Here is a 54,776-nt window from a genome sequence, read left to right as displayed (position 1 = left end):
GCCGCCGACCACCGCCCAGGTGGCCGCGCCCGTCAGTACGACGGAGACGGCGGGAGAGCGGCGTACGGCCCGCGCGGCGGCCGAGCCGAGCGCGGCGGCGCCACCGGCGCACACGACGGTGTGCAGCGCGCCCCACCCCCGGTGGTCCCGCCACAGCACCTGTTCCACGGCACCCGCGGCACGGCCGAACGCGGCGACCGGGTGTCCGCGGCGTGGATCGCCGAGGAGGAGGTCACCGAGAAGACCGGCGGCGGCGCCGTACGCGAAGACGCGTCCGGCACGCACGGCTCAACCGGCCGTGGGAAGGGAGAGTCGAAGCGTGTCGCTGATGAGCCTGGAACGGCAGCCGCGCATGGCGATATGTCCTCACTCAGGGTGTCCGCGCCCTGGTTCGAAGAGCACGGCGGCGAGAGTTCCTGGCTCCCGGGAATCCTGACCCCCGGTCACAGTGGCGGGACCGCGCCGGATTCGCACCGGGCTTCCTCTCCTGCCGCCGTAGATGGCCCCGGAAGTCCACCACGGCCCGCGAACACCCGTCAACCTGGCGTTGACCTGCGGCGCCGGGTGTGCTGAGGCCCACACCGTCGAAAGCTCGCCAGGTCCACGACATCGACGCTTTCTGGGCTCTTCCCCGGTGGGCAGGCTGGGAAGACTGGAGGGGACGGAAGCGCGTGTACGCGGGCGGGGGACAGCGGTGGGGCGGCGAGTGATGGTGCCGAGGCCGCGTGACGGCCGGTGGGCCGGAGGAGGTGGGTGCGATCGAAAGCGAACGGTCAGGGCACGCGTGGTTCAAGAGCAGCTATTCCACCGACGGGGGTGAGGCATGCGTCGAGATGGCCGTCGGGGGCGGACGCGTACTGGTACGTGACTCGAAGCAACGTCGACACGCTGTGCTCGCCTTTCGTCACGCGTCGTGGTGTGGTTTTCTGGCGGGGCTTGTGGACCCGGATTCGCGCGGTGTCTGACCGCCGCGCGGGGGGACGGGAGGTACACGCATGGCAGACCGAATCAAAGGGACCGCTTCCGCGCGCCCGGGGTGGCCCGGTACGCGTGGAGACCGGATGACCGGGGCGGCGCCGTTGGCGCTCTACTGCTCGGTGGTGGGGGTCCTCGCCGTCGGGCTGGGCGCGCTGGTCGCGTTCCTGGCCCCGGGCGGTGCCGCCCGGGGCATGGTGTGGCTGGTGGTGACCGCGGCGGTGGCCGTGGGCGCGGGGCTGTGGTGGGGGCTCACTCCTGTCACGGACCGCCTCCGCGTTCTGAACCGCGCTCTGACGGCCGTGGAGCCTCGGCGGCGCCACCACTGACGGGCTGGGCGGGCGCCGACGCGGCCCGGCCGCGCAGCGCCCTGCCGATTCCGGCACCCAGGGCGGCGAGGAGGGCCGCGCCGAAAGCGCCGATGGCGGCAGTGGTGAGGGGGGACGCGGAGCCGTGCGGAAGGCTGGGCGCGACCCGCGTGGCGAGGGCGATGCTGAACAGCAGGATGCTCCCGCACGCCGTGCCCAGCAGGAGACGGGCGGAAATCAGCCGGATCTCTCCGGCCACCCGGGCGTTCTCCACGTCGATGAGCGCCTCGGCCCACTCGCGGCGCTGCATGGCGTACGCCTTGAGCGCGCAGTCGTCGACCGGAGGAGGCCCCTGCTCCGTGTCGCCGGATCCCCCCGGCGGGTCGGTGGCGGGGCCGGTGCGGACCGGCGCGCGCCACCGCTGCCACCACGCTCGTACTCCGAAGACCGTCATGGGGCCTCCCCCGTCTCGTGCCGGGCCGTCCCAGCCCGGATTCAGCTGTCGGCCAGGCTCTCCCTGACCTTGTCGAGCAACTCGATCACCCGAGCGCCGTCGTACGCCCTGTCGCTGATGTCCTCGAAGCACTCCTGGTAGCGGGCGGTGAGTCCGAGGTCGTCACGGCTGGACAGACCGCCGCCCGGGCCTTCGAGGTACAGCAGATCGTCGTCGTCCTTGAACTCGAGCAGGATGAAGGACGTCGAGACGCTGAAGTGAGCGCCGGCGGAGAACGGCAGGACGCGGACGGTGAGCCTGGGGTGTTCCGTCAGCGACTGGAGATGGTCCAGCTGCCGCCGCATCACCGCCGGGCCCCCGATCTGGCGCCGCAGGGCGGCCTCGTCCAGGACGATGTCGATCTCCGGGCCGTCGTCGCTGTCGAAGAACCGCTCCTGACGAGTGATGCGCAGGTCCACCTGTGGGCGCACCCGTGCTTCTTCCGTCAGCGTGGACATCAGCGCCGTGGCGTAGTCCTCCGTCTGCACCAGACCGGGCAGCACCACCGGGTTGTACATGCGGATCGTGTCCGCAGAGCCCTCGTAGCCCAGGTACAGGGCGTACGGGGGCGTCACGACCTCGCTGTACTGCACCCACCACGACACTCCCTTCGAGCCGCGGGCGGCCTCCTCCAGCTCCTCGACCTGAGCGGGGTCGGCCACCCCGTACAGCTGGAGCAGAGCCCTCAGGTCGGTGACGCTGAGGCTGACCGTGCCCTTCTCGATCCGGATCAGTTTGGAAAGTGACCATTCCAGCTGCTGCACGGCATCCCGTTGGGTCAGACCGGCCTGATCGCGGGCTTTGCGCAGCTCGATTCGCAGCCTTCGTCGGTTCAGGCTCGGATCGATGTCCCTGGCCATGGTGCTCCCTGCCACATGTCGTCGTTGACTGGTCGGGTCGCCACCGTCGAATGAATAACTCTCGTTGAGGATAGGTTAGTTCGACACGTGCGACCAGCGTTGGTCAGTATGACATGTGTCTTTTGGGCGAGGTCGCCTTGCTAGCCTGAATGGTGAGGAAACCGCTCGAAACACATCGAAAGGGATGTGATCGCTGAGGGGAAAGTTGCTCGTGTGACAGAACGGCAGCAGTGAGTTCTCCAGCGATTCCTGGAAGTCGGCGAAAATTCACAAGCGGAGGGTGCCGCATGCGGTGGGCGGTGGAATTCCCTCCGCAGGGGTTGCCGGAGCCGTGAGGTGCGCCCGCCGTCGGCGTGGCACGAGGGAAGAGAACCGCCCCGCCCGTGCCCGGTGGGAACCGGGCACGGGCGGGGCGGACGAGAGGTGCGGCGGGGTCAGGCGACGATCAGATAGATCCCGTACGCCACCGCCGCCGTGCAGGCCGCGAAGCACGCGTACGCGCCGGTGACCGCGAGGGTCGCGGAGCCGCCCTGGGCGGCCGCCCGTTCCTGGCGGGAGAGGCCGACGATGCCGAGGGTGAACAGGCCCACCAGGGCCACCGTGACCACGAGGCTGACGCCGAAGACGGAGCCGAGGGCTGCCCAGTCGATGCTCATGGAGGTTCGCTTCCTTCGTACCCGGGACGCGGGTTCAGACGGTGGTGGCGGCCGACGGGGCCTTGGGATCGGCGGTGGGGGCCGGGGCCGGGACGGTGACCGCCAGGTCCTCGGTCACGCCCGCCGGAGGCGGCGACACGGCGGCCATCGCCGTGGTGACCACACCGGCGGGCTCGGCGGACCCGGGCTCCTCCGCGTCGATGACGTTGGTGTGGTCGACGACCTCGCGGCGGGAGATCCGCCAGATCGCGAAGCTGGAGGCGACCAGGAACACCGCGACCAGGGCCGTGCCCCAGTCGCCCGCGCGGCAGACCCACTCGGCGAGCGCGGCGACCAGGGCCGCGGCCGGCAGCGTCAGGCCCCAGGCGACGAACATCCGGGTGGCCGTGGACCAGCGGACCACGCCGCCCTTGCGGCCGAGGCCCGCGCCCATCACCGCGCCGGAGACCGAGTGCGTGGTGGACAGGGAGAAGCCGAGGTGGGAGGAGGCCAGGATGACCGTCGCGGCACTGGTCTGGGCGGCGAAGCCCTGCTGCGGCTGGAGGTCGGTCAGCCCCTTGCCCATGGTGCGGATGATGCGCCAGCCGCCCAGGTAGGTGCCGAGCGCGATGGCCAGGCCCGCGCCCAGGATGACCCACACCGGCGGGTCGGAGTCGGGGGCGAGCGCGCCGCCCGCGATCAGGGCGAGGGTGATGATGCCCATGGTCTTCTGGGCGTCGTTGGTGCCGTGGGCCAGCGAGACCAGACCGGCGGAGGCGATCTGCCCCGCGCGGTAGCCCTTCCTGGCGGCCTGGCCGTCGGCCTTGCGGCCCAGCGAGTACGTCATCCGGGACGCGAGCATCGCCGCGACACCGGCCACGATCGGGGCGGCGATCGCGGGGAGGAGCACCTTGGTGACGAGCACGTCGCCGTTGACCGCGCCGAGGCCGGCCGAGGCGACGGCGGCGCCGATCAGACCGCCCATCAGGGCGTGCGAGGAACTGGAGGGGAGTCCGACCAGCCAGGTCAGCAGGTTCCAGAGGATCGCGCCGACCAGGGCGGCGAAGATGACCTCGGGACGGATGCCGGTCTCGTCGACGAGACCCTTGGAGATCGTGTTGGCGACCTCCACCGAGAGGAAGGCGCCTACAAGGTTGAGGACGGCGGACATCGCCACCGCCACCTTGGGCTTGAGCGCACCGGTCGAAATGGTCGTCGCCATCGCGTTCGCGGTGTCGTGGAAACCGTTCGTGAAATCAAACGCGAGTGCGGTTACCACCACAATCGCGAGGATCAGCGAGAAGCTTTCCATTTACCCAGGCAATCGTTCGAGGTCGTTGGCGCGACGAACGTAGGTAACCAGGGTGAACGGAAGATGAACTGGACAGGGCGTCACGGTGACCGCAAGCGGTGCCGGCGCCTCCCTCTGCGTGCCCGCTCCGCTGCTCTCCGGAGACGTCCCTGGCAGGATCACCGCGAGCCCGTTCGGCGACGGGACGTGCGGGGCGCCCGGGCGCCCGGGAGGAGACGGTGACTGTGACGTATTCGCGGGACGGACGGGCGAACGGGGTCCGGGAGCGGGCCTGGGCGGAACTCGTCGCGACGGCCCGGCGCACGGTGGCCGACGGGCTCGTGGTCGGCACCTCGGGCAACGTCTCGGTACGCGTCGGCGACACGGTCCTGGTCACCCCGTCGGGTGTGCCCTACGACCGGCTGACCCCGGACGACGCGACCGGCGTCGACCTGGACGGACGGCAGGTGCTCGGCACGCTGGTCCCCACCAGCGAACTGCCCATGCACCTGGCCGTGTACCGCGCCGACGCCGACGCCCGGGCCGTCGTCCACACCCACGCCGTGCACGCGACGGCCGTCTCCCTGCTCGTCCCCGAACTCCCGCCGGTCCACTACATGACCGCCGCGCTCGGCGGCCCCGTCCGCGTCGCCCCGTACGCGGCCTACGGCACCGACGAACTCGCCCGCTCCATGCTCGACGCCCTCGCCGACCGCACCGGCTGCCTGCTCCGCAACCACGGCACGATCACCTACGGCACCTCCCTCGACCAGGCCTACGACCGCACCGCCCAGCTCGAGTGGATGTGCCGGCTCTGGTTGACGGCCTCCTCGGTGCCGGGCCGGACGCCGTCGCTGCTGAGCCCGGCCCAGCTGGCCGAGGCGACACAACGGCTGCGGGGCTACGGGCAGCCGGGCTGACACGGTGTGCGTGCCGGGCGGGTTCGGGGGTACCGGCTACGGGACACGAGGGCGTGGTCACCCCCTGTCACCCGTCCACTGGCCGCCCGAGGACTCCACCAGGAGACTGGCCCCATGCGCACTGTCACCGCAACGGCAGCCGCCGTCACCGCAGCTCTGGCGGCCTCAGTGGCGAGCGTCGCCGCCGGCCGGCTCGCCAGCGACGCCGCGCTGAAGGCGCCCCCCGGCCGGCCCCTGCCCACCGAGCCCCGGCTCACCGTGCACGGCACCGCCGCCGGGCAGATCACCCTCACCCGGGACCTGGCCGCACTGCGCCCCGGCCGGTACGGGCTCGCCGGGGACGGCTCCCACGCCGTCGTCGGCCCGGTCCTCGGCACCGTCGAACACGGCGCCGACACCGTCGTACGCCGTCTGGAACGCGTCACCCACGGCACCCTCGAAGCCGGTGACCGGGCGTGGTTCACCCCCAACCTGTACGTGGGGAACCCGGGCACCGCCCTCGGCCTGGAGTACGCCGACGTCGACGTCCCCGGCGAACTCGGCCCCCTCCCGGCCTGGTTCCTGCCCGGCGCCCGCCCGACCTGGATCATCGCCGTGCACGGCCTGGCCGCCACCCGCGAGCACGCCCTCAACCTGGTCGCCCCCCTGCACCGCCGCAACGTCCCGGTACTCGCCCTCTCCTACCGCGGCGACGTCGGCGCCCCCTCCTCGCCCGACGGCCTGCACCACTTCGGCGAGACCGAATGGCGCGACGTCGACGCGGCCGTCCGCTACGCCCTCGACCACGGCGCCCGCCAGGTCGTCCTGCTGGGCTGGTCCACCGGCGCCACCATGGCCCTGCGCACCGCCGCGCTCTCCGGCGTGCGCGAGCGCATCGCGGGGCTCGTCCTGGACTCCCCGGTCCTCAGCTGGGAGACCACGCTGCGCGCCCTGGCCGCCGCCCGCCGCACCCCCGGCCCGCTCCTGCCGCTCGCCGTCCGCGCCGCGCAGGGCCGCGCCGGGCTGCACGCCGACCGGGACGCCGGTACGGCGGGCCTGCACCGCCCGGCGGTCCCCACCCTGCTCTTCCACGGCCCCGGCGACGCGGTGGCCCCCTGGCGCCTCTCCCGCCGCCTCGCCGACACCCACCCGCGCCTGGTCGCCCTGCACACCGTCCCGGACGCCCCGCACGGCGCCATGTGGAACGCCGACCCCGAGGACTACGAGGAGACCCTGCGCCGCTTCATGACCCCCCTGGTGTGACCCGCAGCGGCCCGCTCCAGCGCGCGCCGCTCCGGTTCCGGTTGGCGCCGTACCACTGGCCGGTTCCGATGCCCGGACGCCCTGCGCGGCCCCCGCGCCCGCCGTCCCAGGAGGCCGCCGGGGCATTCCGTTTGGGTTTTCGGACCGTCAACCGGAAGACTGCACCCGTGACGTCCCGTATCCCGCGCGACTCCAGGCTTCGACTCGTCCGCCCGCGACCCCTGGCCGCCGCCCCCCAAGCGATGAATCAGCGGCGTCCGCGCCGCCCCGCGCCGCGCCCTCCGGAGGGCACACCGGCCCGGTCGGAGCTGGCCGGAATGGCGCGCTCCGTCCTTGCCGACGCGGCCCGCGTCGCCCGCTGGGCCGACTCCGCCCTCGGCCCCGGCCGCGGCAGTGCGACCGCCGACGGCAAGGCCACCCTGTCCGACGCGACCGCCGACCACGCGGCGCTCGAACTGGGCCTGACCGCCGCCCAGGTCCGCGCCGACTGGGACACCGCCCGCCTCGCCGGACTGGTCGAGGTGCACGGCGACACCGCCCGCCCCGGCTGGCGGCTGCGCGCCTGGAACCGCGACGACAGCGCCGTGCTGCGCGGCTGGGTGGCCCTCTTCGACGCCTGGTCGCTGGCCCACCCCGAGCCCGCCGAGGAGCCCGCGGTCGTCGCCGAGGTCGTCTCCGCGATGCCCCAGGTGCTCTCCTTCCTGCAGTTGTCCGCCGGGCCCGTCCCCGTGGCGCAGCTTCTGGATCTGCTGGAGCAGCGCGTCACCGAACTGCGCACCGAACGCTGCGAGGTCCCCTACGGTCCCCGGCTGGAGCCCGGCACCGCGGGAGCGGTCCCGCCCGCCCCGGACCCCGCCGACGACACCCCGCTCGCCCCGCTCCTCGACTGGGCCCTGCACGCCCTCGCCGCCGTCAGCGCGCTCACCTGCGGCGACGGGCACGCCACGCTCACCCCGCTCGGCAGCTGGGCGGTCTGGGTCAAGCTGGAGCAGATCTGCGTCGCCGCGCAGAGTCCCGCGGGCAACATCGAGCAGTCGGCCGAGGGCATGCTCCGCGGCTGCGCCCGGCTCCGCCCCAACGCCGCCCGCGCCGAGTACCGCGCCTGGCTCGCCGCCCGCCCCGTCGGCAGCGCCGTCGCCGAGCTGCTCGGCGCCGCCCGCGGCGAGGACGCCCTCCTGCGCGGCCTCGCCTTCGAGGCGCTGCGCGTCGTCGGCGCCCCGGCCGAACCCGACGTCCGCGGCGTCGCCGACGAGCCGACCCTGCGGCCGTACGCCCTGCTGTGGCTGGCCGAGCACGACGGCGCGGACCCCGAGGACGCCCACGAGGTCCTCACCCGCCGCGAGGCCACCTGGCTGTGGGTGGACACCGCGGCGGCCGTCGCCGACCACGGGGAGGCCCCGCTGCTCGTGCGGCACCTGGAGTCGGCGGTGCAGGCCACCGTCCCCGCCCTGCTCGACGAGGTCCGCGCGGTCGGCCACCCCCGCACCGTGCAGGTCCTGGTCGCACTCGCCGCCGCGCACCCCGACCCCGCCCTGGCCAAGGCCGTACGCCGGGCGGCCTTCCAGGTCCACACCGGGGGCAGCTGAGCGCCGCGGCCCCCCGCGGACGCGCCGCCGGAGGCTACCCGCGCACCTCCGGCGCGTACGTCCCGAAGCTCCACACGTTGCCCTCCAGATCGCGGGCCATGTAGTCCCGCGAGCCGTAGTCCTGGTCGGTCGGGGGCATCAGGATCTCCGCGCCGTGCTCCACGGCCCGCCGGTGATGGGCGTCGACGTCCGCCACCACGACGTACACCCCCGTCGGCCCGGCCAGCTTCATCGCCTCGTCGAAGCGGCTGCCGGTGCCCTTCGAGCCCAGCATCACCACGCCGTTGCCCTGGGCCAGCTCGGCGTGGGCCACCGAGCCGTCCTCGCCCTCGTACACCGCCAGTTCGGTGAAGCCGAAGGCCCGGGTGAGCTGCCGGACGGCCGCCCGGGCGTCCGCGTACAGCAGCGTCGGGCAGATGTCCGGGCGCCCGTTCTCGTCGCCTGCCATGCCGATCACTCCCTCGTGAACCGGTGGTCCGCACGTCGTTTCGGACCCGTTCGCCCAGTCTCGCACCGGCCACTGACAGCGGAACCGGGGAAAAGTGGTTGCACGGCCCCGTTAGACTGGCCCCCATGGCCATTCTCCTCGTGCATTAGAGCGGCGGGAACCTCCACAGCCGCCCATCCCGCCAACCACCCGCCCAGGAGTCTGACCGTGATCTCCGCCTCCGGCATCGAGCTGCGCGCCGGTGCCCGCGTCCTCATCGAGAGCGCCACCTTCCGCGTCGCCAAGGGCGACCGCATCGGCCTGGTCGGCCGCAACGGCGCCGGCAAGACCACCCTCACCAAGGTCCTGGCCGGCGAGGGCCAGCCCGCCGCCGGTGCCGTCACCCGCTCCGGAGAGGTCGGCTACCTCCCGCAGGACCCGCGCACCGGCGACCTCGACGTGCTCGCCCGCGACCGCATCCTGTCCGCGCGCGGTCTGGACACCCTGATCCGCAAGATGCGCGAGAACGAACAGCGCATCGCGAGCGGCCAGGGCAGCACCCGCGAGAAGGCACTGCGGCAGTACGAGCGCCAGGAGACCGAGTTCCTCACCAAGGGCGGTTACGCCGCCGAGGCCGAGGCCGCCACCATCGCCGCCGCGCTCAACCTGCCTGACCGGGTGCTCGGCCAGCCCCTGCACACGCTCTCCGGCGGTCAGCGCCGCCGTATCGAGCTGGCCCGGATCCTGTTCTCGGACGCGGACACCCTGCTCCTCGACGAGCCGACCAACCACCTCGACGCCGACTCGATCGTCTGGCTGCGCGACTACCTGAAGACCTACCGCGGCGGCTTCATCGTGATCTCCCACGACGTCGACCTGGTCGAGACGGTCGTCAACAAGGTGTTCTACCTGGACGCCAACCGGTCCCAGATCGACGTCTACAACATGGGCTGGAAGCTCTACCAGCAGCAGCGCGAGGCCGACGAGAAGCGCCGCAAGCGCGAGCGGCAGAACGCCGAGAAGAAGGCGTCCGCGCTGCATTCGCAGGCCGACAAGATGCGCGCCAAGGCCACCAAGACCGTCGCCGCGCAGAACATGGCCCGCCGGGCCGACAAGCTGCTGGCCGGCCTGGAGGCCGAGCGGAAGTCCGACAAGGTGGCCAAGCTGCGCTTCCCCGAGCCGTCCCCGTGCGGCAAGACCCCGCTCATGGCCGAGGGGCTGTCGAAGTCGTACGGGTCCCTGGAGATCTTCACCGACGTCGACCTGGCCATCGACAAGGGCTCGCGCGTCGTCATCCTCGGCCTCAACGGTGCGGGCAAGACGACCCTGCTCCGTCTCCTCGGCGGCGCCGAGAAACCCGACACCGGCGAGGTCATCGAGGGCCACGGTCTCAAGCTCGGCTACTACGCCCAGGAGCACGAGACCCTCGACCCCGAGCGGACCGTCCTGGAGAACATGCGCTCGGCCAACCCGGACCTGGACCTGGTCGAGGTCCGCAAGACGCTGGGCTCGTTCCTGTTCTCCGGCGACGACGTCGACAAGCCCGCCGGTGTCCTCTCCGGCGGCGAGAAGACCCGTCTGGCCCTGGCCACCCTCGTGGTGTCCTCGGCGAACGTGCTGCTCCTCGACGAGCCCACCAACAACCTCGACCCGGCCAGCCGCGAGGAGATCCTCGGCGCGCTGCGCACCTACAAGGGCGCCGTCGTCCTCGTCACCCACGACGAGGGCGCCGTCGAGGCGCTCCAGCCGGAGCGGATCATCCTGCTTCCGGACGGCGTCGAGGACCTGTGGGGCGCCGACTACGCGGATCTCGTCGCCCTCGCTTGATCGAACGGATGATCCACTGGTGATGGATCATTCGGCCGATCCGTGATCCACCATCTGTGTGAGATCTCCTCATCAAGAGGTGCGTCCTACAACGAATTCACGGCCGGACCCCCGTGTGTCGGGGCTCCGGCCGTGACGCCTTTCTGACCTGGAAGTTCACCGGGAAACCCGTTCGGCGGTACGGGCGCGATTCTCTGGAATTCCGGATTCCGTATGTGGGGACCGGCTCCTGTCGTCACATCCTTGTCTCATCGACCTTGCCGAATGGGTGGCCATGAGGGCCTGGAGGGGTGATCATGAGGAGACCAGAGCGCACTTCCCATGAGGAGGCACGGGTGGCCGAGACTCTGAAGAAGGGCAGCCGGGTTACCGGCGCCGCGCGCGACAAGCTCGCGGCAGACCTGAAGAAGAAGTACGACGCCGGTGCGAGCATCCGGGCGTTGGCCGAGGAAACCGGCCGCTCGTATGGCTTCGTGCACCGCATGCTCAGCGAGTCGGGCGTCACGCTCCGTGGGCGTGGCGGGGCTACCCGGGGCAAAAAGGCCACATCGGCCTGACGTCCCGGGCGACCCCTCGGCTCCGAAAGTGAAGGTGGTCACCCGGTCGGTCTCCAGACCGTCCGGGTGGTTACTGTGCAGTCACTTAGCTCTGCCGCGGTACGGCCTCCCGGTCGGCGCGCGGCGGGGACGACGACCGCACCTTTCGGAGGCGCCCCATGGCTTCGCCCGCCCACGACCCCGGTCCCGCACTCGACCAGGACGGCGTGCGGCTCACCGTCGACGACGCGATCGCCACGGTGACGCTGACCAACCCGGCCAAGCGCAACGCGCAGAGCCCCGCTCTGTGGCGGGCGCTGGCCGAGGCCGGCCGGCTGCTGCCGGGCTCCGTCCGGGTGGTGGTGCTGCGGGCCGAGGGCAAGTCCTTCTCGGCCGGACTCGACCGGCAGGCGTTCACGCCCGAGGGCTTCGACGGCGAACCGTCGTTCATCGACCTCGCGCGGGGCGGCGACACCGAACTGGACGCGGCCATCGCCGAGTACCAGGAGGCGTTCACCTGGTGGCGGCGCAGCGACCTCGTGTCGGTCGCCGCCGTCCAGGGGCACGCCATCGGGGCGGGCTTCCAGCTGGCCCTCGCCTGTGACCTGCGGGTCGTCGCGGACGACGTGCAGTTCGCCATGCGCGAGACCAGCCTGGGCCTCGTTCCGGACCTGACCGGCACGCATCCCCTGGTGTCCCTGGTGGGATACGCCCGCGCGCTGGAGATCTGCGCGACCGGGCGCTTCGTCACGGCCGAGGAGGCCGTGAGCACCGGCCTGGCCAACCTCGCCGTGCCCGGGGACCAGCTCGACCCTACCGTGCGCGACCTGGTGTCCGCGGTCCTGGCCGCCCCGCGCGACGCGGTCGTCGAGACCAAGGCGCTGCTCCAGGGCGCCACGGCCCGGGACTACGAGGCCCAGCGCATCGCCGAACGCGCCGCACAGGGGCGTCGGCTCCGCGACCTGGCCGGGCTGGGGGAGTAGGGGCGGGACCCGCGGGCGGCCGCACGGGCGCGGGCGGGGGCGCACACCCGGGCTCGGGAGGGGTTCCTCAGCCCACCGCCGTTACCACCACCGCCACCGACGGGTGGTCCGCGAGCGCCTCCGACACCGCCGCCCGGACCCGCAGGGCCACCTCGTCCGCCCGGTGGTCCGCGTCCACGGCCAGCTCGACCCGGACGTGACGGCGCGGCAGCGCCGCCCGCTCGTCCGACGACGGATCCGTCATGTGCACCGGCCGGCCCAGTACGCCCGTCAGCCGGGCAACGCCGGGCACCGCCAGCGCGGCCCCGGCGACGCGCCCCTCGTCCCCGTCGCCCGCCGCGGGGACATCGGCGCCTCCCTGCTCCGGCTCCGCCCCCGGCTCCGCTCCGGCACCCGGTCCCCGGTCGGAGGCCGGGCCCGTGGCGGTGTCGAGGTCGAGCAGGCCGGTCACCCGCAGGTCCACGTCCACCGCCGCGAGACCGAGCCGCGCGTTCGCCGCGTCCGCCAGCGCGGCACGCAGCCGTGCGGCCGTCTCCGGCAGCGGCTCCGCGGCCGCCGCGGTCGGCCCCACCGCCGCCGCGAACTCGGCCGTCACCCGCAGCGGGCCGGGCGGCAGCGCACCCGGAGGAGGCGTCACGACCGGCTCGGGCGCGTCGTCCGGGTCCGCGAGCCCGACCCGCAGATCACCCGGACGTACGCCCGCCACGCCCCGGGCGGCGCCCAGCAGCACCTCGCGCGCCGCACGCTCGGCGATCCACGCGCCGTCCAGTGGCCCGCCCAGCGGCAGCAGCCTGCCGAGCCCCAGCCGTTCCCGTACCGCCCGTGTCCACCCGTCCGCCGTCGTCATTCCTCCAGCCTGCCGTATCCGTGGCGCGCGGTCCCGCAACCCGACCTAACGTGGACACAGGACCCCGAGTCGAGAGGGACGTACGGCGATGAGCGACATGGAGAGCCAGCGGACCGGGCAGGACACGATCGAGTCCACCGGAACGGGCAAGGGCCAGACGATGCGGCGCGGCGGCGGAGACCCCGGCACCCGGGGACGGACCACCATCGCCGACGGAGTCGTGGAGAAGATCACCGGAATGGCGGCACGCGACGTCGCCGGTGTGCACGCGATGGGCAGCGGAATGTCCCGCACCTTCGGCGCCGTCCGGGACCGGGTGCCCGGCGGCGGGACCAAGTCCGGCGTGACGCGCGGAGTGAAGGCCGAGGTCGGTGAGAAGCAGACCGCCCTCGACCTGGAGATCGTCGTCGAGTACGGCGTGTCGATCGCGGACGTCGCCCGGGACGTGCGGGAGAACGTGGTGGCAGCGGTGGAGCGGATGACCGGTCTGGAGGTCGTCGAGGTCAACATCGCGGTCAGCGACGTGAAGCTCCCGGACGAGGAGGACGAGGAGCCGGAGCCCAGGATCAAATGACGCGGACGGTGACGGGGAAGAGGGCTGAACGGGTGGATATGGGGAGCGCACCATGAACATGGCCGTGGTCGGCATGATCGCCGGCATGGCACTGGGCTTCGCCGGGTATTTCGGCGGGTTCGGCGCCTTCCTGCTGGTGGCGGCCCTGGGGGCCGTCGGGTTCGTCGTCGGCCGCTTCCTGGAGGGGGACATGGAACTCGGTGACTTCTTCCGCACCCGCGACGACCGGCGGCGGTGACAGGCGTGAGCGGTGGGGCCGGTGAGCTGCTGGAACCCCTGGCCGCCGTGGAGCCGGGCGATCGCGGTGCCACGCGGATCGCCGACCGGGTCGTGGCCAAGGTCGCCGCCCGGGCGGCGCGCGAGGCGGTCGGCCCGCTCCACCCGGACGCGGCCCGCCCCTATGCCACCGTCGTCGTCCACCACGACGCCGCCCGCGTCAGCGTCCACCTGGAGCTCGACTACCCGTGCGACATCGGGGCCCGCTGCGGCCAGGTGCGTCACCAAGTCGTCCAGCGGGTACGGGCGTTGGTGGGCATGTCGGTGCCGGAGGTCGCCGTCCGGGTGGAGCGGCTGCATCTGGCGGCGGAGTACGGCGCGAGGCACGGGAGGACGCGATGAGCGAGCCCGGGAGAGCCGGGACGGGCGAGGGCGGGGCGCTCTCCACGGAGAAACCCGGACCCGACACGTCCCACACGTCCGACACATCCGGCACCTTCGACGGGTCAGACCCCTCCGGCGTCTCCGGCGGCGGCCGGGCCGGTCGCTTCTGGTCCGCGCGCCGCGTCCCCGCGGGCATCGTCGCGCTGCTGCTCCTGCTCCTCGCTGGGGTCTTCCTCTACGACATCGTCGCCGTGCGCGCCGGCCGGTCCGCCCTCGGATGGCGCCGCGACCTGGCCCGGCAACTCGCCGAACGGCCCGTCGACGACACGTGGGTGCTGGTCGGCGCGGGAGTCGCCGCGGCCCTGGGGCTCTGGCTGCTCCTGCTGGCCCTCACCCCCGGCCTGCGCCGAGTGCTGCCGATGCGGCGCACCCACCCGGACGTACGCGCCGGGCTGCACCGGGACGCCGCCGCCACCGCGCTGCGCGACCGGGCCATGGAGGTCTCCGGGGTGCGGTCGGCACGGGTGCGGATGCGCCGCCGGAAGGTCCGGGTGCGCGCGCGGTCGCACTTCCGCGACATGGACGACGTACGGGCGGATCTCGACGGCGTGCTCGACGACGCGGTGCGCGGCCTGGGGCTGGCCCGGCCGCCCGCCGTGTCGCTGCGGGTGGCGCGACCCGGACGGAAGGGATGAGCACGTGCTCAGGACCGTGAACCGTGTGCTGACCGGGCTGGTGGGACTGATCCTGCTCGCCGTCGGCGGCGCGGTGCTCGCCATCGGGTTCGACGCGCCCGCGCCCTCCTGGTGGGTCCACCAGGGGCCGCACGACGTGCTGCTCAGCGACGTCGAGCGGACCCGGTGGCGGGACGCCGGCTGGTGGTGGCCGGTCGTCATCGCCGCACTGGCCGTCCTGCTGCTCCTCGCCCTGTGGTGGCTGGTCGCGGTGGTGCGCCGCCGCAGGCTCACCGAGGTCCTCGTCGACACCGGGGACGGCGAGGGCGCCGCACTGCGCGGCAGGGCGTTCGAGGACGTCCTGGCCGGTCAGGCGGAGCGCGTCGACGGGGTCGAGCGGGCCAGGGTCCGGCTCACCGGCCGCCGGGACGCCCCGGCGACCCGCGTCCGGCTGCTCCTGGCCCCGCACGTGGACCCCGGCACCGCCCTCCACGACCTCACCACCGACGCCCTGGCCCGCGCCCGCACCTCGGCGGACCTCACGTCCCTCCCGGCGGAGGTCCAGCTCCGCGGGGTCAAGCACGGGGCCGAGCGGGTCAGCTGACGAGCACCGGGCCCGGGCCGTGCCGGGGCCCGGGTCACCGGCGCCCCCGCTCCGGACCGTGGCCGAACGGCGTCAGAACCCGTGCCGTACGCCGCCGTCCACCGGCAGCATCACGCCCGTGACGTAGGACGCCGCGGGGGAGAGGAGGAACGCCGCCGCGCGGCCGAACTCCTCCGGGGCGCCGTAGCGGCGCAGCGGGATGCGGGACTCGGCGGCCGTCCTGGTCGCCCCGGGGTCGGCGGACAGGCCGTCCAGCTCACGCACCCGGTCGGTGTCGATCCGCCCCGGCAGCAGACCGACGACGCGGATGCCGTGCGGGCCCAGCTCGTCGGCGAGGGACTTGGCGAAGCCGGCCAGCCCGGGCCGCAGACCGTTGGAGATGGTCAGGCCGGGGATCGGCTCGTGCACCGAGCCCGACAGCACGAAGCCCACCACCCCGCCCTCGCCCAGCTCGGCCGCCGCAGTCCGGGCCAGCCGCACCGCACCCAGGAACACCGACTCGAACGCCGACTGCCACTGCTCGTCCGTGTTGTCGCCGACGAACCCGGGCGGCGGTCCGCCCACACTGATCAGTACGCCGTCGAAGCGGCCGAAACGCTCCCGGGCCGTCGCGACCAGCCGCGCGGCGGCGGCCGGGTCGGCGTTGTCCGCGGCCACCCCCACCACGTCCGGGCCCAGTGCCGCCGCGGCGTCCGCGACGCTCTTCTCGTCCCGGCCGGTGACGACCACCTTCGCCCCGTCGGCGACCAGCTCGCGCGCGGCGGCGTTGCCCAGGCCCCGGGTGGCCCCCGTGACGACGTACACCCGGTCCTTCAGTCCAAGATCCATGCCCCCTATCCTGCCCCCTCCTCCCCGAACAGGGCGAGGGCCGTGTTCACCAGGCCGACATGGCTGAAGGCCTGCGGGAAGTTGCCCAGCTGGCGTCCGGCCACCGGGTCGTACTCCTCCGCCAGCAGCCCCACGTCGTTGCCGAGGCCCACCAGCCGCTCGAAGAGGTCCCGCGCCTCCTTCGTCCGGCCGATCGCGTGCAGCGCGTCCGCGTACCAGAACGAGCACACCAGGAACGTCCCCTCGCCACCCGGCAGCCCGTCCACCGGCGGGCCCTCGGTGCTGTAGCGGCGCACCAGGCCGTCCCGGGTCAGCTCCGCGCCGATCGCGTCGACCGTGCCGACCACCCGCGGGTCGTCCGGCGGCAGGAATCCCACACGAGGGACGAGCAGCAGCGAGGCGTCCAGCTCGCGTGAGCCGTAGTACTGGGTGAAGGTGTCGCGCTCCGGGTCGTACCCCTTCTCGCACACCTCTCGGTGCACCTCGTCACGCAGCGCGCGCCAGCCGTCGAGGTCTCCGCCGCCCAGTTCGGGGTGCGCCTCCAGCGTGCGCACCGCCCGGTCCAGCGCCACCCACGTCATCACCTTCGAGTGCACGAACTGCCGGCGCCCGCCGCGCACCTCCCACAGCCCCTCGTCGGGCTCCCGCCACGCGGTGGCCAGGAACTCCATCAGGGCGCACTGCAGCTCCCACATCTGCGGCCGCGGCCGCATGCCCGCCAGCCGGGCCAGCGACAGGGAGTCCATGACCTCGCCGTACACGTCCAGCTGGAGCTGGTTGACCGCGTCGTTGCCGATGCGTACGGGAGTGGACCCGGCGAAGCCGGACAGCCACGGCAGCTCGAACTCGGGCAGCCGGCGCTCGCCCGCGACGCCGTACATGATCTGCAGGTCCGCCGGGTTGCCCGCGACCGCGCGCAGCAGCCAGTCGCGCCACGCCTCGGCCTCCTCCAGGTACCCGGCCGACAGCAGGGCGCCCAGGGTGAGGGTGGAGTCGCGCAGCCAGCAGAAGCGGTAGTCCCAGTTGCGCACGCCGCCCGGCTCCTCGGGCAGCGAGGCGCTGGGCGCGGCCACGATGCCGCCGGTCGGCTTGTAGGTGAGCGCCTTCAACGTGATCAGGGAGCGCACGACGGCGTCCCGGTGCGGGCCCTCGTAACGGCAGCGCGCGGCCCACTCGCGCCAGTCCTCGACACTGTGCTCCAGCGACATGTACGGGTCGACCAGCGGCGGGCGGGGCTCGTGCGAGGGGTGCCAGGTGAGTACGAACGCGACCTTCTCGCCCGCGGCGACGGTGAACTCCGCGTGCGTCCCGAAGTCCTGGCCCCAGCTGTGCACCTCCGGCTCGCTGCGCAGCCACGCCGAGTCCGGTCCGGCGACCGCCACCCGGTGGCCGTCGGCCCGGCGCACCCACGGGACGACCGAGCCGTAGTCGAAGCGCAGCCGGAGCACGCTGTGCATGGTGACCTCGCCGCTCAGGCCCTCCACCACCCGGACGAGGTCGGGGGCGCGGTCGCGCTGCGGCATCAGGTCGGTGACCCGGACCGCACCGTCCTCGGTCTCCCACTCGGTGTCCAGGACGAGGGTGTCCGGTCGGTAGGCGCGTCGCGTGCAGCGTTCGGCGCCCTTGGGGGCGATGCGCCAGTGGCCGTTGTCGTCGTCGCCCAGCAGCCTGGCGAAGCAGGCGGCCGAGTCGAAGCGGGGCAGGCACAGCCAGTCCACGGAGCCGTCCGTGCCGACCAGGGCGGCGGTCTGCTGGTCGCCGATGAGCGCGTAGTCCTCGATATGGGGGTGCACGGGGTCTCGTCTTCCCGACCGGCGGCGGAGCAATCGGATCCGCTCGCGCGCCCCCTAGACCGCGGCGGGTTCCGTCCGCGTCGGCTCCACGTTCTCGGCGGCCTCCCGGTCGCGCTGCTCGCGGCGGACCAGGAACCACCAGCCGACCGGTACGGCCGCGGCGAACAGCCACCACTGGATGGCGTACGCGAAGTTCAGCGCGGCGTTCTCGTTGCCCGGCCTGCCGATCGGCTCCGGCGTGTCGCCCTTCGGCTCCGGCGTCTTCAGGACGACGTAACCGCCGAGCACCGGGGCGCCCAGGCGCTCGGCCTGCTGCTCGCTGCTGATGAGCATGATCTGCCGGTCCGGCAGGCCCTCGAGGTCCTTGATGCCGCTCGCCTCGGTCGTCTCGTCGGGCATCAGCCGGCCGGTGACGGTGATCTCGCCGCGGGGCGGCGCGGGGACGTCCGGGTACTCCGTCTGGCTCGGGCCGTCCGCGGGGATCCAGCCCCGGTTGACCAGCATCACCTTGCCGTCGTCCAGCACGAACGGGGTCAGTACGTGGTAGCCGATGTTGTCGTCGGCGTCGGTGCGGCGGCGGACGACGACCTCGTGGTCCGTGTCGAAACGGCCCTTCGCGGTCACGGTCCGGTACCGCTCACGCGTGGTGATCTTCTCGCCGGGAGCGGTCAGCGACTCCGCGGCCACCGGCGCCGCCTCGAGCGCTCGCGCGACCAGGTCGTTGCGGGCCGTGCGTTCCTCGTAGCGGTGCATCTGCCAGAAGCCCAGCCAGATCATCGTGGGGATGAGCAGCACGGCGAGCAGCGTGAGGATCACCCACTGGCGGGACAAGAGGAAGCGGTACACGCGTCGACGGTACCTTGGCCGGGATCGGCCCTCGCGGGGAGGTCCCCGCGAAGGCCGTGACCCCGCGTCGGTGAACCGGCGGTCGCGCGCAGCGCTCAGACCTTGTCGACGACGCCCGCCCTCCCCTCCGCGCGGGCGCAGTGGGCGCCGCAGAACCAGTGCCCCTCGACCTCCACGCCCTGGCCGATGATCTGCACCCGGCAGTGCTCGCAGATCGGGGCCATGCGGTGGATCGCGCAGGAGAAGCAGTCGAAGACGTGCACCGCTCCCTGGGCGTGGACCTCGAAGGACATTCCGTAGTTGTTGCCGCAGACTTCACATGTCGCCATGCGCCACAGGGTGGGCCGTCGGCGCGGCGTCGGCGAGCGGGCGGCGGGCGAGTCGCCCGGAATCACCCGTCCGTACGGCTCGCCGCCCCGGGGCCGCTCAGGCTTCCGCGGCCCGGGTCCTCACGCCTCGGCGTCCGCGGGCTCGACGTCGCCGAGGAGTTGACCGAACGCCGCCTCGTCCACCACCGGTGTGCCGAACTGGCGGGCCTTGACCACCTTGGAGGTGCCCGAGTCCGGGTCGTTGGTGACCAGCAGGCTGGTCAGCCGGGACAGGCTGGTGGCGACGTGCAGCCCGGCCTCGGTCGCGCGGTCCTCCAGGAGGTCCCGCTCGACCGAGGTGTCACCCGAGAAGGCGACCCGCATGCCCTGCTTGAGGCGTTTGCCCGCTTCGTACCGTCCCGGATTGGGATGGGGGCATGCGGGCCTTTTGCGGGAGGGTCGCCAACTGTTCGGCCGGTAGCCGCCGTAGCCCGCCTGCTGTCCGATCCGGGGCGCGGGCCGGTCCGCCCACTCGGTCAGCGGCCGGCACTCGTGCAGCGGCAGCCGCACCTCGCCGGCCGCGGCGGCGAGCAGGCTCGGCCGGAACGCCTCCGCCAGCACCCGCGCGTCGTCCAGCGCGTGGTGCGCGCGCTGCTGTACGACACCGAAGTGCGCGGCCAGCGACTCCAGCTTGTGGTTGGGCAGCGGCAGGTCCAGCGCCTTGGACAGGGCGATGGTGCACAGCCGTTGCCGCACCGGAGCCTCGCGCTCCGCGCGCGCGTACTCCCGGGCGATCATCTGCCAGTCGAAGACGGCGTTGTGCGCGACCAGGACCCGTCCGTCGAGCCGGGCCGCGAACTCCTCGGCCACGTCCGGGAAGAGCGGCGCGTCCCGCAGCACGTCGCTCGTCAGACCGTGTATCCACACCGGCCCCGGATCGCGCTGCGGATTGACCAGGGTGTACCAGTGGTCCTCGACCTCGCCGCGGGCGTCCAGCCGGTAGACGGCCGCGGAGATGATGCGGTCGTCGCGGGCCAGGCCGGTGGTCTCCACGTCGACGACCGCGTACCCCTGCGGGTACGCGGCCGGCCACGCCGTGGCGGACGGCGCTGCGGTCGTGCGGTCTTCGAGCATGGTCAATGAGGATACGGGCCGGGACCGACACTCCGGTCCCTCAGGTGCCCCGTGCCGCCAAACTCCCCGCGGCCGAGGAGCGTTGAGGACCGGCGCGGGGGCCGCGCCGCCGGGGACGGCGCGGAGGGTCACCAGCGGATCGGTACCGGAAGGGCCGTCAGGAGCCCCGACACCGCGACCACCACCCCCAGCACCACCACCTCCGCGCGCGCGGGCGAGCAGGCGGTCAGCGGGTCGGCCGCACGGCCCAGCCGGATCCTGGCCCACAGGGCGAGGGCGGCGACGGCGGCCACCAGGAGCACCTTGGCGAGCAGGACCCGCCCGTACGCCGTGTCCGTCAGCTGGTCCACGATCGTGCCCGCGGGCATCCGGCGCAGCGAACTGCACACCCCGGTCGCCGTGAGGGCGGCCAGCAGAACGGCCGCCACGCGCGCGTAGAGGCCCAGCAGAGCCGGCCCCGCCTTTGCCCCCTCCGCTCCCCGCCACCGCCGCAGGATCCGCAGCGCGTACAGCAGACCGCCCGCCCACAGCGCTGCGCACGTCAGATGGACGAGTGTCAGAGCGGAGCCGAGCAGCGGGCTGTACTCGGTCGTGGGGTGCGCGCGCAGCGCGTCCGCGACGATCACGGCGGCCAGCGGCCACACCTGGAGTCCGGGCCGCCGCGAGCCCGCGCACAGCCAGGCCGCGAGGAACCCGTTGACCTCCAGGAGCGCGAGCTTGCCGTCCCGGGACTCGTAGAGGCCGCCGACGTCGACGGCGGCCGCGCTGTCCGGCACCAGATTGCCCGTGGCCACCACCGAGGCCAGCCCCAGCGCGGCGACGAAACCGGCGGCGGCCGCGTACGGCGACCAACTGCGGGGCCGGTCGGGCGGAGCGCCGGGCAGCGACCGGGCCAGCCGGTGGACGAGGAGTTCGCCGAGCGGCACGCTCAGCGCGGCGAAGAGCACCGTGCGCAGCAGGGCGATGCCGCCGGTGCCGGGCGCCTCGGCCTCCCCGGTGCCGTGCAGGGCGGGGGACGGGCCGAGCACGGGTATCAGCGCGGCGAGCGCCACCAGCACGAGTACGGCCACGGTCCGGCCGGTGCCGGAGGGCCGGGAATGGCGCCCGGTCTCGGTGGTCCGGGACGGGGGTCGTATCGAGGTCACCCCAGGATCTTCACCAAGTCACCAGATCCGGGCAAGTTCCGGCGAACGGCCGGTGCCCCGGCGTCACGAGCCCGGTGCCGCGCCCGTCCCCTCCGGCCCCTGTGCTTCCCGGGCCTCCTGCGGGCGGGAAGCGGCGGACCACCACAGCCGCACCTCCTCGCGCACGTCCGTGGGCCGCAGCTCCCACCCCTGGGCGAGGGCGACTTCGGCGACGTACCGCCCGCCCGCGCCCCGGTAGACACGCCGGGGTGTCGCGCACTCCACGGGCGGCCGCGGTTTCTTCGGCTCGCGCGGTGCGCGGGCCCGGGCGGTCCAGGCTCCCACCGCCCTGTCCACCCGCGCCCGGTAGTGGGCGGCGCCCCCCGTGCCGCAGCTCCGGCCGACTCACACACCAGGAGCCCAGCCGCGCGATGCCGCCGAGGGTGTCGTCCACGAACCTCAGGCAGCCGCGTTCGAAGCCCTCGCTGACCGCCGCGATGGCGTCGGCGAACAGGCCGACCGCGAAGAGCACGGCGGCCACGGCCGGCCAGAGCACGCACAGCGGCGTCAAGAACACCAGGGTGGCGGCGAAGGCCAGGATCAACCGCCCGCGCGGGCGCACCGGTTCGGGCGCCCAGGTGGCGGGGTCCTCGGACGTGTCCATGACGAAGATGCTGCCGCACGGCGGGTGCGGCGGGCCGAGGGGGACCCGGACCGCCGCACCGGCGTCACGCGCGTGTACCGGCTACCAGCGCACCGCGTCCAGCGCGTCGGCCATGCCCCAGCCGTAGAAGCCGTTGCGGTTCTTCGAGCCCTCGCACACCGCGTCGACCTTGCCGTCGCCGTCGATGTCGTACGGCTTGGTGCACGGCGTCGCGTCGGCCTGGGCGTACAGCAGCGCCTTCACCATGGCCGGGGAGGCGTGCGGGTGCGTCGACTTGATCAGCGCGGCGACGCCCGCGACGTGCGGCGACGCCATCGACGTACCGGCCATGTAGCCCCACTTGCCGCCGGGCAGCGTGCCCAGGATCAGTCCGCTGGTGGCGGGCGGCGCGGGCGTCTGGTAGGCCGTCGAGTCGCCGCCGGGCGCGGCGATGTCGATGACGCCCAGACCGTGGTTGGAGAAGGACGACTTGAGGCCCTTGGCGCCGGTCGCCGCGACCGTCACGACGCCCGGCAGCTGGGTCGGGATGTCGAGGCACTTCGACGGGTCGACCGTCCGGTCGCCGGGCGTGGTGTCGTTCGGCGAGGACGGGTCGGTGATCTCGTCGGAGGCCAGGTCGTAGTTCTCGTTGCCGGCCGCGGCGACGTTGACCGCGCCCTTCTTCTCCGCGTACCGCGAGGCCCGGGAGACGGCCTCGACGAGCGCCTTCTGGTCCGGGTCGTCCTTGCAGTTGAAGTACCACGGGTCGGTGTAGTAGCTGTTGTTGGTCACGTCGACGTCGTGCTCGGCCGCCCACATGAAGCCGCAGACCACGGCCTCCGCGTAGAAGAAGCCGTCGGGGTTGCCGACCTTGATGCCGGAGACCTTGACGCCGGGCGCCACACCGGTCATGCCGATGCCGTTCTTGGCGGCGGCTATCTCCCCGGCCACGTGGGTGCCGTGCGGGCTCTCCGCCGCGCTCGGCCGCCAGGCACCGTCGGTGGTGTCCGGCTTGCCCGCGACGCAGTTGACGGACGCCTCGCGGTCGAAGTTCGGGGCGATGTCCGGGTGGGTGTCGTCGACGCCGGTGTCGATGACGGCGACGGTGACCTTCTTGCTGCCCAGCGTCTTCTCGTGCGCCTTGTCCGCCTTGATGGCGGGCAGGTCCCACTGCAGCGACTCCAGCGGGTCCTGGCCCTCGGCCGTCGCGGAGGTGGCCTGGGCGGCGGCCAGTTCCCTGCCGCTCAGCACCTGCGGGGCGCCCGTGTCGGTGGTGGCGGCCGAGGGCAGCGGAGCGGTGCGGGTGGCACCGGCCGACTGCACGCCGCGCACCTTGCGGACGCTCTGGGCGAAGTCGGGGTTCGCGGAGTGGACGACGATCACGCCGATCCGGCCGTACGACGTCACGATCGTGCCGCCCGCCTTGGCTATCGCACGCCGCACGGTGGCCGAAGGACGGTGCCCGGGGGAGACGTTGACGACGTAGCTGAGCGAGGTCGCGTCCGCCGAGGCCGAGGGCGCGGCCTCGGCCGCCGGGGCGCGGCGGCCGGGGTGCCCGGCAGGAGCGCGAGCGACGCGGCCACGGCCAGACCGGCCGGGATCGCGAGGGCGCGGCGGTGACGCGGGTGAGGTGCGGTCATGCGTGCTGTCTCCAGTCCGTCGGGAAGCTCGGGAAACTCTTGCTGCACGACCCCTCCACGCCCGGTGCGACCGGCGCCGCGAGAACGAGCCCGCGTCTGGAGCGCGGGGCACTCGGGAAACGCAGATGATCCATGGGGTCTCCACATCATCCGGCAAACGGCACCTGCCCGGAACACGGGTGACGGCTCGGGCAGGTACATGACGTAGTGGTGCAGGGTGAAGCTATCCCCCGAAGTCGCTGGCCAGCAATGACCTGCCGAGGGTGACTTCGGAAAGTGCCGGGGGCGTTGAACCGGTCCCCGCGGGGTTCCGTGTCGTTGGGCAGGGAGCCCGAGCACGATCGGTTCCCTGCGAGAACAGCGAGGTCCAAGCCGTCATGTCCGTCGTACGAGGAGACTCCGTGGCCACCGACGCACCGCCCCCCTCGAAAGAGGAACACCGACTCCCCTCCGCCGAGGAGTTCTCCGAAGTGCAGCAGAGCGCCGAGTTCGCCGAACTGCGCCGCTCCTTCCGCTCCTTCGCGTTTCCGCTGACCGTCGCCTTCGTGGCCTGGTACCTGCTGTACGTACTGCTGTCGAACTACGCCGGCGGCTTCATGGGCACCAAGCTCTTCGGCAACATCAACGTCGCCTTCGTCTTCGGCATCGCCCAGTTCGTCACCACGTTCCTCATCGCCTGGTGGTACTCGCGGCACGCCGCCGCGAAGCTCGACCCCAAGGCCGAGGCCATCAAGACCCGGATGGAGGGCGGCGCATGAGCCCCGCACAGTCCGTACTCGCCGCCGAACTGGCCGCCAACGAGGCCAGCGAGCACCGGCCGCTCATCATCACGCTCTTCGCCGTCTTCGTCCTCGCGACGCTGGGGATCACCGCCTGGGCGGGCCGCCAGACCAAGGACGCCGCCGACTTCTACGCGGGCGGCCGGTCGTTCAGCGCCTTCCAGAACGGCCTCGCCGTCTCCGGCGACTACATGTCGGCCGCGTCCTTCCTCGGCATCGCCGGCGCCATCGCCCTCTTCGGCTACGACGGCTTCCTGTACTCCATCGGCTTCCTGGTCGCCTGGCTGGTCGCCCTGCTCCTGGTCGCCGAGCCGCTGAGGAACTCCGGCCGCTACACGATGGGCGACGTCCTCGCGTACCGCATGCGCCAGCGCCCCGTGCGCACCGCCGCCGGCACCTCCACGATCGTCGTCTCGATCTTCTACCTGCTGGCCCAGATGGCGGGCGCGGGCATCCTCGTCTCGCTGCTGCTCGGCATCACCTCCGACGCCGGCAAGATCCTCATCGTCGCCCTCGTCGGCGTCCTGATGATCGTGTACGTCACGATCGGCGGCATGAAGGGCACCACCTGGGTCCAGATGGTCAAGGCCGTGCTGCTGATCGGCGGCACCATCCTGATCACCTTCCTGGTGCTGCTGAAGTTCGACTTCAACATCTCCGACCTGCTCGGCAAGGCCGCGGACAACAGCGGTGCGGGCGCCGCCTTCCTGGAACCCGGCCTCCAGTACGGCGCGAGCGGCACCACCAAGCTCGACTTCATCTCCCTGGGCATCGCCCTGGTGCTCGGCACCGCCGGCCTGCCGCACATCCTCATCCGCTTCTACACGGTGCCCAACGCCAAGGCCGCCCGTAAGTCCGTCAACTGGGCGATCGGCATCATCGGCGCCTTCTACCTGATGACCATCGCCCTCGGCTTCGGCGCCGCCGCCCTCATCGGGAAGGACGAGATCATCGCGTCCAACCCGTCCGGCAACACGGCGGCGCCGCTGCTCGCGCTGCACGTGGGCGGCGTCGACTCGGCCTGGGGCGCGATCCTGCTCGCCACGATCTCGGCGGTGGCCTTCGCGACCATCCTCGCCGTCGTCGCGGGCCTCACCCTCGCCTCGTCCTCGTCCTTCGCGCACGACATCTACGCCAACGTCATCCGCAGGGGCCAGGCCACCGAGAAGGAGGAGATGAAGGCCGCCCGCTGGGCGACCGTCTTCATCGGCATCGTCTCCATCGCGCTCGGCGCCCTCGCCCGCGACCTGAACGTGGCCGGCCTGGTCGCGCTGGCCTTCGCGGTCGCTGCGTCCGCCAACCTGCCGACGATCCTCTACAGCCTGTTCTGGAAGAGGTTCACCACCCAGGGCGCCCTGTGGTCGATCTACGGCGGCCTGATCGTCGCCGTCGGCCTGGTGCTGTTCTCGCCGGTCGTCTCCGGCGACCCGAAGGCGATGTTCCCGGACGTCGACTTCGCCTGGTTCCCGCTGAAGAACCCCGGCATCATCTCCATCCCGTTCGGCTTCCTGATGGGCTGGCTCGGCACGGTCCTGTCGAAGGAGGAGCCCGACAAGGCGAAGTACGCGGAGCTGGAGGTCCGGTCCCTGACCGGCACGGGCGCGCACTGACGTCCCCGCCGGACCCGCAGCGGGCCCCGCGCCCGACCCGCACCGACGCGGCCGCTCGTAGATCCCTACGACGCGGCCGCGTCGCGCGTCGTGGGATCGGGCGGCTGTCGATGTCGGACCGGTCACGTAGGCTCGACTGTGTCGGAGGAGAGAAGTGCTCCACCGATCCGCGTCGAGGGAGGGGGCCCCTGTGCTCATCGACACCTACGGCCGAGTGGCCACCGACCTGAGGGTCTCGCTCACCGACCGCTGCAATCTGCGCTGCACCTACTGCATGCCCGAAGAGGGCCTCCAGTGGCTGGCCAAGCCCGATCTGCTCACGGACGACGAGATCGTCCGCCTCATCGACATCGCGGTCACCTCCCTCGGCATCGACGAAGTCCGCTTCACGGGCGGGGAGCCGCTGCTGCGCCCCGGCCTGGTCGGCATCGTCGAGCGCGTCGCCGCCCTCGCCCGGCGCCCCCGGATGTCGCTGACCACCAACGGCATCGGCCTCAGGCGCACGGCGAGCGCCCTCAAGGCGGCGGGCCTGGACCGGGTCAACGTCTCCCTGGACACCCTGCGCCCGGACGTCTTCAAGACCCTCACCCGCCGGGACCGCCACAAGGACGTCCTGGAGGGCCTGGCGGCCGCCCGCGAGGCCGGTCTCACCCCCGTCAAGGTGAACAGCGTCCTGATGCCGGGACTCAACGACGACGAGGCCCCCGACCTGCTGTCCTGGGCCGTCGAGCACGACTACGAACTGCGCTTCATCGAGCAGATGCCGCTGGACGCCCAGCACGGCTGGAAGCGCGAGGGCATGGTCACCGCCGGTGACATCCTCACCTCCCTGCGCACCCGCTTCGAGCTGACCGCCGAGGGCTCCGAGGAGCGCGGCTCGGCCCCCGCCGAACGCTGGCTCGTGGACGGCGGCCCGCACCGCGTCGGCGTCATCGCCTCCGTCACCCGCCCGTTCTGCTCGGCCTGCGACCGCACCCGTCTGACCGCCGACGGCCAGGTGCGCACCTGTCTGTTCGCCACCGAGGAGACCGACCTGCGTGCCGCCCTGCGCTCCGACGCCCCCGACGAGGAGATCGCCCGCATCTGGCGGCTGGCCATGTGGGGCAAGAAGGCGGGCGCGGGCCTGGACGACCCGACGTTCGTGCAGCCCGACCGGCCGATGTCCGCGATCGGGGGTTAGGCCCCCCCGGGGTCAGGCCCCGCCGGAACCCTCCGGGGCCTCCCACTCGGCGAGCGGCACCACGTCCTTCAGGAACCCCCGCACCCCGAGGAACTGGGACAGATGCTCCCGGTGCTCCTCGCAGGCGATCCACGTCTTGCGACGCTCCGGGGTGTGCAGCTTCGGGTTGTTCCACGCCAGCACCCACACGGCGGGGGTGCGGCAGCCCTTGGCGGAGCAAATCGGGGTGGTTTCGTCACTCACGGTTTCGTCTCACAGGTCCGCACACAAGGCGACGCCGAGCAGCCACGGGGGGAGCTGCCCGGCGTCGGTCTGTCGCTCCGACGGGGGATGCGGAGCGCGTACGAAGTATGTCACGGCTCACCCATCGCTCGGCACCTGAACCACACGATTCATCTGAGCATTTCTTCTGCCTGGCGTGGAATCGACGTCCGCCCGGACGGCGTCTCCGCCACCGCGGACGGTCACGGCCGGCCGCGCGAGTCACCGGCCGCGCCGGGCACCGAGTCGGCTCCCTCGCCCTCCGGGACGGGTTCCGCCGAGCCGTCCTCCGCACGCGACGGCATGATCATCGGCGGGGTCGGCGCCGTCACGAACGTCGACGGCAAAGATGGCGCGTTCTCACGCCCGGCGTTGGCGATCACGACCGCGATGTACGGCAGGGCCGCACCGAGGACCAGGGCCACGATCGCGACGTGCCGTTCCACGTTCCACAGGCAGACCGCGAGGATCACCGACGCCGTGCGGACGGACATCGAGATGATGTACCGGCGCTGCCGGGCGCGCACGTCCTCCTGGAGACCCGTACGGGCCCCGGTGATCCGGAACACCTCGGCGCTGCCGCCGGCACTCTGCTTCCGCATCTGGTTCCACCATCCGCCCGCATCGGACTCTCCCCGCCCCGCTCTGGTCCGCGGCCGCTCGGGGACTCCGGTCCCGGACAACTCCCCACGTTACGCCGCCCCTGCGCCGCTCACGAGAGGGGGGCTGGGTCGGGCGGACCGCGCCGGGTGCGCCGCGCGGCGTAGGCGCCGGTACCCCGTTCGGACGTACGCGGCATGCGCCGTACGCGGTACGGCCGAACACTGGTGGCAATGCTCGCGTAGAGCCGGACGAGGAGGCAGCCATGGGCTGGTTGTGGGCGATCATCGTGGGATTCGTGCTCGGCTTGATCGCCAAGGCGATCATTCCCGGCAAGCAGCACATGCCCCTGTGGCTGACCACCATCTGCGGCATGATCGGCGCGATCATCGGCAACGCGATCGCCCGCGCGGCCGGCGTCGAGGCGACGGCCGGCATCGACTGGTGGCGGCACCTGTTCCAGCTGGTCGCGGCGATCATCGTGGTCGGCCTCGGCGACGCGGCCTACTCGGCGGTACGGGGCAACCGGCGGCGCGAGCGGGCCTGACCCGGCCCCCGGGCCGTCCCGGTACACCGGAGGGGCGGCCCCCGGCAGCCGTGAGGCACCGGGGACCGCCCCTCGCGCGTGCGCCCGCTCAGGCGCCGGTGACCTCCACCGCGGCCAGGTTCTTCTTGCCACGGCGCAGCACCAGCCAGCGCCCGTGCAGCAGGTCCTCCTTGGCGGGGACCGCGTCCTCGCCGGTGACCTTGGCGTTGTTCACGTAGGCGCCGCCCTCCTTCACCGTGCGGCGCGCGGCGGACTTGCTGGCCACCAGGCCGACCTCGGCGAGCAGGTCGACGACCGGGGCGGGCTCGGCGACCCGGACGTGCGGCAGCTCGGAGAGGGCCGCGGCCAGCGTCGCCTCGTCCAGCTCCGCCAGGTCGCCCTGCCCGAAGAGGGCCTTGGACGCGGCGATCACCGCGGCCGTCTGACCGGCGCCGTGCACCAGCGTCGTCAGCTCCTCGGCCAGCGCCCGCTGCGCCGCCCGCGCCTGCGGACGCTCCTCGGTCTGCCGCTCCAGCTCCTCCAGCTCCGCACGGGAGCGGAAGGACAGGATCCGCGAGTACGTCGAGATGTCCCGGTCGTCCACGTTCAGCCAGAACTGGTAGAACGCGTACGGCGTCGTCATCTCCGGGTCGAGCCAGACGGCGCCGCCCTCGGTCTTGCCGAACTTGGTGCCGTCCGCCTTGGTCATCAGCGGCGTCGCGTAGGCGTGGGCCGTGGCGTCCGGCTCCAGGCGGTGCAGCAGGTCAAGGCCGGCCGTGAGGTTGCCCCACTGGTCGCTGCCGCCCTGCTGCATCGTGCAGCCGTACCTCCGGTAGAGCTGGAGGAAGTCCATCGCCTGGAGGAGCTGGTAGCTGAACTCCGTGTAGCTGATGCCCTCGGAGGACTCCAGGCGCCGGGCGACGGAGTCCTTGGTCAGCATCTTGTTGACCCGGAAGTGCTTGCCGATGTCCCGCAGGAACTCGATCGCCGACAGGCCCTCGGTCCAGTCGAGGTTGTTGACCATCACCGCGGCGTTCTCGCCCTCGAAGGACAGGAACGGCTCGATCTGGCCGCGCAGCCGCCGCACCCAGCCCGCGACGGTCTCCGGCGAGTTCAGCGTGCGCTCGGCGGTCGGGCGCGGGTCGCCGATCTGCCCCGTGGCCCCGCCGACCAGCGCCAGCGGCCGGTGCCCGGCCTGCTGGAGGCGGCGCACGGTGAGCACCTGCACCAGGTGCCCCACGTGCAGGGACGGCGCGGTCGGGTCGAAACCGCAATAGAACGTGACGGGACCGTCCGCGAGCGCCTTGCGCAAAGCGTCCTCGTCGGTGGACTGGGCGAACAGCCCGCGCCACTTCAGCTCGTCGACGATGTCCGTCACGTTCTCGTGTCTCCTTGACTGGTCCTGTATCGAGACGTATCGAGTCGTGTCGAGTGGTCTCGCAAATCAGGTACGAGGTTATACGCCCTGACTGACAGAGCTCATATTGAAATCGGGGACCCGCAGCGCGGGCATCGCGGCCCTGGTGAACCAGTCGCCCCACTCCCGCGGCAGCGTCTTCTCGGTCCGCCCCGCCTCCGAAACCCGCCCCAGCAGATCCACCGGCGACTCGTTGAACCGGAAGTTGTTCACCTCGCCGACGACCTCGCCGTGCTCGACGAGGTAGACACCGTCGCGGGTCAGCCCGGTCAGCAGCAGCGTCGCCGGGTCGACCTCGCGGATGTACCACAGGCAGGTCAGCAGCAGCCCGCGCTCCGTGTCCGCGACCATCGTGTCCAGGGACCGGTCGGGGTCGCCGCCGTCCAGGATCAGGTTGCCGCTCGCGGGTGCCACCGGCAGCCCGGTCAGCCCGGCGCCGTGCCGGGTGGTCGTCAGCCGGTGCAGCTCACCGCCCCGGATCCAGTCGGTCGCGGTGACCGGCAGCCCGTTGTCGAACACCGACTGGTCGCCCCCCGAGGAGTGCGCGACCACGAACGGCGCGCACTCCAGACCGGGCTCGTGCGGATCGCTGCGCAGCGTCAGCGGCAGCGCGCCGAGCCGCTCGCCGAGCCGGGTGCCGCCGCCCGGCTCGGAGAACACCGTGCGCCCCTCGACCGCGTCCCGCCCGGACGCCGACCAGTACTGGTAGATCAGCAGGTCCGCGACGGCGGTGGGCGGCAGCAGCGTCTCGTACCGCCCCGCGGGCAGCTCCACCCGCCGCTCGGCCCAGCCCAGGCGTACGGCCAGCTCGGCGTCGAGCGCCGCCGGGTCGACGTCCTTGAAGTCCCGCGTGGCCTGCCCCGCCCACGCCGACCGGGTGCGGTCCGGCGACTTGGCGTTCAGTTCCAGCGTCCCGTTCGGCTGGTCGTGCCGCAGCCTGAGCCCCGTCGACGTGCCCAGGTACGTCGACGTCATCTCGTGGTTGGCGAACCCGTACAGCTCCCGGCCACCCGCACGCGCGCGTGCGAACGCCTCTCCGAGCGCCGGCGCGAAGTCGGCGAACACCGCCGACGAGGTCTCGGCGGGCGCGTCGGCGAAGTCCGGCGCCGCCGCACCGCCCGTGACCAGCGGCTGCGCGTCCTCCGCCGGACCCGCGTCCCGCGCTGCGGCCTCGGCGGCACGCACCAGGGGCTCCAGCTCGTCCACGGTCACGGCCGAACGCGACACCACCCCGGACGCCGTGCCCTGCCGCCCGTTGACGGTGGCGACGACCGTCAGCGTGCGCCCGCGCGTGACGCCGTTGGTGGTGAGCGCGTTGCCCGCCCAGCGCAGGTTGGCGGTGGACTCCTCGTCGGCGATGACGACGCACCCGTCCGCCCGGGACAGCTCCAGCGCCCGCTCGACGATCTCGTGCGGCTTGTTGGTCCCGGCGCTCATCGACCCGCCTCCTGGGTGGTGTTCAAAATGTTGACTCCCTTGAAGAGGGCGGACGGGCAGCCGTGCGAGACGGCCGCGACCTGGCCCGGCTGGGCCTTGCCGCAGTTGAAGGCACCGCCCAGGACATAGGTCTGCGGGCCGCCGACGGCCGCCATGGACCCCCAGAAGTCGGTGGTCGTCGCCTGGTACGCCACGTCCCGCAGCTGACCGGCGAGCCGCCCGTTCTCGATGCGGAAGAACCGCTGACCGGTGAACTGGAAGTTGTATCGCTGCATGTCGATGGACCAGGACCGGTCCCCGACGACGTAGATCCCGCGGTCGACGCCCCCGATCAGATCCTCGGTCGACAACCCGCCCGGATCCGGCCGCAGCGACACGTTGGCCATCCGCTGCACCGGCACGTGGGCGGGGGAGTCGGCATAGGCGCACCCGTTGGACCGCTCGAACCCGGTGAGCCGCGCGATCCGCCGGTCGAGCTGGTAGCCCACCAGCGTGCCGTCCTTCACCAGGTCCCAGGACTGGCCCTCGACACCCTCGTCGTCGTACCCGACGGTCGCCAGCCCGTGCTCGGCGGTGCGGTCGCCGGTGACGTTCATCAGCTCGGAGCCGTAGCGCAGCTTGCCGAGCTGGTCGAAGGTGGCGAAGGAGGTCCCGGCGTAGGCGGCCTCGTAGCCGAGCGCGCGGTCCAGCTCGGTGGCGTGCCCGATGGACTCGTGGATGGTCAGCCACAGGTTCGACGGGTCGACGACCAGGTCGTACAGCCCCGCCTCGACGCTCGGCGCCCGCATCTTCTCCGCCAGCAGCTCCGGAATCCCCTCCAGCTCCGCGTCCCAGTCCCAGCCGGTGCCGGTCAGGTACTCCCAGCCCCGCCCGGCCGGCGGCGCCAGCGTGCGCATGGAGTCGAACTCGCCGCTGGAGTCGTCCACCGACACGGCGGTGAGCACCGGGTGCAGCCGTACCCGCTGCTGCGTCGTCACGGTCCCGGCGGTGTCGGCGTAGAACTTGTTCTCGTGCACGGTGAGCAGCGAGGCGTCCACGTGATCCACCCCGTCGGCCGCCAGCAGCCGCGCGCTCCAGTCGGCCAGCAGCGCCGACTTCTCCGCGTCGGGCACGGTGAAGGGGTCGACGTCGTACGCCGAGACCCAGGTCCGGTCGGCGTGCACGGGCTCACCGGCCAGCTCGACCCTCTCCTCCGACCCGGCCGCCCTGATCACCTGCGCCGACAGCTTCGCCATCGCCACCGCCTGCGAGGCGACCTTGGCGGCGGCGTCCATGGTCAGGTCCACGCCGGACGCGAAACCCCACGTGCCGCCGTGCACCACCCGCACCGCGTACCCGAGGTCGGTGGTGTCCGAGGACCCGGCGGGCCTGGCGTCCCGCAGGCGCCGGGACGCGCTGCGCACCCGCTCCAGGCGGAAGTCGGCGTGCTCCGCGCCGAGGGCACGCGCGCGGGCGAGCGCGGCGTCGGCGAGGGCGCGTAGGGGGAGTGCCGTGAAGGCTTCGTCGATGCTGTGAGGCACCTGCGTCTCTTTCTGTCGACATGACCGGTCGTCTGCCGCGACACCGGGGGCTGCGCCGCATCATGTCGCGTCCGGGCCCCCGCGACCACACCATTCCCGCCGCGCCCGGGACCGGTTCTGTAGGGACCCGACAGACAGCCCCGTAAGCCACTGTGGGTGCCCGAGTCTCTGGGAGAGGCCGGGGACCGATAGATTTTTGAGGAAGCCGCCTGCTGTCGCCGCCCGCCGTACGGGTGACCGGGCGGGTGGACGACCGCTAGGGAAAGGGTGATCCGTTGAGCCGCTCGGTTCTCGTCACCGGAGGAAACCGGGGCATCGGCCTCGCCATCGCCCGCGCATTCGCCGACGCCGGCGACAACGTCGCGATCACGTACCGCTCGGGTGAGCCGCCGGAGGGCTTCCTGGCCGTCAAGTGCGACATCACCGACACCGAGCAGGTGGAGCAGGCCTACAAGGAGATCGAGGAGACCCACGGTCCCGTCGAGGTCCTGATCGCCAACGCCGGCGTCACCAAGGACCAGCTCCTGATGCGCATGTCGGAGGAGGACTTCACCTCCGTCGTCGAGACCAACCTCACCGGCACCTTCCGCGTCGTCAAGCGCGCCAACCGCGCCATGCTGCGCGCCAAGAAGGGCCGCGTCGTCCTCATCTCGTCGGTCGTCGGGCTCCTCGGTTCCGCGGGGCAGGCGAACTACGCCGCCTCCAAGGCCGGCCTGGTCGGCTTCGCGCGCTCCCTCGCCCGTGAGCTGGGGTCGCGCAACATCACCTTCAACGTCGTCGCGCCCGGCTTCGTCGACACCGACATGACCAAGGTGCTCACCGACGAGCAGCGGGCGAACATCGTGTCGCAGGTGCCGCTGGGCCGGTACGCGCGGCCGGAGGAGATCGCCGCGACGGTGCGGTTCCTCGCGTCGGACGACGCCTCGTACATCACTGGAGCCGTCATCCCCGTTGACGGCGGACTGGGAATGGGTCACTGATCACCATGAGCGGAATCCTCGAGGGCAAGCGCGTCCTGATCACCGGCGTGCTGCTGGAGTCCTCCATCGCCTTCCACGCCGCCAAGCTGGCCCAGGAGCAGGGCGCCGAGATCATCCTGACCGCGTTCCCGCGGCCCACGCTGACCGAGCGCATCGCCAAGAAGCTGCCCAAGCCGACCAAGGTCGTCGAGCTGGACGTCACCAACGACGAGCACCTCGGACGCCTGGCCGACATCGTTGCCGAGGAGCTGGGCGGCCTCGACGGCGTCGTGCACTCCATCGGCTTCGCCCCGCAGGACGCGCTCGGCGGGAACTTCCTGAACACGCCGTTCGAGTCGGTCGCCACCGCCATGCACGTCTCGGCGTACTCCCTGAAGTCGCTGACCATGGCCTGCCTGCCGCTGATGCAGAACGGCGGCTCGGTCGTCGGCCTCACCTTCGACGCCCAGTACGCCTGGCCGCAGTACGACTGGATGGGCCCGGCCAAGGCCGCGCTGGAGGCCACCAGCCGCTACATGGCCCGTGACCTGGGCAAGCAGAACATCCGCTGCAACCTGGTCTCGGCGGGTCCGCTCGGCTCCATGGCCGCCAAGTCCATCCCGGGCTTCGGCGAGCTGGCCTCCGTGTGGGACAACCGCTCCCCGCTGGAGTGGGACCTCAAGGACCCGGAGCCGGCCGGCCGCGGCATCGTCGCGCTGCTGAGCGACTGGTTCCCGAAGACCACGGGCGAGATCGTCCACGTCGACGGCGGACTGCACGCCATCGGCGCCTGACCGACCCGTCTCCCGGCGGCTTCCGCGGGGCCCGCATCCCTCCCGGGGTGCGGGCCCTCGGCGTGTCGCGGCCCGCTCAGCCGGCCGGGCGCACCCGGCCGGGGCGGCACACGAACGGATAGCCCGCGGCCTCCGTCCCCGCCGTCTCGGCGTCCCCCGCGCGGATCGCGTCGACGAGCCGGGTGTGGTCCATGTGCGTCCCCGGCGTCAGCTCGCCGCCGACGTCCTCGCGCAGCCAGTCCCGCATCACCTCGCCCAGATCCGCGTACATGGCCGTCATCACGTCGTTGTGCGAGGCGGCCACGACGGCCAGGTGGAAGGTCGCGTCCGCCGTCACGAACGCCTCCGTGTCACCCGACGCCCAGGACTCCTCGCGGCGCACCATGAGCGCGTCGAGCTGCTTGAGGTCCTTCTCCCTGCGCCGCTCGGCGGCGAGCCGGGCGGCGGCCGACTCCAGCGCGGAACGCAGTTCCGCGATGTGCCGGGGGTCCGTGTCCGCGAAGCGGCGCTGCATCACGCCCGCCAGCTCGCTGATCGCGACGACGTAGGTGCCCGAGCCCTGGCGGATGTCCAGCAGGCCGTTGTGCGCCAGCGCGCGTACCGCCTCACGCACCGTGTTCCGTGCCACGCCGAGCTGCTCGACCAGTTCCGGCTCGGTGGGGATGCGGGAGCCGACCGGCCATTCGCCCGAGGCGATCTGCTGCCGCAACGCCGCGATGACCTGCTCGGACAGTGCCGAACGACGGGGATGGCTCAGTGGCATGGCTCACCTTCGCACGCGAGTGGACAATCATTCATCCCATGATTCTATGATGGGTCTCATGGCTAGTGACGAAACACGGTCGGAAACCCGGTGGGAAACGGGGACGGAGAGGGGCACGGAAACGGGCACGGAGACACGTACGCAGGCACGTCCCGCTCCGCGTACCCGTACCGACGCGCGCGTGGGGAGCGATGAGCGCGAGGTACCCGGCGCGGCACCGTCCACGCGCGCGTGGACGACGTGGACGACCCGGCTGCTCGTCGTCGGCATCGTCCTGGCCGCGCTCAACCTGCGCCCCGCCATCACCAGCCTGGGCGCGCTGCTGGAAGAGGTCCGCGACGGGCTCGGCATGAGCGGCAGCGTCGCCGGACTGCTCACCTCCGTGCCCCCGCTGTGCTTCGCCGTCTTCGGCGTCATGGCCCCCCGCCTGGCCCGTCGCTTCGGGCCGGGAGCGGTGGTCTGCGCGGGCATGGTCGCCATCACCGCCGGTGTGCTGATACGCCCGTACATCGGCGGCACGGCCGGCTTCCTGGCCGCCACCGCCCTCGCGCTGATGGGCATCGCGGTCAGCAACGTCCTGATGCCGGTCATCGTCAAGCGCTACTTCCCCGACCGGGTCGGCTCCATGACCGGCCTGTACTCGATGGCTCTCGCGCTTGGCACCTCCGTCGCCGCCGCGGCGACCGTGCCGCTGACGAACGCGCTGGGCGGTCACTGGCAGCCGGGCCTCGCGGTGTGGGCCGTACTGCCCGCACTGGCCGTCGTGCCGTGGATCCCCTTCGTACGCAACCGCAGGGAGCCGTCGGCGCCGTCACCGCGGCCGGAGGGCGAGCAGACCGCCGACCAGCCCCCGTTGCGGATCACCCGGAGCCGTACGGCCTGGGCGCTCGCCGTGTTCTTCGGCCTCCAGGCCACCGCCGCGTACATCACCATGGGCTGGATGGCCCAGATCTTCCGCGACTCGGGTGTGTCCGCCGGCACCGCCGGACTCCTGCTCGCCGTGATCATGGTGATGGGTGTGCCGCTGGCCTTCGTCATCCCGCGCGTGGCGAGCCGCCTGCCCCACCAGGGCCCCATCGTGGTGGTCCTGGGTGTGTGCGGCCTCGCCGGCTACGCCGGTCTGTACTTCGCCCCGGTCGGCGGCGCCTGGGCCTGGGCCGTGCTGCTGGGCGTCTCGAACTGCGCCTTCCCGCTCGCGCTGACCATGGTCGGGATGCGGGCCAGGACGGGAGCGGGCGTCGCCCAGCTGTCCGCCTTCGCACAGAGCACCGGTTACCTGATCTCCATCCCGGGGCCCCTCCTGGTCGGCGTGCTCTACCAGCACAGCGGCGGCTGGGGCCTGCCGATCGCCCTGATGAGCGCGCTGATGGTGCCGCAGATCGTGGTGGGCGTCCTGGCGGGACGCGATCGCACGGTGGAGGCCGAGGCCGCCCGCTGAGAAGCCGGACAGCGACGGGACCGGAGCACGATCACGCCCGGGGCGGGAGGCCGCCCGCCCGGCCCGCCGGCACGGGACAGGGACCCGGGGGAGCGGGTCGCGGCCCGCCGGTCCCGGCGCGGGGGACGGATGCGAGACTTGCCGCATGCCAGTTCTCGACCCGGACCCCCAGCACGGCCAGAAGAAGATGCTGATCGTCTTCGGTTTCTTCCTCGTGATCTTCGTGATCATCGGCGTCATCGCGACGATCGCCTCGCCGTGACCCCGCCCGCGCACGCCGGACGGTGGGGTTAACCCCCCCCCCGTCCCCTAGGGGGTGAGGGTCAGGGTCAAGTGGGTGGACCTCCGGATGGGTTGGGGCCCGCGGATTCCGTAGCTTCGAGATGTGCCCGCCACAGGCGGGCCGCGCAGCACGGACCAGCGACGCCCGAAGACCAGCGGAGGCACTCATGTCGGCCCCTACCCACACCCGGCCTCCCCAGGCAACTGGGGGCGGCGTGGACATGCGGCTGCCCTGGTGGGCCCTGGCCCTGCCGGTGCTGGCCTTCGTCGCGCTGCTCCTGCTCATACTCAATCCCGCCGACGCCCACGCGGCCACGGACCAGCCCGCCGTCGCCCACCTCCTGGAGCGGCTGGAGCGGCTGACCGCGCGCTGAGCCGGGACCGGAGCCCGCGCCGTGCGCCCCCGGCGGATCCGCATGTCAACTCCCAGGGCCCCGTGGCCTGTTTCATGCGAAGCTGGATGACATGAGCGTCGCAGAACCCCGCAGGATTGTTCTCTTCCGGCATGCGAAAGCCGACTGGCCACAGGTGACCGACCATGAGCGGCCACTCGCCGACCGGGGCCGCAAGGACGCCGCAGAGGCCGGGCGCCGACTGGCGGATACCGGCGTGCCCATCGACCAGGCCCTGTGCTCGACCTCGATCCGGACCCGCGAGACCTGGAAACTCGCTGTCCAGGAGTTCCCGCACCGGCCGAAAACCGTCTACGAGGAGCGGATCTACGAGGCCTCGCCCGGCGAGCTGATCGCCGTGCTCAACGAGACCCCGGACGACCTGCGGAACGTCGTGGTGATCGGCCACAACCCGGGCATGGAGGCACTGGCCGAGATCCTGGCCGGCTCGGCCGAGACCGAGGTCCGCGAGCGGATGGGCAGCCGGGGCTTCCCGACCGCCGCCTTCGCCGTCCTGACCTTCACGGGCTCCTGGAAGGACGTGGAGCCGGGCACGGCCGCCCTGGTCGACTACTGGGCGCCGACCGACTGATCCACTCCCGCACGACGGGGCCCGGCCCCGGCAGCCACGCGGTCCGGGCCCTCGCCCTGCCGGACGTGCGTACGCCGCTCCCCAGGATCGCGGACGGGCGCCGGGTCTCCGACGGGCGCGGGCGCCGGGTCAGAGACGACTCGGGGGCAGGCCGAGGCCCTCGCCCAGGCCCTCGTCCAGCGTGTCCGCGGCCTCGACCTCCTCGCGGGTGATGCCCAGCAGGTAGAGCACCGTGTCCAGGAAGGGCACGTTCACCGCGGTGTGCGCCGCCTCGCGCACCACCGGCTTGGCGTTGAAGGCGACGCCGAGCCCGGCCGCGTTCAGCATGTCCAGGTCGTTGGCGCCGTCACCGATCGCCACGGTCTGCGACAGCGGTACGCCCGCCTCGGCGGCGAACCGGCGCAGCAGCCGCGCCTTGCCCGCCCGGTCCACGATCTCCCCGGTGACCCGCCCGGTCAGCCGGCCGTCGGCGATCTCCAGCGTGTTGGCCTGCGCGAAGTCCAGCCCCAGCTGCTCCCGCAGAGCGTCGGTGACCTGGGTGAAGCCGCCGGAGACGACCCCCACCTGGTAACCGAGCCGCTTCAGGGTGCGGATCAGGGTGCGCGCACCCGGCGTCAGCCGCACCTCGGCGCGCACCTTCTCCACCACCGAGGCGTCCAGCCCCGCCAGCAGCGCCACGCGCGCGTGCAGCGACTGCTCGAAGTCCAGCTCCCCGCGCATCGCGGCCGCCGTCACCTCGGCGACCTGGTCCTCACAGCCGGCGTGCGCGGCGAACAGCTCGATGACCTCGTCCTGGATCAGCGTGGAGTCCACGTCCATCACGACCAGGCGCTGCGCCCGCCGGTGCAGCCCCGCGGAGACGACCGCGATGTCCACGCCGAGCGCCGCGGCCTCGGTGGCCAGCGCGGTGCGCAGCGGCTCGGTCTCCACCCCGGACACCGCGAACTCGACCGCGGTCACCGGGTACTTGGCCAGCCGGAAGATACGGTCGATGTTGCTGCCCGACTCGGTGATCCGGGCCGCTATGGCGGCGGTCGCCTCGGCGGTGAGCGGGTGCCCGAGCACCGTGACCAGGGAGCGGCCGAGACCGCGCGGCCGGTTGTCGCCGATGCCGGAGATGATCTCGGCCTGCAGTTTCAGGGACTCCGCCCAGCTGTGGACGGTCGCCCGCAGATCACCCTCCAGACCGCGGGGCGGCTCGGTCACGAGCGCGCACAGCACGATCCGGCCACGGGTGACGACCTGCTCGATGTCGACGACGTCGAGCGAGTAGGCGGCGAGGGTGTCGAACAGGCCGGCGGTGATGCCGGGCCGGTCCTTGCCGAAGATCTTGACGAGAAGCGTGGGAACGTCAGAGGTCTGCGAAGCGCTCATGGTGCTCCAACCGTATCCGGCACCCGGTGCCGTCCGCCCCCGAGGTCCGCCTGGCGGACAGGCCGTGCGGGACGGGAGCCGGAGGGCGCCGACGGAAGCGGCCGACGGGTGCGTACGCGGTTCTTCACAGGGCCCGACTTTCGGTCAGGGGGGCGAGCCTGAAATAGTTCCCCCCGATGTTCGACATCCCTAGACTCCCCGCGACGGGAGCACATCGGGGGACAACTCAGTGGGGCATGGAGTGCCGGAACTCGTACTGGAATCCAATGGACGGACCTGGACGCTCGATCCGTCCCGGTCATACGCGCTAGGACGCGATCCGCAGGGGGAGCTTGTTTTCGACGATGCCAGGGTCTCCTGGCGGCATGCCACGATCAGTTTCAACGGCCGCGGTTGGGTCGTCCAGGATCACGGCAGCACCAACGGCACCTTCGTGCACGGGCAGCGCGTCCAGCAGATGGAGCTCGGCGCCGGCACGGTGCTGAACCTGGGCAACGCGACCGACGGGCCGCGCGTGAACCTGACCGGCGCACAGGCCCCGGCCGGCACGCCGCAGGCCCGGCCGCAGCAGCAGCCGTACGCCGCACAGGGTGCGAACGCGGGCTGGGCCCAGCAGGCACCGCCCGCGCAGGAGCCCCAGCAGGCACCGCACCAGGCCCCCCAGCACCAGGCCCAGCAGCACCAGGCCCAGCAGGCCGGCTGGCAGCAACAGCAGGCCGCGCCGCAGCCCCAGCAGGCCGCGCCGCCCTTCCCCCAGCAGCAGGGACCCGGCGGCGCGGCGGGGGCGCCACCGGTCCACGGGGACCGCAGCCCGACCACGTTCCACCAGTTCTCGCTCGGCCGGGTGATGCGCATCGGCCGTGCCCTGGAGAACGACCTGGTCGTCTCCGACCTCCAGGTCTCCCGCAATCACGCGGAATTCCACTCGACGCCCGACGGGCGCATGGAGATCCGCGACCTGGGCTCGCACAACGGCACGTACGTCAACGGCCAGCCGATCGCCAAGGGCGGCTCCCAGCTGCTCGGCCCGACCGACGTCGTCGGCGTCGGCCACTCGACGTTCCAGATCGTCGGCGACCGGCTCGAGGAGTTCGTCGACACCGGCGAGGTGTCCTTCTCCGCCCGCCACCTGACCGTCACGGTCGACGGCGGCAAGCAGATCCTCAAGGACGTCTCCTTCGGCGTACCCGAGAAGTCGCTGATCGCGGTCATCGGCCCGTCGGGATCCGGCAAGTCGACCCTGCTCAAGGCGCTCACCGGCTACCGGCCGGCCGACCAGGGCGAGGTCCTCTACGACAACCGGAACCTCTACAAGCAGTTCGCCGAGCTGCGCCAGCGCATCGGTCTGGTCCCGCAGGACGACATCCTGCACAAGGAGCTGACCGTCAAGAAGGCGCTCAAGTACGCGGCGAAGCTCCGCTTCCCGGCCGACACCACGGCCGCCGAGCGCGACGCCCGCATCGACGAGGTGCTGCGCGAGCTGAAGCTGGACATCCACAAGGACAAGAAGGTCACGTCCCTGTCCGGCGGTCAGCGCAAGCGCGTGTCCGTCGCCCTGGAACTGCTGACCAAGCCGTCGCTGATCTTCCTGGACGAGCCGACCTCCGGCCTCGACCCGGGCATGGACCGCGACGTCATGCAGCTGCTGCGCGGCCTCGCCGACGACGGGCGCACCGTTCTCGTCGTCACCCACTCGGTGGCCGAGCTGGCGACCTGCGACAAGCTCCTCGTGATGGCGCCGGGCGGTTCGGTGGCGTACTTCGGCCCGCCGGAGGAGGCGCTGAACTTCTTCGGCTACGACACCTGGGCCGACGTCTTCTCCGCCTTCGAGAACTACCGCGACTACGACTGGGCGGGCCGCTGGAAGGGCTCGCAGCACTACCAGATGTACGCCGCGGACCTCGACGCCGTCGCCCCGCAGTCCGTACAGGTGCCGCCGATGCAGGCGATGAAGCCGCCGAAGCCGCAGGGCTGGATGTCCCAGTTCGTCACGCTGGTGCGGCGCTACGTCTCGGTGATCGTCTCCGACAAGGGCTTCCTGGCCCTGATGGTGATCCTGCCGGCCGTGCTGGGCGCGGTGAGCCTGCTCATCGACGCGGACAAGGGCCTGCTGCCCAACGCCGCCAACCCGCAGACCGGCCTGATCCGCCCGAACGGCACGGCCACCACGGTCCTGCTGATCCTCGCGGTCGGTGCCTGCTTCGCCGGCGCCGCGAACTCGGTCCGTGAGCTGATCAAGGAACGGGTGATCTACGAGCGGGAACGCGCGACCGGCCTGTCGCGGTCCGCGTACCTGATGTCGAAGGTCTTCGTGCTCGGTGTGATCACCGTGCTGCAGGGCCTGCTCGTCGGCGTGATCGGGTTCGCCACCCGCGAGATCCCCGAAGAGGGACTGGTCCTGGGCGGCGCGACGCTCGTCGAGCTGTCCCTGCCGATCATGGCGCTGGGCTTCACCTCGATGATGTTCGGTCTGATCATCTCCTCGCTGGTGAAGACCGCCGAGAAGACCATGCCGCTGCTGGTCATGTTCGCGATCATCCAGGTCGTCTTCACCGGCTGCCTCTTCGCCCTGAACGAGGCGGTCGGCGTCAACCAGTTCTCGTACCTGATGCCCTCGCGCTGGGCGGTCGCCGCGGCCGGTGCCACGCTGGACTTCAACAAGATCAGTCCGCCCGAGAAGGGCGCCGAGGCGGACCCGCTGTGGGAGCACACCGTGGGCGCCTGGGGCATGGACATGGCCGCGCTGATCGTCCTCGGCGTGATCTGCGGCTTCTTCGTGGCCCGCTTCCTGCGCCGCCACGAGCCCGAGGTCATGCGCAAGTAGCCCGGGCCGGGCCCGAAGCTCCCCGCACGCCCCGAAGGGCGGCACCCCCGTCAGGAGGGTGCCGCCCTTCGGCGTTCGACGGTGCGTCGGCGTCGGTGCTGGTGTCGGCGTCGGCGTGAAGAGGTCCGCGCCGACCTCAGTACGCGCTGTCGACGTTGTCCATGGTGCCGTACTTGTCCGCGGCGTAGTTGCACGCGGCGACGATGTTCGCGACCGGGTCGTAGATGTTCTTCGAGGTGCCGGCCACGTGGTAGGCCTTGAACGTCGGCGGGATGACCTGGAGCAGGCCCTTCGACGGGATGCCGTTGATGGCGTTGATGTCCCAGTCGTTGATGGCCTTCGGGTTGCCGGAGGACTCCCGCATGATGTTGCGGTGGATGCCCTCGTAGGAACCGGGGATGTCGTGCTTCTTCATGATGGCCCGGGCCTCGCGGATCCAGCCGTCGAGGGTGTTCGGGTAGGACTTCGGCGCGGCCTTCTTGACCTCGGTGCGCTGGGCGGCCCGGCTGGTGGTGTCCTTGGCCGCCTCGCGCTTGGCGACGGCCTTCTCGGCCGCGGCCTGCTTCTCGGCGGTCGTCTTGGCGGCCGACTCCTGCTTGGCCTCGATGGCGGCGACCTTCTGGGAGGCGCCGGCGAGCTGGCCGGTCACACCGGCCTGCACGTCCTGGATCTGCTTGGTGCTGTACGCCACCTTGGCCGTGGGAGCGGCCTCGCTCGTGGTCGTCTGACCGCTGGCCGGGACGGCGGTGAGGGCGACGGCGGCGGCGCCGAGCGTGCCGACACCGGCGATCGCGACCTTGTGCGTGCGGGTCAGGGAACGACTGCGACCACGGGGAAGGATGTTCTTGAGCATGGCGGGATAGACCTCTTCGAATAGCGCGGAGGTCGCTCTCGTCCGGTGGGGACAGTTGGTGCTTCCGGCACAAACACCGCGGCGGGAAGTCCGCGGCACTGAGCGACGAGAGCAATTCTTAGCGGCCGCAAAATCCGGAGGCAAAGGTGTGACGTACGATCCGAGATAGTGGATCAGGGAAGGGTAAAGCGGGGCAGATGGGGCTGTTCGCCCCGCTCAAAACGGACGAGTCGCTCTCCTACTCCCCTTCGTACGTGACGTGCGCCCTATGCGCGGGCTCACACCCACCCCCCGCTCATCTCACCGTTGGTTGCTGGAGCAATGCGGTGTGTGAGGGGGTGAGGGCGTAGTCGAAACGGTCTCGGGACTCTCCCCTACGGCAGGAGGAGATGGACGTCCCCGAACTCGTGCCACAGGTAGCGCCCCCGCACCGCGGCGTCGTACCCGCGGTCGATCGCCGCCCGCCCCGCCACCGCCTCCAGCATCAGCAGATGCGAGGCCTCGGGCTCGTGCAGCCCCGTCAGCAGGCCCTCCACCACCCGCACCCCGCGCTCAGGAGTCACGACCAGATCGGTCCACCCGGCCCGGGCCCGTACGACCCCGTCCGCACCGGCCGCCGACTCCACCGCCCGCACGGCGGTCGTCCCCACCGCGATCACGCGCCCGCCACCGGCGTCCACGGCGTTGATCAGCCGCGCCGACGCCTCCGGCACCGAGAACCACTCCGGATACGGCGGCTCGTGCGCCTCCGCCGACGCCACTCCCGTGTGCAGCGCCACCGGAGCGAACTGCACCCCGCGGCTCACCAGCTCCGCCACCAGCCGCGCCGTGAAGGGCCGCGCCGCGCTGGGCATCTCCGCGCTGCCCGTCCCGTCCCCGGACGGCAGCGCGAACACCGTCTGGTAGACGGACAGCGGCTGATCGCGCTCCGTATAGGAGTAACGAATGGGACGCCCGTGCTCCCGCAGCACCGCGGACACCTCCGCCCCCGACACCCGCGCCCACCACAACCGCTCCCCGCGCGTACTCGACGGCTCCTCCAGCACCAGCCGCGCCCCACCCGGCAGCAGCACCTCCGCCCCCGCGGGGCCACCGGCCGCCGACGAGAGCGCACCGGCCGCCGACGCGGGCGCACCGGCCGCCGACGAGAGCGCACCGCGTCCCCTTACTCCCGCACGCGCGCGCGTGGTGCCCCTCCCGTCCGGCTCCCGCAGCTCCACCGCCCACCGGCCGTCGTCCCCGCGCGTGGAGAAGTGCACCACCACGCGCGCGTGCCCGACCCGGCCGTCGACGGCCGCGGCCAGCGTGGGCGAGGTGTTGACCACCAGCAGGTCACCGGCCCGCAGCAGCCCCGGCAGCTCCCGGAACCGGTGGTGCGACACCTCGGTGCCCCGCGACACCAGCAGCCGCACGTCGTCCCGCTCCAGCCCCGGTCCCCGCTGCTCCGCCGGCACCCGGGCCGACAGCTCCTCCGGAACCCTCAGCGCCAGCGACATCAGCGCGCCTCCAGCAGCGCCGGCGCCCCGTAGCGCCCACTGGCCGGCCGCTCGTCCAGCAGCCGCAGCAGGGCCGGGACGACACTCACCGGGTCCGGTCGCGGATCGTCGTCGTCCGGTACGGCCGCCGCGTACAGGTCCGTCGCCATGTCCCCCGGATCGACCGCCCAGACCCGCAGGCCCGGCTCCTCGACGCCCAGCACCGCCGCCAACTGGTCCAGCGCGGCCTTGGAAGCCCCGTAGCCGCCCCACGTCTCGTACGCCTCGGCGGCCGCGTCCGAGCTGACCGTCACCACCGCGCCCGCGGGCGCCGTACGCAGAGCCGGAAGCGCCTCCCGGACGAGCCCCAGCGCCGCCACCACGTTCACCTCCAAGGCCCGGCGCAGCCCGTCCAGGGGCAGCTCCTCCAGCCGCACCAACGGCTCGGCGCCCAGCGCGCTCGCATTGCTCACCAGCAGATCCACGCCGCCCAGCCGCCGGGCCTCCGTCACCAGTCCCGCACGGTGCCCGGAGTCGGTGACGTCACCGGGCAGTGCCCTCACGCGCGTGCCGTACGCCTCCAGCGCCCTCGCCGTCTCCCCGAGCACGTCCGGGTCCCTGGCGTCCAGCACCAGGTCCCAGCCCCGTGCCGCCAGCGCCCCGGCGAGCGCCCGGCCCAGCCCCTTCGACGCCCCCGTGATGATCGCAACCGGCATGACACGCCCCTTCCGTCGGTCCCCGCCGCCCGATCGGCCGGCGTGATCCTCAACGTAGGAACCGGCCCGAGCCGGTCGCCTCGGGCACGGGCCCCATCCCGGCAGGGCCCTTCGCCCTAGGCCCGACGGGCGGGACCCAGGTCCTAGGCCCACCGCCCTAGGCGCGGGCCGCCCCAGGTCCGATCCGGCCGTCACCGCCCGCCGCTACCGTGAGGACATGAGTCACGGTCCCCGGTCCGGCCTCACCGCGGTGAGTTCCGCGCTGCTGGCCATGAGCAGGCACCTCGAGGTGCGCGACGTCCTCAAGACGATCGTCGCCTCGGCCCGCGAGCTGCTCGACGCGCAGTACGCCGCCCTCGGCGTCCCCGACGACCACGGCGGCTTCGCCCAGTTCGTGGTCGACGGCGTCAGCGAGGAGCAGTGGAAGGCCATCGGCCCCCTCCCGCGCCAGCACGGCATCCTCGCCGCGATGCTCCACGAGGCCACTCCCGAGCGACTGGCCGACGTCCGCACCGACCCCCGCTTCGAGGGCTGGCCCTCCGCCCACCCCGACCTGATCGACTTCCTGGGCCTGCCGATCCGGGACGGCGACGAGGTCATCGGCGCCCTCTTCCTGGCCAACAAGAACTGCCCGAAACCGGCAGGCACCTGCGGCTTCACCGAGGACGACGAGGAACTGCTCGGCATCCTCGCCCAGCACGCCGCGATCGCCCTCACCAACGCGCGCCTGTACGAACGCAGCCGCGAGCTGACCATCGCCGAGGAGCGCTCCCGCCTCGCCCACGAGCTGCACGACGCGGTCAGCCAGAAGCTCTTCTCCCTGCGCCTGACCGCCCAGGCCGCCACCGCCCTGGTCGACCGCGACCCCGCGCGCGCCAAGGACGAGCTGCACCAGGTCGCCACGCTCGCCGCGGAGGCCGCCGACGAGCTGCGCGCCGCCGTCGTCGAGCTGCGCCCCGCCGCCCTGGAGGAGGACGGCCTCGTCGCCACCCTGCGCACCCAGATCCAGGTCCTCGACCGCGCCCACGCCGCGCACGTGACCTTCACCGGCCACGGGGTCAAGGCACTGCCCGCCGCCCAGGAGGAGGCGCTGCTGCGCGTCGCCCAGGAGGCGCTGCACAACGCCCTGCGCCACTCCGGCGCCGAACACGTCGAGGTGGCCCTGCACCGGCAGGGCACCGGGGCCGTCCTGCGGGTGACCGACGACGGCGGCGGCTTCGACCCGCGCACCGTGCGCAGCGCCGGACGCCATCTCGGACTGGTCTCGATGCGCGACCGGGCAGGCGGCACCGGGGGCCGGCTGACCGTGCGGTCCGCGCCCGGCAAGGGCACCACGATCGAGATGGAGGTTCCCGGTGGCTGACGCAATCAAGGTGCTGATCGTCGACGACCACCAGGTGGTCCGGCGGGGCCTGCGCACCTTCCTGGAGGTGCAGGACGACATCCGGGTCGTCGGCGAGGCGGCCGACGGCGCCGAGGGCGTCGCACGCGCCGAGGAACTGAAACCCGACGTGATCCTCATGGACGTCAAGATGCCGGGCATGGACGGCGTCGACGCGCTGCGCGGACTGCGCGAGCTGGACAACCACGCGCGCGTGCTGATCGTCACCAGCTTCACCGAGCAGCGCACCGTCGTCCCGGCCCTGCGGGCGGGCGCCGCCGGCTACGTCTACAAGGACGTCGACCCCGACGCGCTGGCCGGTGCCATCCGCTCCGTCCACGCCGGCCACATCCTGCTCCAGCCCGAGGTCGCGGGCGCCCTGCTGAGCCAGGAGGCAAGCAACTCGGGCCCGAGCAGAGCGGGCTCCCTCACCGAGCGTGAGCGCGAGGTGCTGGGCCTGATAGCGGACGGCCGCTCCAACCGGGAGATCGCCCGTGCGCTGGTGCTCTCCGAGAAGACCGTGAAGACCCACGTCTCGAACATCCTGATGAAACTCGACCTGGCGGACCGCACCCAGGCCGCCCTGTGGGCCGTACGCCACGGAGTGACCGGCTGACGGCGTACGCGCCACCGCGGCGGAGGGTTCCCGTCCGGTCGGAGATTCATACCGTCGTGGGAATGTCCCCCATATGGCGCATCCTTCGAGGGGGCCGGCCGTTCTCCAGTGCGTGCCGCGGTGATCACCGCGGCGATCGCAAGGAGGGCTTGTAAGTGAAGAACCTGAAGAAGGCAGCGGCCGTGACGATGGTGGCCGGCGGTCTGATCGCCGCCGGTGCGGGCATGGCCTCCGCCACCGACGGCGGCGCCCACGCCCACGGCCAGGCCATCGGCTCCCCGGGTGTCGCCTCCGGCAACCTGGTCCAGGCGCCGATCCACATCCCGGTCAACGCCGTCGGCAACAGCGTCAACGTCATCGGCCTCCTGAACCCGGCCTTCGGCAACCTCGGCGTCAACCACTGACGCAGGCCGCCTCCCAGGCCGCCTCAGCAGCGGGCCATCGTGCCGCTGGGGCGGCACGGGTGGGCGCTGCGGCACCTCGTCGGCGCCGAGCAGCGCACCCCGGCCCGCGCCCGCACTCACGCCGGGCGCCCGCCGAGAGACGGCGCCGTCACCGCCCCCGCTCCACCACAACGGAGTTGTACGCCGCGACCTGCGCCCGCCGAGCCACCCGCTCCACCGGCCGCAGGGCATCCCCCCGCGCCGACATCTCCGACGCACTCACCGCGCCCCCGTGCCCGTTCCGCGAGGCCAGCGACACCAGCATCCCCACCCGCTGCGCCAACTCCAGCACCCGCACCGCCCGCGGTGGATACCCCGGCGCCAGCACCTCCCGCCCCCGCTCCGCCCGCGCCCGGTACGCCGCGACCGCCGCCTCCGCCACCGGCCCCGACCCGGCCACGTCCAGCCGCGTCAGCACCTCCGTCGCGTCCCGCAGCGCCTCCGCCAACTCCCGCTCCGCCTCCCCGAGCGAGGGCACGTCCGCGGGCGGAGCCTCCCGCACCGGCAGGCAGTGCCACACCACCTCGACGTGCACATCGCCCTCGGGCCCCGCCTCGTACACCTCCGGCACCAGCCCCAGCGCGGCCCCCTCGCAGATCACCGCCTCCTCGGCCTCCAACGCCCGCGCGTTGAAGTCCGGCGGCCCGCTCAGCCCCAGCGGATGCCCCGGCGCGGGCAGCGCGACCCGCAGCCCACTCGCCCCCAGCGCCCGCAGCCGCCCCAGCGCCAGCGTGAGACCGACCGGCGCCGATTCGCCGGGCAGCCCCTCGACCCGGTGCACCGCGTCCTCGCCGACGATCGCGATCACGGCGTCGTCGGGCGAGACCATATGGGCAATAAGGGCATTTCCCCAGGCGGCGAGGCGCCCTGCACGTGGTTCCGAGAGCATGCCCCCACCCTAAGGACCGGACCGATGGAACGGTGAAGCCGACCGGTGGCGTAGATTTCCTGGAGGGGCCTGCGCCCACCGGCGCCGCGGCCCGAACCACAGGTGTACGCGACAGCCGAGACCGGCCACAATGCAAGGGGAGACAACGCGCTCATGAGCGATGTTCTGGAGCTTCAGGACGTATCCGTGGTCCGCGAGGGCCGGGCTCTGGTGGACCAGGTCTCCTGGTCGGTCAAGGAGGGCGAGCGCTGGGTCATCCTCGGCCCCAACGGCGCCGGCAAGACCACCCTCCTCAATGTCGCCTCCAGCTACCTCTACCCCAGCAGCGGCAGCGCCAGCATCCTCGGCGAGACCCTCGGCAGGCCCGGCACCGACGTCTTCGAACTGCGCCCGCGCATCGGCGTCGCCGGCATCGCCATGGCCGACAAGCTGCCCAAGCGCCAGACCGTCCTGCAGACCGTCCTGACCGCCGCGTACGGCATGACCGCCGGCTGGCAGGAGGAGTACGAGGACATCGACGAGCAGCGCGCCCGCGCCTTCCTCGACCGCCTCGGCATGACCGAGTACCTGGACCGCAGGTTCGGCACCCTCTCCGAGGGCGAGCGCAAGCGCACCCTGATCGCCCGCGCCCTGATGACCGACCCCGAGCTGCTCCTGCTCGACGAGCCGGCCGCCGGCCTCGACCTCGGCGGCCGCGAGGACCTCGTCCGCCGCCTCGGCAGGCTCGCCCGCGACCCGATCGCCCCCTCCATGATCATGGTCACCCACCATGTGGAGGAGATCGCCCCGGGCTTCACCCATGTCCTGATGATCCGTCAGGGCAAGGTCATGGCCGCCGGCCCCCTGGAGCTCGAACTCACCTCCCGCAACCTGTCCCGGTGCTTCGGACTCCCGCTCATCGTCGAGCAGGCCGGGGACCGTTGGACCGCGAAGGGACTCCCGCTGTCCTGACCGCCCCCCGTGCGCCCTGTCCCGGACACGCCCAACGGACCTACCATGACCGTGTGAACGACATCGACGCATGGGTGTGGTGGCTCGTCGCCGCGGCAGCGCTCGGAATTCCGCTCGTCGTGACCGCGATGCCGGAGTTCGGGATGTTCGCCGTCGGCGCGGTCGCCGCCGCCGTGGCCTCGGGACTCGGCGCGGGCCTCGTCGTCCAGGTACTCGTCTTCGTCATCGTCTCGGTCGCCCTCATCGCGGTCGTACGGCCCATCGCCGCCCGGCACCGCGCCCAACGGCCGCAACTGACCACGGGCGTGGACGCCCTGAAGGGCAGACAGGCCGTCGTCCTGGAGCGGGTCGACGGCGCCGGCGGCCGGATCAAACTCGCCGGGGAGGTCTGGTCGGCGCGTGCCCTCGACACCGGGCGAGCCTTCGAGGCGGGCGAGGAAGTGGACGTCGTGGAGATCGACGGAGCGACGGCGGTCGTCATGTGACCTCGCCGTGCACAAGTGGCCCGAACGCCCCCCGAGTCGTACGACGGTCTGTCAGACTCGACCAGCAAGATCCTCAACAGCCGTAAGATCAGCAGTAGTCAGGGTCAACCGGGTCAACGGAACCCGGTCAACAAGGATCTGCCGGAGCACCGAGGCGGAGAAGGGGACGGACAACCACGATGGAACCGGTCATCATCGTCTTGATCATCCTGGTGGTGTTGGTCTTCATCGCCCTGATCAAGACCATCCAGGTCATCCCACAGGCCAGCGCCGCCATCGTCGAGCGCTTCGGCCGCTACACACGGACGCTGAACGCGGGCCTGAACATCGTGGTCCCGTTCATCGACACCATCCGCAACCGCATCGACCTGCGCGAACAGGTCGTCCCCTTCCCGCCGCAGCCGGTGATCACCCAGGACAACCTGGTCGTCAACATCGACACCGTCATCTACTACCAGGTGACCGACGCGCGCGCCGCGACCTACGAGGTCGCCAGCTACATCCAGGCGATCGAGCAGCTCACCGTCACCACCCTGCGCAACATCATCGGCGGCATGGACCTGGAACGGACCCTGACCTCCCGCGAGGAGATCAACGCGGCCCTGCGCGGCGTCCTCGACGAGGCCACCGGCAAGTGGGGCATCCGCGTCAACCGCGTCGAACTCAAGGCCATCGAACCGCCCACCTCCATCCAGGACTCGATGGAGAAGCAGATGCGCGCCGACCGCGACAAGCGCGCCGCGATCCTCCAGGCCGAAGGTGTCCGGCAGTCCGAGATCCTGCGAGCCGAGGGCGAGAAGCAGTCCCAGATCCTGCGCGCCGAGGGTGAGGCCAAGGCCGCCGCCCTGCGCGCCGAGGGCGAGGCCCAGGCCGTCCGCACGGTCTTCGAGGCCATCCACGCCGGCGACCCGGACCAGAAGCTGCTCTCCTACCAGTACCTCCAGATGCTCCCGAAGATCGCCGAGGGCGACGCCAACAAGCTCTGGATCGTCCCCAGCGAGATCGGCGACGCCCTCAAGGGCCTCTCCGGAGCCATGGGCAACCTCGGCGGCCTGGGCGGCGGCAACGGCGGCGCGAGCGTCCCGGCCCAGGAACGCCGCGAGAAGCCGACGATCGACTGACGGCACTCACTGATCGCCGGGTGCCCGTGGCGCCCCTTCGGGGGCGCGGGACTGTATCGATGTGCGGCTCCGCCGCATGGGCGCGACCAGCCACAGACAGCCCCCACCCGGCGACAGGACCCCAGCCCCGACGGCGCGGCCGTCACGCCGCGTCCAACACCAACCACTCCGGCAGCGCAGCGAAGTCGTCCCGAGCCAGCGCCAGCAGCATCGCGTCCGCAGGAGTCGGCTCGAACGGCTCCCTGAGCAACGGCATACCCGCCTGCTCCGGCGTCCGGTTCGCCTTGCGGTGATTGTCCTCCGCACACGAGGCCACGGTGTTCAGCCAGGTGTCCTGCCCGCCGTGCGACCGCGGCACCACGTGGTCGACGGTCGTCGCCCGCCGCCCGCAGTACGCGCACCGGTGCCGGTCCCGGACGAGTACGCCCCGCCTCGACCACGGAGCGCGTCTTCGAAACGGCACCCGTACGTAGTGGCACAACCTGATCACCCGGGGCGCGGGTATGTCGAGCGCGGCTCCGCGCATCCGCAGCGAGGGGTGGGCCTGCTCGACGACGGCCTTGTCCTGGAGCACCAGAACGACGGCGCGATTCAACGTCACCGTCGACAACGGCTCGAAGCTCGCGTTCAGCACCAGCGTGTCCCGCATACAGCCCACCTCCCGTGCGCACCGGCCCACCCCCTGGCGGGCTGGGATCAACTCTGGCCGGGCACGCCGGGATGGACAACGCAATATCTGCTGCTCCAACGAGGACGCCCCCACCGTCCCCCGGCAACAAAAATGCCCGCCCCTGATCCATTCCAAGACCGGAGGCGGGCAAACGTTCCAGGAACGCTCGGAACACTCAGCTGTCCGCGGGCACCTCGTACTCACCGACGAGCTGGGCCCGAGCGATCGTGTGGAAACGCAGGTTGAAGCCGACGAACGCCGGAGTGCCGTCCGCGTCCGGCCCCAGCTTCTCCTGGTCCACGGCGTACACCGTGAACACGTACCGGTGCGGGCCGTCCCCGGCCGGCGGCGCGGCCCCGCCGAAGTCCCTGCTGCCGTAGTCGTTGCGTGCCTGTACGGCACCCTCCGGCAGCCCCTCGAACGTGCCGCTGCCCGCGCCCACCGGCAGCTCGGTCACCGAGGCGGGGATGTCGAACACCACCCAGTGCCAGAACCCGCTGCCCGTGGGCGCGTCCGGGTCGTAGCACGTGACGGCGAAGCTCTTGGTCTCGGTGGGGAAGCCCTCCCACCGCAGCTGCGGAGAGGTGTTCCCGCCCGCGTGGACCTGAGCGTCCTTGAGCGTTCCGCCCTCCTGGACGTCCTGGCTCGTGACGGTGAACGACGGCACGGGCGGGTGGAAGTCATGGGGGAGCGGACGCCGCTTCAGCTCGGTCACCTCGGTACCTCCTGGAGTGTGTGGTGCAGAGATGACCGAGCCTAGATCGTCTAGAACCAGTTGCGCTTGCTGCCGACCTCCGACAGCCACTGGTTGAGGTACGCCGCCCAGTCGGTGCCCTGGTAGTCGTTCAGCCCGACCTTGAAGGAGCGGAAGGTGTCACTGCTCTCGCTGAACAGCCCCGGCTTCTTGTCCATCTCCAGTACGACGTCCATCGCCTGCGCGTCGGCCACGAAGCTCAGCTCGACCTGGTTGAGGCCGCGGTACTGCTGCGGCGGGAAGAACTCGATCTCCTGGTAGAAGGGGAGCTGCTGTCGCGTGCCCCGGATGTGACCGCGCTCCATGTCCGCGCTCTTGAAGCGGAAGCCGAGCTGGATGAACGCGTCCAGGATCGCCTTCTGCGCCGGCAGCGGATGCACGCTGATCGCGTCCAGGTCACTGGAGTCCACCGCACGCGCGATCTCCAGTTCCGTGGTGACGCCGATGTTCATCCCGCGCAGGGACTGCCCGTCGATCATGGTGATCGGCGTCTCCCACGGAATCTCGAGGCCGAACGGCACCGCGTGCACCGCCCCGGCCTTCAGCTGGAAGGCACCCCCGAGACGCACCTTCGTGAACTCGATGTCCTGCTTGTACTCCTGGTCGCCGCTCTCCACCTCGACCTTGGCCTGGAGCCCGACCGACAGCCCCTCGATCTCCTGGTCGACCGACCCGCCCTGGATCCGCACCTCGCCCTGGACGACACCGCCCGGAACGACGTTGACCTCGCTCAGCACGGTCTCGACCGAAGCCCCGCCGGCCCCCAGGCTCGCGAGCAGCTTCTTGAACGCCATGTCTCTTCCCTCTCCAGGCTTACGTGTGGATCCTCGATCCCTACAAACGCGAAACGGCCGTGGCCGGTTCCGCGCAGCACACCCTGGCAAGGCGGGCGCCCCCTGGCCACCCCGCGCGCGGACCCGACTGCGTTACGCTCGGACGGCATGATCGCGCGCCCCGACCGTACGCCCCTGCCCAGGAAGTTCTTCGATCGCCCCGTCCTCGAGGTGGCCCCAGACCTCCTGGGCCGCATCCTGGTCCGCAGCACCCCGGACGGTCCGATCGCCCTCCGACTGACGGAGGTCGAGGCATACGACGGTCAGAACGACCCCGGCTCCCACGCCTACCGCGGTCGCACACCCCGCAACGACGTCATGTTCGGCGCCCCCGGCCACGTATACGTCTACTTCACTTACGGCATGTGGTTCTGCATGAACCTGGTGTGCGGCCCCGAGGGCAGGTCCAGCGCCGTCCTCCTCCGCGCCGGCGAGATCGTCGAGGGCGCCGAGCTGGCCCGGCCCCGGCGGCTCTCCGCCCGCAACGACAAGGAACTGGCCAAGGGGCCGGCCCGCCTCGCCACCGCACTCGGCGTGGACCGCGCCCTGAACGGCACGGACGCCTGCACGTCCCAGGACACCCCGTTGCGCATCCTGACCGGCACCCCCGTGCCGGGCGACCGGGTGCGCAACGGTCCGCGCACCGGCGTGGCAGGTGAGGGAGGCGTCCACCCCTGGCGCTACTGGGTCGCCGACGACCCGACAGTCAGCCCGTACCGGGCCCATGTACCGAGGAAACGCCGAAGTTGACTCTGCTTTGGCAGGCGCGTAAGGTAGCCCGAGCCGCTTGACCCGGGTACGGCAATCGCCTGCAGCCGGAAGCGGCCAACCCACTACCTACGACTTCCCTTCAGCGGGAGCGATTCGGCGTGCCCGCATGCCCGAATTCAAACTCGCGGGACTCGATTATGAGTCCACGGAGGAATCGGCTAACGTAGTGAATGTCGAAAGGACGACGGGCGAAAGTCCGAATGCCTCGGCAAATCCCGCCGACAGGGAATCAGAGCCCGAAAGGATCTGATAGAGTCGGAACCGCCGGAAAGGGAAACGCGAAAGCGGGAACCTGGAAAGCACCGAGGAAATCGGATCGGAAAGATCTGATAGAGTCGGAAACGCAAGACCGAAGGGAAGCGCCCGGAGGAA

At 72.0% G+C, this 54,776-nt stretch carries 60 protein-coding genes, 1 pseudogene and 1 riboswitch (1 of these 62 running past the window's edge); of the genes and pseudogenes, 31 read left to right on the top strand and 30 right to left on the bottom strand.

Annotated features, from left to right (window positions below):
• Nucleotides 1-285: the 5' end (the start) of a cobalamin biosynthesis protein gene (locus tag BJ961_RS25995; protein ID WP_271415213.1), read on the bottom strand. 681 nt of this gene lie to the left of the window's left edge; 285 of the gene's 966 nt are visible here — the first part of the coding sequence; it begins with the start codon at nt 283-285; the stop codon falls past the left edge of the window.
• Nucleotides 286-391: 106 nt separating this feature from the next.
• Nucleotides 392-533: riboswitch (cobalamin riboswitch) on the bottom strand.
• A 192-nt stretch (nt 534-725) separates the two neighbouring features.
• Between BJ961_RS25995 and BJ961_RS25990 the strand changes: the two genes are divergently transcribed.
• Nucleotides 726-965, top strand: a complete 240-nt coding sequence (locus tag BJ961_RS25990; RefSeq protein ID WP_328656795.1) for a DUF397 domain-containing protein — start codon at nt 726-728, stop codon at nt 963-965.
• Nucleotides 966-1,087: 122 nt separating this feature from the next.
• Here the strand turns inward: BJ961_RS25990 and BJ961_RS25985 are convergent, their stop codons facing one another.
• From BJ961_RS25985 to BJ961_RS25965, 5 genes are all read right to left on the bottom strand, one after another.
• Complete coding sequence (locus BJ961_RS25985) at nt 1,088-1,240, bottom strand: hypothetical protein (protein WP_271415212.1); 153 nt, start codon at nt 1,238-1,240, stop codon at nt 1,088-1,090.
• Nucleotides 1,237-1,737, bottom strand: coding sequence for a hypothetical protein (locus BJ961_RS25980; protein ID WP_271415211.1), 501 nt, complete (start codon nt 1,735-1,737; stop codon nt 1,237-1,239). Before BJ961_RS25980 ends, BJ961_RS25985 begins: the two co-directional genes overlap by 4 nt.
• 41 nt (nt 1,738-1,778) lie before the next feature.
• Nucleotides 1,779-2,636, bottom strand: a complete 858-nt coding sequence (locus BJ961_RS25975; RefSeq protein WP_271415210.1) for a helix-turn-helix domain-containing protein — start codon at nt 2,634-2,636, stop codon at nt 1,779-1,781.
• 434 nt (nt 2,637-3,070) lie between these two features.
• Nucleotides 3,071-3,292 (bottom strand): hypothetical protein, encoded by a 222-nt coding sequence (locus tag BJ961_RS25970; protein WP_030404451.1) that lies wholly within the window; start codon nt 3,290-3,292, stop codon nt 3,071-3,073.
• A 34-nt stretch (nt 3,293-3,326) separates the two neighbouring features.
• Nucleotides 3,327-4,583 (bottom strand): inorganic phosphate transporter, encoded by a 1,257-nt coding sequence (locus tag BJ961_RS25965; RefSeq protein ID WP_271415209.1) that lies wholly within the window; start codon nt 4,581-4,583, stop codon nt 3,327-3,329.
• A 224-nt stretch (nt 4,584-4,807) separates the two neighbouring features.
• On the opposite strand from BJ961_RS25965, the gene BJ961_RS25960 reads away from it, so the two are divergent.
• From BJ961_RS25960 to BJ961_RS25950, 3 genes are all read left to right on the top strand, one after another.
• A complete protein-coding gene (locus BJ961_RS25960; RefSeq protein WP_271415208.1) occupies nt 4,808-5,482 on the top strand; it encodes a class II aldolase/adducin family protein in 675 nt (224 codons plus the stop codon).
• A gap of 114 nt (nt 5,483-5,596) precedes the next feature.
• Nucleotides 5,597-6,724 carry an alpha/beta hydrolase family protein gene (locus tag BJ961_RS25955; RefSeq protein WP_271415207.1) on the top strand — a complete coding sequence of 376 codons (1,128 nt, stop codon included), beginning with the start codon at nt 5,597-5,599 and terminating at the stop codon, nt 6,722-6,724.
• Nucleotides 6,725-6,891: 167 nt separating this feature from the next.
• Nucleotides 6,892-8,310 carry a hypothetical protein gene (locus BJ961_RS25950; protein WP_271415206.1) on the top strand — a complete coding sequence of 473 codons (1,419 nt, stop codon included), beginning with the start codon at nt 6,892-6,894 and terminating at the stop codon, nt 8,308-8,310.
• 34 nt (nt 8,311-8,344) lie between these two features.
• On the opposite strand, the gene BJ961_RS25945 is transcribed toward BJ961_RS25950, so the two are convergent.
• Nucleotides 8,345-8,758: a VOC family protein gene (locus BJ961_RS25945; protein ID WP_271415205.1), complete on the bottom strand. Its 414-nt coding sequence runs from the start codon at nt 8,756-8,758 to the stop codon at nt 8,345-8,347.
• A gap of 207 nt (nt 8,759-8,965) precedes the next feature.
• On the opposite strand from BJ961_RS25945, the gene BJ961_RS25940 reads away from it, so the two are divergent.
• The 3 genes from BJ961_RS25940 to BJ961_RS25930 all read left to right on the top strand — a co-directional run bounded on the left by BJ961_RS25940 (nt 8,966) and on the right by BJ961_RS25930 (nt 12,083).
• Complete coding sequence (locus tag BJ961_RS25940) at nt 8,966-10,564, top strand: ABC-F family ATP-binding cassette domain-containing protein (RefSeq protein WP_271415204.1); 1,599 nt, start codon at nt 8,966-8,968, stop codon at nt 10,562-10,564.
• Between the two features lie 335 nt (nt 10,565-10,899).
• Nucleotides 10,900-11,121: a helix-turn-helix domain-containing protein gene (locus BJ961_RS25935; protein ID WP_003976983.1), complete on the top strand. Its 222-nt coding sequence runs from the start codon at nt 10,900-10,902 to the stop codon at nt 11,119-11,121.
• A gap of 158 nt (nt 11,122-11,279) precedes the next feature.
• Nucleotides 11,280-12,083 carry an enoyl-CoA hydratase/isomerase family protein gene (locus BJ961_RS25930; protein ID WP_271415203.1) on the top strand — a complete coding sequence of 268 codons (804 nt, stop codon included), beginning with the start codon at nt 11,280-11,282 and terminating at the stop codon, nt 12,081-12,083.
• 67 nt (nt 12,084-12,150) lie between these two features.
• Here BJ961_RS25930 and BJ961_RS25925 read toward each other — a convergent pair whose 3' ends face one another.
• A complete protein-coding gene (locus tag BJ961_RS25925; RefSeq protein WP_271415202.1) occupies nt 12,151-12,930 on the bottom strand; it encodes a nucleopolyhedrovirus P10 family protein in 780 nt (259 codons plus the stop codon).
• Between the two features lie 160 nt (nt 12,931-13,090).
• Between BJ961_RS25925 and BJ961_RS25920 the strand changes: the two genes are divergently transcribed.
• Genes BJ961_RS25920 through amaP form a run of 5 tightly spaced genes read left to right on the top strand, consistent with a single transcriptional unit; the run spans nt 13,091 to nt 15,382 of the window.
• Nucleotides 13,091-13,504, top strand: a complete 414-nt coding sequence (locus BJ961_RS25920) for an Asp23/Gls24 family envelope stress response protein (RefSeq protein WP_381161325.1) — start codon at nt 13,091-13,093, stop codon at nt 13,502-13,504.
• Nucleotides 13,505-13,556: 52 nt separating this feature from the next.
• Nucleotides 13,557-13,742: a hypothetical protein gene (locus tag BJ961_RS25915; RefSeq protein WP_271415200.1), complete on the top strand. Its 186-nt coding sequence runs from the start codon at nt 13,557-13,559 to the stop codon at nt 13,740-13,742.
• On the top strand, nt 13,739-14,122 hold the full coding sequence (locus tag BJ961_RS25910) for a hypothetical protein (RefSeq protein WP_271415199.1): 384 nt from the start codon (nt 13,739-13,741) through the stop codon (nt 14,120-14,122). The genes BJ961_RS25915 and BJ961_RS25910 overlap by 4 nt, the downstream gene beginning before the upstream one ends.
• A complete protein-coding gene (locus BJ961_RS25905; protein ID WP_271415198.1) occupies nt 14,119-14,799 on the top strand; it encodes a DUF6286 domain-containing protein in 681 nt (226 codons plus the stop codon). The genes BJ961_RS25910 and BJ961_RS25905 overlap by 4 nt, the downstream gene beginning before the upstream one ends.
• Nucleotides 14,800-14,803: 4 nt before the next feature.
• Complete coding sequence (gene amaP, locus BJ961_RS25900; RefSeq protein WP_271415197.1) at nt 14,804-15,382, top strand: alkaline shock response membrane anchor protein AmaP; 579 nt, start codon at nt 14,804-14,806, stop codon at nt 15,380-15,382.
• Nucleotides 15,383-15,454: 72 nt separating this feature from the next.
• Here the strand turns inward: amaP and BJ961_RS25895 are convergent, their stop codons facing one another.
• The 7 genes from BJ961_RS25895 to BJ961_RS25865 form a co-directional block, all read right to left on the bottom strand.
• Nucleotides 15,455-16,210: an SDR family oxidoreductase gene (locus BJ961_RS25895; protein WP_271415196.1), complete on the bottom strand. Its 756-nt coding sequence runs from the start codon at nt 16,208-16,210 to the stop codon at nt 15,455-15,457.
• Nucleotides 16,211-16,215: 5 nt separating this feature from the next.
• Nucleotides 16,216-18,003 (bottom strand): glycoside hydrolase family 15 protein, encoded by a 1,788-nt coding sequence (locus tag BJ961_RS25890; protein ID WP_271415195.1) that lies wholly within the window; start codon nt 18,001-18,003, stop codon nt 16,216-16,218.
• 54 nt (nt 18,004-18,057) lie between these two features.
• Nucleotides 18,058-18,849 carry an SURF1 family cytochrome oxidase biogenesis protein gene (locus BJ961_RS25885; protein ID WP_271415194.1) on the bottom strand — a complete coding sequence of 264 codons (792 nt, stop codon included), beginning with the start codon at nt 18,847-18,849 and terminating at the stop codon, nt 18,058-18,060.
• Nucleotides 18,850-18,944: 95 nt separating this feature from the next.
• A complete protein-coding gene (locus BJ961_RS25880) occupies nt 18,945-19,178 on the bottom strand; it encodes a hypothetical protein (RefSeq protein ID WP_271415193.1) in 234 nt (77 codons plus the stop codon).
• Between the two features lie 120 nt (nt 19,179-19,298).
• The gene (locus BJ961_RS25875; RefSeq protein ID WP_271415192.1) at nt 19,299-20,291 is read right to left on the bottom strand and encodes a DEDDh family exonuclease; all 993 of its coding nucleotides are present in this window, start codon (nt 20,289-20,291) and stop codon (nt 19,299-19,301) included.
• Nucleotides 20,292-20,419: 128 nt separating this feature from the next.
• Entirely contained in the window at nt 20,420-21,436 is a 1,017-nt protein-coding gene (locus tag BJ961_RS25870; RefSeq protein ID WP_271415191.1) for a CopD family protein, read from the bottom strand.
• A 63-nt stretch (nt 21,437-21,499) separates the two neighbouring features.
• Nucleotides 21,500-21,760, bottom strand: coding sequence for a hypothetical protein (locus tag BJ961_RS25865; protein ID WP_271415190.1), 261 nt, complete (start codon nt 21,758-21,760; stop codon nt 21,500-21,502).
• A gap of 98 nt (nt 21,761-21,858) precedes the next feature.
• Here BJ961_RS25865 and BJ961_RS25860 point away from each other — a divergent pair, with 98 nt between their 5' ends.
• Nucleotides 21,859-22,206: a hypothetical protein gene (locus BJ961_RS25860; protein ID WP_271415189.1), complete on the top strand. Its 348-nt coding sequence runs from the start codon at nt 21,859-21,861 to the stop codon at nt 22,204-22,206.
• On the opposite strand, the pseudogene BJ961_RS25855 reads toward BJ961_RS25860, so the two are convergent.
• Nucleotides 22,161-23,698, bottom strand: a pseudogene (locus BJ961_RS25855) (S8 family peptidase). The gene BJ961_RS25860 and the pseudogene BJ961_RS25855 sit on opposite strands and share 46 nt — an antisense overlap.
• A 401-nt stretch (nt 23,699-24,099) precedes the next feature.
• On the opposite strand from BJ961_RS25855, the gene BJ961_RS25850 reads away from it, so the two are divergent.
• From BJ961_RS25850 to moaA, 3 genes are all read left to right on the top strand, one after another.
• On the top strand, nt 24,100-24,456 hold the full coding sequence (locus BJ961_RS25850; protein WP_271415188.1) for a DUF485 domain-containing protein: 357 nt from the start codon (nt 24,100-24,102) through the stop codon (nt 24,454-24,456).
• Complete coding sequence (locus BJ961_RS25845) at nt 24,453-26,087, top strand: solute symporter family protein (RefSeq protein ID WP_271415187.1); 1,635 nt, start codon at nt 24,453-24,455, stop codon at nt 26,085-26,087. Before BJ961_RS25850 ends, BJ961_RS25845 begins: the two co-directional genes overlap by 4 nt.
• A gap of 190 nt (nt 26,088-26,277) precedes the next feature.
• On the top strand, nt 26,278-27,267 hold the full coding sequence (gene moaA, locus BJ961_RS25840; protein ID WP_271415186.1) for a GTP 3',8-cyclase MoaA: 990 nt from the start codon (nt 26,278-26,280) through the stop codon (nt 27,265-27,267).
• 12 nt (nt 27,268-27,279) lie between these two features.
• On the opposite strand, the gene BJ961_RS25835 is transcribed toward moaA, so the two are convergent.
• Both BJ961_RS25835 and BJ961_RS25830 read right to left on the bottom strand, forming a co-directional pair.
• On the bottom strand, nt 27,280-27,510 hold the full coding sequence (locus tag BJ961_RS25835) for a hypothetical protein (RefSeq protein ID WP_271415185.1): 231 nt from the start codon (nt 27,508-27,510) through the stop codon (nt 27,280-27,282).
• Between the two features lie 221 nt (nt 27,511-27,731).
• Complete coding sequence (locus BJ961_RS25830; RefSeq protein ID WP_271415184.1) at nt 27,732-28,130, bottom strand: DUF3099 domain-containing protein; 399 nt, start codon at nt 28,128-28,130, stop codon at nt 27,732-27,734.
• Between the two features lie 263 nt (nt 28,131-28,393).
• Between BJ961_RS25830 and BJ961_RS25825 the strand changes: the two genes are divergently transcribed.
• Nucleotides 28,394-28,675: a GlsB/YeaQ/YmgE family stress response membrane protein gene (locus BJ961_RS25825; protein WP_271415183.1), complete on the top strand. Its 282-nt coding sequence runs from the start codon at nt 28,394-28,396 to the stop codon at nt 28,673-28,675.
• A gap of 88 nt (nt 28,676-28,763) precedes the next feature.
• Here BJ961_RS25825 and tyrS read toward each other — a convergent pair whose 3' ends face one another.
• From tyrS to BJ961_RS25810, 3 genes are all read right to left on the bottom strand, one after another.
• Nucleotides 28,764-30,032 carry a tyrosine--tRNA ligase gene (gene tyrS, locus BJ961_RS25820; protein WP_271415182.1) on the bottom strand — a complete coding sequence of 423 codons (1,269 nt, stop codon included), beginning with the start codon at nt 30,030-30,032 and terminating at the stop codon, nt 28,764-28,766.
• A gap of 78 nt (nt 30,033-30,110) precedes the next feature.
• Entirely contained in the window at nt 30,111-31,508 is a 1,398-nt protein-coding gene (locus tag BJ961_RS25815; protein ID WP_271415181.1) for a metallopeptidase TldD-related protein, read from the bottom strand.
• Entirely contained in the window at nt 31,505-33,028 is a 1,524-nt protein-coding gene (locus BJ961_RS25810; protein ID WP_271415180.1) for a TldD/PmbA family protein, read from the bottom strand. The genes BJ961_RS25815 and BJ961_RS25810 overlap by 4 nt, the downstream gene beginning before the upstream one ends.
• A gap of 275 nt (nt 33,029-33,303) precedes the next feature.
• Here BJ961_RS25810 and fabG point away from each other — a divergent pair, with 275 nt between their 5' ends.
• Together fabG and fabI are read left to right on the top strand one after the other, a co-directional pair.
• Entirely contained in the window at nt 33,304-34,008 is a 705-nt protein-coding gene (fabG, locus tag BJ961_RS25805; RefSeq protein WP_271415179.1) for a 3-oxoacyl-[acyl-carrier-protein] reductase, read from the top strand.
• Between the two features lie 5 nt (nt 34,009-34,013).
• Complete coding sequence (fabI, locus tag BJ961_RS25800; protein ID WP_271415178.1) at nt 34,014-34,781, top strand: enoyl-ACP reductase FabI; 768 nt, start codon at nt 34,014-34,016, stop codon at nt 34,779-34,781.
• A 76-nt stretch (nt 34,782-34,857) separates the two neighbouring features.
• Here fabI and BJ961_RS25795 read toward each other — a convergent pair whose 3' ends face one another.
• The gene (locus BJ961_RS25795; RefSeq protein WP_271415177.1) at nt 34,858-35,544 is read right to left on the bottom strand and encodes a FadR/GntR family transcriptional regulator; all 687 of its coding nucleotides are present in this window, start codon (nt 35,542-35,544) and stop codon (nt 34,858-34,860) included.
• Between the two features lie 46 nt (nt 35,545-35,590).
• On the opposite strand from BJ961_RS25795, the gene BJ961_RS25790 reads away from it, so the two are divergent.
• From BJ961_RS25790 to BJ961_RS25775, 4 genes are all read left to right on the top strand, one after another.
• Nucleotides 35,591-36,982, top strand: coding sequence for a CynX/NimT family MFS transporter (locus BJ961_RS25790; RefSeq protein WP_271415176.1), 1,392 nt, complete (start codon nt 35,591-35,593; stop codon nt 36,980-36,982).
• 145 nt (nt 36,983-37,127) lie between these two features.
• On the top strand, nt 37,128-37,244 hold the full coding sequence (locus BJ961_RS25785; RefSeq protein WP_271415175.1) for an SGM_5486 family transporter-associated protein: 117 nt from the start codon (nt 37,128-37,130) through the stop codon (nt 37,242-37,244).
• A gap of 187 nt (nt 37,245-37,431) precedes the next feature.
• Nucleotides 37,432-37,638: a hypothetical protein gene (locus BJ961_RS25780; RefSeq protein ID WP_271415174.1), complete on the top strand. Its 207-nt coding sequence runs from the start codon at nt 37,432-37,434 to the stop codon at nt 37,636-37,638.
• A gap of 91 nt (nt 37,639-37,729) precedes the next feature.
• A complete protein-coding gene (locus BJ961_RS25775) occupies nt 37,730-38,248 on the top strand; it encodes a SixA phosphatase family protein (protein WP_271415173.1) in 519 nt (172 codons plus the stop codon).
• Between the two features lie 129 nt (nt 38,249-38,377).
• Here BJ961_RS25775 and serB read toward each other — a convergent pair whose 3' ends face one another.
• Complete coding sequence (serB, locus tag BJ961_RS25770) at nt 38,378-39,622, bottom strand: phosphoserine phosphatase SerB (protein ID WP_271415172.1); 1,245 nt, start codon at nt 39,620-39,622, stop codon at nt 38,378-38,380.
• A gap of 241 nt (nt 39,623-39,863) precedes the next feature.
• On the opposite strand from serB, the gene BJ961_RS25765 reads away from it, so the two are divergent.
• Complete coding sequence (locus tag BJ961_RS25765; RefSeq protein WP_271415171.1) at nt 39,864-42,446, top strand: ABC transporter ATP-binding protein/permease; 2,583 nt, start codon at nt 39,864-39,866, stop codon at nt 42,444-42,446.
• 136 nt (nt 42,447-42,582) lie between these two features.
• On the opposite strand, the gene BJ961_RS25760 is transcribed toward BJ961_RS25765, so the two are convergent.
• The 3 genes from BJ961_RS25760 to BJ961_RS25750 form a co-directional block, all read right to left on the bottom strand.
• Nucleotides 42,583-43,299, bottom strand: a complete 717-nt coding sequence (locus BJ961_RS25760) for a transglycosylase SLT domain-containing protein (RefSeq protein ID WP_271415170.1) — start codon at nt 43,297-43,299, stop codon at nt 42,583-42,585.
• Between the two features lie 374 nt (nt 43,300-43,673).
• Nucleotides 43,674-44,795: an S-adenosylmethionine:tRNA ribosyltransferase-isomerase gene (locus tag BJ961_RS25755; protein ID WP_271415169.1), complete on the bottom strand. Its 1,122-nt coding sequence runs from the start codon at nt 44,793-44,795 to the stop codon at nt 43,674-43,676.
• Nucleotides 44,795-45,490 carry an SDR family NAD(P)-dependent oxidoreductase gene (locus BJ961_RS25750; protein ID WP_271415168.1) on the bottom strand — a complete coding sequence of 232 codons (696 nt, stop codon included), beginning with the start codon at nt 45,488-45,490 and terminating at the stop codon, nt 44,795-44,797. The genes BJ961_RS25755 and BJ961_RS25750 overlap by 1 nt, the downstream gene beginning before the upstream one ends.
• Nucleotides 45,491-45,707: 217 nt before the next feature.
• On the opposite strand from BJ961_RS25750, the gene BJ961_RS25745 reads away from it, so the two are divergent.
• The 3 genes from BJ961_RS25745 (at nt 45,708) to chpE (ending at nt 47,891) form a co-directional block, all read left to right on the top strand.
• Nucleotides 45,708-46,853, top strand: coding sequence for a GAF domain-containing sensor histidine kinase (locus BJ961_RS25745; RefSeq protein ID WP_271415167.1), 1,146 nt, complete (start codon nt 45,708-45,710; stop codon nt 46,851-46,853).
• Entirely contained in the window at nt 46,846-47,487 is a 642-nt protein-coding gene (locus BJ961_RS25740; RefSeq protein WP_271415166.1) for a response regulator, read from the top strand. The genes BJ961_RS25745 and BJ961_RS25740 overlap by 8 nt, the downstream gene beginning before the upstream one ends.
• A 155-nt stretch (nt 47,488-47,642) precedes the next feature.
• On the top strand, nt 47,643-47,891 hold the full coding sequence (gene chpE, locus BJ961_RS25735; protein WP_271415165.1) for a chaplin ChpE: 249 nt from the start codon (nt 47,643-47,645) through the stop codon (nt 47,889-47,891).
• Between the two features lie 148 nt (nt 47,892-48,039).
• On the opposite strand, the gene BJ961_RS25730 is transcribed toward chpE, so the two are convergent.
• Nucleotides 48,040-48,819 carry a hypothetical protein gene (locus BJ961_RS25730; protein WP_271415164.1) on the bottom strand — a complete coding sequence of 260 codons (780 nt, stop codon included), beginning with the start codon at nt 48,817-48,819 and terminating at the stop codon, nt 48,040-48,042.
• 153 nt (nt 48,820-48,972) lie between these two features.
• Between BJ961_RS25730 and BJ961_RS25725 the strand changes: the two genes are divergently transcribed.
• The 3 genes from BJ961_RS25725 to BJ961_RS25715 all read left to right on the top strand — a co-directional run bounded on the left by BJ961_RS25725 (nt 48,973) and on the right by BJ961_RS25715 (nt 51,376).
• Nucleotides 48,973-49,770, top strand: coding sequence for an ABC transporter ATP-binding protein (locus BJ961_RS25725; protein WP_271415163.1), 798 nt, complete (start codon nt 48,973-48,975; stop codon nt 49,768-49,770).
• A 53-nt stretch (nt 49,771-49,823) separates the two neighbouring features.
• Nucleotides 49,824-50,255: an NfeD family protein gene (locus BJ961_RS25720; RefSeq protein ID WP_271415162.1), complete on the top strand. Its 432-nt coding sequence runs from the start codon at nt 49,824-49,826 to the stop codon at nt 50,253-50,255.
• A gap of 179 nt (nt 50,256-50,434) precedes the next feature.
• Nucleotides 50,435-51,376: an SPFH domain-containing protein gene (locus tag BJ961_RS25715; protein ID WP_271415161.1), complete on the top strand. Its 942-nt coding sequence runs from the start codon at nt 50,435-50,437 to the stop codon at nt 51,374-51,376.
• Nucleotides 51,377-51,518: 142 nt separating this feature from the next.
• Here BJ961_RS25715 and BJ961_RS25710 read toward each other — a convergent pair whose 3' ends face one another.
• The 3 genes from BJ961_RS25710 to BJ961_RS25700 form a co-directional block, all read right to left on the bottom strand.
• The gene (locus BJ961_RS25710) at nt 51,519-52,025 is read right to left on the bottom strand and encodes an HNH endonuclease (protein ID WP_271415160.1); all 507 of its coding nucleotides are present in this window, start codon (nt 52,023-52,025) and stop codon (nt 51,519-51,521) included.
• Between the two features lie 196 nt (nt 52,026-52,221).
• Nucleotides 52,222-52,761 carry a YbhB/YbcL family Raf kinase inhibitor-like protein gene (locus BJ961_RS25705; protein ID WP_271415159.1) on the bottom strand — a complete coding sequence of 180 codons (540 nt, stop codon included), beginning with the start codon at nt 52,759-52,761 and terminating at the stop codon, nt 52,222-52,224.
• A 50-nt stretch (nt 52,762-52,811) separates the two neighbouring features.
• On the bottom strand, nt 52,812-53,594 hold the full coding sequence (locus BJ961_RS25700) for a sporulation protein (protein WP_271415158.1): 783 nt from the start codon (nt 53,592-53,594) through the stop codon (nt 52,812-52,814).
• Nucleotides 53,595-53,741: 147 nt separating this feature from the next.
• On the opposite strand from BJ961_RS25700, the gene BJ961_RS25695 reads away from it, so the two are divergent.
• Complete coding sequence (locus tag BJ961_RS25695) at nt 53,742-54,383, top strand: DNA-3-methyladenine glycosylase (RefSeq protein WP_271415157.1); 642 nt, start codon at nt 53,742-53,744, stop codon at nt 54,381-54,383.
• Nucleotides 54,384-54,776: the final 393 nt, after the last annotated feature.

Source organism: Streptomyces lienomycini (genome assembly GCF_027947595.1).
GTDB classification, from domain to species: Bacteria; Actinomycetota; Actinomycetes; order Streptomycetales; family Streptomycetaceae; genus Streptomyces; species Streptomyces lienomycini.
The sequence above is the reverse complement of the archived record's forward strand: the minus strand, read 5'-3'. Positions and strand labels throughout refer to the sequence as shown.

Coding starts and splice junctions, on each gene's coding strand:
- BJ961_RS25825 (WP_271415183.1), top strand. CDS start 28,394: ATGGGCTGGTTGTGGGCGATCATCGTGGGATTCGTGCTCGGCTTGATC.
- BJ961_RS25745 (WP_271415167.1), top strand. CDS start 45,708: ATGAGTCACGGTCCCCGGTCCGGCCTCACCGCGGTGAGTTCCGCGCTG.
- BJ961_RS25695 (WP_271415157.1), top strand. CDS start 53,742: ATGATCGCGCGCCCCGACCGTACGCCCCTGCCCAGGAAGTTCTTCGAT.
- BJ961_RS25930 (WP_271415203.1), top strand. CDS start 11,280: ATGGCTTCGCCCGCCCACGACCCCGGTCCCGCACTCGACCAGGACGGC.
- BJ961_RS25780 (WP_271415174.1), top strand. CDS start 37,432: ATGTCGGCCCCTACCCACACCCGGCCTCCCCAGGCAACTGGGGGCGGC.
- BJ961_RS25755 (WP_271415169.1), bottom strand. CDS start 44,795: ATGTCGCTGGCGCTGAGGGTTCCGGAGGAGCTGTCGGCCCGGGTGCCG.
- BJ961_RS25905 (WP_271415198.1), top strand. CDS start 14,119: ATGAGCGAGCCCGGGAGAGCCGGGACGGGCGAGGGCGGGGCGCTCTCC.
- BJ961_RS25790 (WP_271415176.1), top strand. CDS start 35,591: ATGATGGGTCTCATGGCTAGTGACGAAACACGGTCGGAAACCCGGTGG.
- serB (WP_271415172.1), bottom strand. CDS start 39,622: ATGAGCGCTTCGCAGACCTCTGACGTTCCCACGCTTCTCGTCAAGATC.
- BJ961_RS25915 (WP_271415200.1), top strand. CDS start 13,557: ATGAACATGGCCGTGGTCGGCATGATCGCCGGCATGGCACTGGGCTTC.
- BJ961_RS25955 (WP_271415207.1), top strand. CDS start 5,597: ATGCGCACTGTCACCGCAACGGCAGCCGCCGTCACCGCAGCTCTGGCG.
- BJ961_RS25795 (WP_271415177.1), bottom strand. CDS start 35,544: ATGCCACTGAGCCATCCCCGTCGTTCGGCACTGTCCGAGCAGGTCATC.
- BJ961_RS25975 (WP_271415210.1), bottom strand. CDS start 2,636: ATGGCCAGGGACATCGATCCGAGCCTGAACCGACGAAGGCTGCGAATC.
- BJ961_RS25980 (WP_271415211.1), bottom strand. CDS start 1,737: ATGACGGTCTTCGGAGTACGAGCGTGGTGGCAGCGGTGGCGCGCGCCG.
- BJ961_RS25760 (WP_271415170.1), bottom strand. CDS start 43,299: ATGCTCAAGAACATCCTTCCCCGTGGTCGCAGTCGTTCCCTGACCCGC.
- BJ961_RS25925 (WP_271415202.1), bottom strand. CDS start 12,930: ATGACGACGGCGGACGGGTGGACACGGGCGGTACGGGAACGGCTGGGG.
- BJ961_RS25880 (WP_271415193.1), bottom strand. CDS start 19,178: ATGGCGACATGTGAAGTCTGCGGCAACAACTACGGAATGTCCTTCGAG.
- BJ961_RS25725 (WP_271415163.1), top strand. CDS start 48,973: ATGAGCGATGTTCTGGAGCTTCAGGACGTATCCGTGGTCCGCGAGGGC.
- BJ961_RS25775 (WP_271415173.1), top strand. CDS start 37,730: ATGAGCGTCGCAGAACCCCGCAGGATTGTTCTCTTCCGGCATGCGAAA.
- BJ961_RS25895 (WP_271415196.1), bottom strand. CDS start 16,210: ATGGATCTTGGACTGAAGGACCGGGTGTACGTCGTCACGGGGGCCACC.
- BJ961_RS25785 (WP_271415175.1), top strand. CDS start 37,128: ATGCCAGTTCTCGACCCGGACCCCCAGCACGGCCAGAAGAAGATGCTG.
- BJ961_RS25970 (WP_030404451.1), bottom strand. CDS start 3,292: ATGAGCATCGACTGGGCAGCCCTCGGCTCCGTCTTCGGCGTCAGCCTC.
- BJ961_RS25815 (WP_271415181.1), bottom strand. CDS start 31,508: ATGAGCGCCGGGACCAACAAGCCGCACGAGATCGTCGAGCGGGCGCTG.
- BJ961_RS25845 (WP_271415187.1), top strand. CDS start 24,453: ATGAGCCCCGCACAGTCCGTACTCGCCGCCGAACTGGCCGCCAACGAG.
- BJ961_RS25750 (WP_271415168.1), bottom strand. CDS start 45,490: ATGCCGGTTGCGATCATCACGGGGGCGTCGAAGGGGCTGGGCCGGGCG.
- BJ961_RS25945 (WP_271415205.1), bottom strand. CDS start 8,758: ATGGCAGGCGACGAGAACGGGCGCCCGGACATCTGCCCGACGCTGCTG.
- BJ961_RS25700 (WP_271415158.1), bottom strand. CDS start 53,594: ATGGCGTTCAAGAAGCTGCTCGCGAGCCTGGGGGCCGGCGGGGCTTCG.
- fabI (WP_271415178.1), top strand. CDS start 34,014: ATGAGCGGAATCCTCGAGGGCAAGCGCGTCCTGATCACCGGCGTGCTG.
- BJ961_RS25730 (WP_271415164.1), bottom strand. CDS start 48,819: ATGCTCTCGGAACCACGTGCAGGGCGCCTCGCCGCCTGGGGAAATGCC.
- BJ961_RS25830 (WP_271415184.1), bottom strand. CDS start 28,130: ATGCGGAAGCAGAGTGCCGGCGGCAGCGCCGAGGTGTTCCGGATCACC.
- BJ961_RS25965 (WP_271415209.1), bottom strand. CDS start 4,583: ATGGAAAGCTTCTCGCTGATCCTCGCGATTGTGGTGGTAACCGCACTC.
- BJ961_RS25920 (WP_381161325.1), top strand. CDS start 13,091: ATGCGGCGCGGCGGCGGAGACCCCGGCACCCGGGGACGGACCACCATC.
- BJ961_RS25710 (WP_271415160.1), bottom strand. CDS start 52,025: ATGCGGGACACGCTGGTGCTGAACGCGAGCTTCGAGCCGTTGTCGACG.
- BJ961_RS25875 (WP_271415192.1), bottom strand. CDS start 20,291: ATGCTCGAAGACCGCACGACCGCAGCGCCGTCCGCCACGGCGTGGCCG.
- BJ961_RS25715 (WP_271415161.1), top strand. CDS start 50,435: ATGGAACCGGTCATCATCGTCTTGATCATCCTGGTGGTGTTGGTCTTC.